This is a genomic window from Adlercreutzia agrestimuris, from assembly GCF_943193125.1.
Taxonomy (GTDB): Bacteria; Actinomycetota; Coriobacteriia; order Coriobacteriales; family Eggerthellaceae; genus Xiamenia; species Xiamenia agrestimuris.
In genome coordinates, this window is the sequence record NZ_CALPCX010000004.1 from 115,344 (window position 1) to 173,014 (window position 57,671).

A 57,671-nucleotide genomic window follows, 5' to 3' on the forward strand; every position below is an offset into this window, starting at 1 on the left:
TAGAAAGCTTGCTTTTTGGGCTTTGCATGGGGGCGCTGTTGATGGCGGTCATGGTGTGGTTTTGGGATTTTGCTTCGCTTTTGACAAGCGAAAAGGTGGAAACGGTTTTTGGTAATCGCGCCCCAACGCTTGCCATTATGATCTCTATGATTGGTCGTCTTATCCCTCAGTTTGTTCGTCAAGGGCACGAAATTGATGAAGTACATCAAGCATGCAGCGCCGCATCCGCACAGAGGTCTCAACCTCTGCAAGCACAGTTTCGCCACTTGAGCGTGCTGGCAGGTTGGACGTTGGAGGATTCGCTTGAAACGGCATATGCCATGAAAGCGCGTGGGTGGGGATATGCACCGGTGCGCACAACGTATAAGCGCTTTGTTTTTGGACGAACAGATGCGTTGTGTTTGGGTGTAGTAGTGGCGCTGTTAGGATTGAGTGGTGTGGGTGCTCTTTTAAATGTCTCCAGTTTTCATTTTTATCCTGTCATGAATGTGTCGCCAAGTATGTGGCATGTATGGAGTGCGGTGTTGTTTTTCGCACCAAGCTTTGTGGTGATAAAGGAGCGCTGCGCATGCAACCGATAGACATAAACTCGACGCAGACGAAGCCCTCTTCTTCTGAGAAGTACTCTGCAATTTGTGCGCATGATCTTTCGTTTTTATATCCCGATGGAACGCAAGTGCTTAATAAGCTGAACTGGGAGGTTAGTGCGGGTGCGTTTCAGCTGATAGTGGGAGATACAGGGAGCGGCAAAAGTACGCTATTGCGTTGTTTGCAACCGGCACTTACTCCTGTGGGCACTTTGACGGGCTCGTTGAGTGTGTGGGATGAGATATATACCGATGCTTCTCATGGGGTGTTTAACCCACGCGTTGGTTATGTTTCGCAAAGTCCTGAAAGCCAACTGGTATGCGACAGCGTGTGGCATGAGCTTGCATTTGGGCTTGAAAACCTTGGGACAGACCAAGCAACTATGCGTAAACGAGTGGCAGAAGTCGCGCATTTCTTTGGGATTGAAGCATGGTTTAACAAGCGCATTGATGAACTATCGGGTGGCCAAAAACAAATCGTTTGTCTGGCGAGCATGGTGGCGTTGCGCCCGCAGCTTATGGTGCTCGACGAACCAACAGCCCAGCTCGATCCGGTTGTGGAAAAGAATTTCTTGCATGCGCTTTTTCGCATTAATCGAGAGCTTGGTATTACGGTAGTGGTGGCCACGCATAATCCTGAGACTATGGTTGATTATGCAACAAGCGCAGTGAGGCTTACTGAAGGCGCTGTGGTGCCCCTTGATCTTGCAGATCTCAAAGCAGGTGAGCAGCCGGTATTGAGTTTGCGCAGCTCTACACAAAATGGCAGCCAGGGGGTAGGTGCGCTTGAAGACGCACTTGAAGTGGTAAGCGCGCACAATGTTAGTGTTCGGTATTCGCAGTCCTCTTCACTTGTATTAGATGAGTGTTGCATTAGTGTGAGAAAGGGAAGTCTTCATGCGTTAATTGGGGGCAATGGCGCAGGAAAAACCACGCTTCTGAAAACGCTTGCTGGTGTCATCAAGCCGCTTTCAGGACGTGTGAAAAACACGCTTAAGGCAAAACAAGCCTATCTGCCGCAAAATCCTAAAGCGTTATTTGTATGCGACAGCGTTTCTGAGGAGCTCACTGAGTGGCAAGAAGCGTGTGGGTATACCTTTGATGAGTGGATGGCATGGGCGAAACGTTTTGGCCTGGAATCTCAGCTTGAGGTGCATCCCTATGATTTATCCGGCGGTCAACAGCAGCAACTTGCGTTGGCGAAATTGCTCCTGACAAACCCTGAGTTGCTTTTGCTTGATGAACCAACGAAGGGTCTTGATGCACATGCTGCAGCTGTGTTGGCAGACGCCATACTTTCTTATGCAGAAGCAGGAAATACGGTGGTTGTTGCCACACATGATATGACCTTTGTGCAGCTTTTGGCAGATCAAGTGACATTGCTTTTTAATGGGCAAGATGCGCTTACCATGACACCGCAGGAATTTTTTGCCGATACCATTTTTTACGAGCCTTGTGATAACGCTTTTGCTCGATTGATGAGTGGAGGCGTTTGTGCAGAGGAGTAAGGCGTCTTATAGATCAAAGGATGTAGGTGATTATAAGCATCCAACGCGGGAGCGTCTTCAGAGTGCCAGTGAGCTTGGAGCGCTTATAGCCGTTCCTGCTACTTTAGGTCTTTGTGCATATTTTCAAATTGAGCAATCAGCTCTTTTGAGCGTAATGGTAGCGCTCTGCGCACTTGGTTTGTTTTTCGCTGGCTTTGAAGCATCTAAGCCCCACCTTCGCCACATTATGCCTATCGTAGTTCTTGCTGCGCTTGCGGCAGCGGGGCGAATTCTTTGCGCACCGCTTCCTGATTGTAAACCGGTTTCTGCTATTTGTATTATGGCTGGTTCTGTTTTTGGGCGCAGGTCAGGCTTTATGGTGGGTGCCCTTGCTGCTTTGGTATCGAACTTCTTTTTCGGGCAAGGTCCCTGGACGCCTTGGCAGATGTATGCGTGGGGTCTCATTGGGTATCTTGCAGGGGTTTCAGCTGATCGGGGGCTTTTGAAGCGTCCGGGTGTGCTCTATACCTTTGGTTTTTTGTCAGCTCTGCTGTATGGTCTCATTTTGAATGGGTGGTATGTTGTTGGTTTTGTGCATCCTTTTACTTGGATGGGCGCTGTAGGTGCTTTTGCGGCTGCGGCGGTTTTTGATGGTGTGCATGGTGTAGCAACGGTGGTTTTCCTTGCACTCTTATATGCACCCTGGCAGCGAAAACTTGAGCGCATCAAGACCAAATACGCTTTAGTCGATTGAATGATATGATCGCGCAAGGAAAGTTTTGTTTGATGTTAAACACCTTTGAGATAGGTGGTTGATGCTATGGAGCAACTTGGAAAAGAGAGTGAATCAATGCCATCATCGTTTGAGCCATTGTGCGCATTTGATTGCGCAACAAAAGCGTTGCGCGCAGGTCTTGCGGTGGTTTTCCCGACTGACACCGTATACGGGCTTGGTATCAGTGTTGCTCATGCGCACACCCCTGAAGTGCTCTACGCCATCAAGCAGCGTGACCGCGGAAAACCTATTGCATGGCTGGTAGGAAGTGTGGATGACCTGTATCACTTTGGCAAAGAGATACCAGAGTGGGCTCGTATTTTGGCGCAGCAATTCTGGCCGGGAGATCTGACACTTGTTGTGCGGGCGGCCGATACAGTACCTGAGGCGTTTCGCTCTGATGCTGGCACAATTGGTCTTAGAATGCCGCGCTCTTCATATGCACTGCGCCTTATCAAGGAGCTTGGAGCACCACTTGCCACCACTTCAGCGAATCGCTCAGGTGCACCAGATGTAGCTTCTTATGATGCGCTTGATTCGCATATTGCCGCTTCGGCGGGTGCGGTCATTCCAGGATGGGATGTTGTTTCAGAAGGTGTTTCTTCTACGGTGGTTGATGCTTCTTCAGATGTGCCGCAAATCATGCGCGCAGGTGCGCGAGTAGAGCTTGTGCGTCAAGAGCTTGTGCGAAGCGGCGTATCCTTTTGAGTTTTGAAGCACTGTTTCGCCAGAGGGCTTTTTTCGTGCGAAATGGAAATCGTCAGAGCGTGTAGACGTGCCTGTTTTACAATAGAGCAAGTGTGCTCATTTGAGCCAATTCAAACAGGTATGCGAAGGGTGGTTTCATGATCATTAGCATTGGAAGTGATCACGCGGGTTTTGAGCAAAAAGAATTGCTGGTGGGATATCTATTAGAGCGCGGTCATGATGTCATAGATCGTGGTCCGAACTGCGATGATCGCGTTGATTATCCCGATTATGCCGTGCTTGTGGCTCAAGATGTGGCAAATAAGACAGCAGATCGCGGTGTGCTTGTTTGTGGCACTGGTATTGGTATGGCGCTTGCTGCTGACAAAGTTCCGGGTATTCGCGCTGCAAATATCATTACGCCTCAGTTTGCTGCGTTGTGTAGAGAGCACAATGATGCAAATGTTATTACGCTTTCAGGTCGTTTCGTGGAGCCTGCTCTGAATTGCGAGATTCTAGAGACGTTTTTGACGACTGAATTTGGCGGCGGTCGGCACGCGGGTCGCGTTGAAAAGATTATGGAACTTGATTCAAAAACAGGTGAGTGACAAAACGGGTTTTCGGGCTCATTCATGTATCAGTAAGACGCCGTGAGACACTTTACGGCACTCGAGAAGGACTAAAAATGGCAGACACTTATCTTGCACAATCTGATCCAGCGGTTTTGGCCGCCATTAATCAGGAGTTGAGCCGTGAGCGCGACTCGGTGGAATTGATTGCGTCGGAAAACTTTACCTCACGCGCAGTAATGGAAGCCGTTGGAAGTGTGCTTACCAACAAATATGCCGAAGGATACCCGGGTAAGCGCTATTACGGTGGCTGCGAAAAAGTGGACATCGTTGAAGATCTTGCGCGTGATAGAGCGTGTGAACTGTTTGGCTCTGCATTTGCTAACGTACAGCCTCACTGTGGAGCAAATGCAAACTTTGCCGCATATACCGCCCTTATTGAGCCCGGTGACACAGTGCTAGGTATGAGCCTGGCGCATGGTGGACATCTTACCCATGGATCTCCTGTTAATTTCTCGGGCAAACTCTACAACATTGTCAGCTACGGCGTTTCTTCTGAAACTGAGACTATTGACTATGATGAACTTGAGCGCATTGCAAAAGAATGTCGCCCGAAGATGATTGTCGGCGGCGCAAGTGCTTACCCGCGTGTGATTGATTTTGAGCGTATGGCAGAAATTGCTCATGAGGTAGGCGCTTATTTCATGGTGGACATGGCTCATATTGCTGGTTTGGTGGCGGCAGGTGCGCATCCATCGCCGGTACCTTTTGCAGATGTTGTTACTTCTACCAGCCACAAGACGTTACGCGGACCGCGCGGTGGCTTCATTTTGTCCAACGATGAAGAGATTGCAAAAAAGATTGATAAAGCGGTCTTCCCGGGTGCGCAAGGTGGACCTTTGATGCATGTTATTGCCGGTAAGGCTGTGGCTTTTGGTGAAGCTTTGCAGCCAAGCTATCGCGAATATATCGATCATGTGGTTGAAAACGCCGCTTCCTTGGGGCAGGGTATGCTTGATGGCGGGTTGCGCCTTGTATCAGGTGGTACTGACAATCACTTATGCTTGGTTGATCTGACACCAGCAGACGTAACAGGAAAAGATGCAGAGAAACTTCTTGAGTCGGTTGGTCTGACGGTTAACAAGAATTCAATTCCCAATGAAACGCGCTCGCCATTTGTGACCAGCGGTATTCGCGTTGGTTCTGCTGCTGCTACCACACGTGGCTTTACTGCTGAAGATTTCTATCAAGTTGGCTTGTGCATTGCCGCTACCGTTTTTAATGCGGAGAACGAAGAGCGTTTAGCAGAAATTCGTACGCAGGTTGAGCAGTTGCTGGCAGCGCATCCGCTTTATCCTGGCTTGTCGTATTAGTTTTACTAATTGGTGTCACCCTGATGGGCAAGTCTCCCTTGCTCAGGTGTTGCAGTGGTAGAGTGTTGGGTACGTGTTTGAGTATTTAATGGAATGAGGAGCAGGCATGACAAGTGATCGCGTTGTAGTAGTTGACCATCCTATGGTGCAGCACAAACTTTCCAAGCTGCGCAATAAGAATACTTCATCTAAGGATTTTCGCGAGCTCGTAAAAGAGTTGGCAATGTTTGAAGGATATGAGGCAACTCGCAATTTGGCGCTTGAAGATGTCCAGGTTGAGACGCCCATTTGTGAAACAACCTGCAAGCAGGTTGCAGGAAAAAAGATGGTAATTGTTCCCATTTTGCGTGCAGGCCTTGGCATGGTAGAAGGTATCCAAGAGCTCATGCCGTCAACTTTTGTAGGGCATCTTGGCATGTACCGAGATCCGGTAACTCATGAACCGCATGAATACTATGCAAAACTACCTGATAGCATTGATCAACGTGAAGTGATGGTAGTTGATCCAATGTTAGCAACAGGAGGTTCTGCGGTTGCTGCAATTCAGTATCTGCGCAAACAAGGAGTAAAGACGATAAAGCTTGTCGTGCTTGTTGCTGCTCCTGAGGGAATAGAAGCGGTGCTTAAAGCAGATCCTGAGGTGGAAATCTATACCTGCGCAATTGACGAGGGTCTTAACGATCATGCCTATATCATTCCTGGTTTAGGAGATGCGGGTGACCGCATTTTCGGAACAAAGTAAGCGGATAGGGGTTAAGTTATGACGCTTGAGACGGCATCGCCAGATGTGGATAATCGCCCAAGCTGGGACGAGTATTTTATGAAACTCGCCAACGAGGTTGCAACGCGCACAACGTGCTTAAGACGAGCAGTTGGGGCAGTGATTGTGAAAGATCGTCGGATTCTGGCAACGGGATACAACGGTGTGCCTTCAGGTTTGCGTCATTGTTCAGAAACGGGTTGCTTGCGTGAGCAGCTTGGTGTGCCCTCTGGCCAGCGACATGAGATTTGTCGCGGTTTGCATGCTGAGCAAAACGCCATCATTCAGGCAGCCCGTTATGGCATAGATATTTCAGGATCATCTATTTATATCAATACACAACCTTGTGTCGTCTGCGCAAAGATGCTTATTAATGCTGGCATTGATGAAATCATTTACCAGAACCCTTATCCTGACGAACTTGCTATGGATATGCTTCGCGAAGCTGGCATCAAACTGCGCGTCTTTGAGGGATAGCTGATTAACGAGGCATATGCAAGCAAGCTGTTTCTTGAATAAATAACATGATTCTTACCGCTAATATACGCTATTTTTACAATGAGATCAGTTTTTATGCAGAATTGGCTGCAATTACGTTCCGCTTACCCGAAAAAGCGTGAGTTTTTGGTGCTTTCGATCAACCTCTTATAGCGAAACAGCTACTATGGGTATGTTTGGCAATTTAGGGCCAAATGGTGTGTACGGAAGAAAGATATGGTTGTAGCAGTAATCTTAGGGATTGTTTCTGGCACTGTGGGTTTTTTGCCTTTGTTGCTTGGCTGGCGTCTTGCTAAAAACGCAACAAAGACCAGCAACCTCGGTCATGCAGGTGCTCTTATGCTGGGCGTCCTGCTTTCCTTTGTGCTTATCTTTGTCTTTGCCATCTTGTGCATTGTTTTTGCGCGCGATGTCGTGCTTCCGTATGTATTGGGTGAAGTTGGTGCACTATGCGTTTGTGCAGCCATTTTTGGAATTACAAAACAGCTGCGTCGTTAAGTCGCACCGATCAATGGAAGGACAATCTCTGTGAACCCGCTTGATTTACTTGCTGAAAACGTCCCGCATTTGCAGCATTCGTTTGATCCGGCCATCGTATTTGGCACCAGCTCGTTTGGAATGACGCAATATATCTTTTGGATGATTATTTGCTTCTTGATCACTATTGCTATTGTGCTGGGAGCAAGCAAACGATTGACGCTTGTTCCAAACAACAAGTTCGTCAACATGGTTGAATATGGCTATGAGTTTGTACGCAAAGATATGGGAGAGGGTGCTATTGGGCACGGCTATAAAAAGCATATTCCCTTCTTAGCTACGTTGTTCTTCTTTATTTTGATCTCAAACTTTGTTGGTTTGATCCCTGGTTGCAAAACTCCTACGGGCACCATTTCGGTTACGTGGGCATTAGCAATCATCTCTTTTGTTTACTTTAACTATTGGGGCGTGAAAGCTCACGGTGGTTGGGGTTACATCAAATCCATCGCTCCGTCAGGTTTACCTGGTCCTATGGTGCCTGTGATCTGGTTCTTTGAGTTTGTCTCAATGCTGCTTCGCGCACTGACGCTTGCTGTTCGACTCTATGGCAATATGTTTGCAGGCCATATGGTTTTGGGTGTATTCGCCCTTGCAACAAGCATCTTTATCGGATGCGCTATACAAGACGCAAACTTCATTTTCGCTCTGCCGCCTATTGGTTTCATGGCATTTTTGATTGCTATGTATGCTCTTGAGGTGCTAGTTGCTTTCTTGCAGGCGTACGTCTTTACCATCTTATCGGCGGTATACATTTCGCTTGCAACTTCAAGCCACTAAGTGGCAAAGGTCGCCTGTGCGACTACTGTTTGGTTTCATCGGTGCAGCTGCGCCGAAGAGATAGTTTTTGCTGGAGTTTCTTGGGAAAGGCCCAAGAAACAGTAAAAGGAGGAAATTGTGGAACTGACTCTCGCTCTTTCTGCTCTGAAGCTTGTGGGCTATGGCCTTGCAACGTTCGGTCCGGGTCTGGGCATCGGCATCGCTTGCTATGGCTGCTGCATGGCTTCTGCTCGTCAACCGGAATTGGCTGGTCGCCTGTTCACTAACTTCATCATCGGTGCTGCTCTTGCTGAGGCATTGGCACTCATCGGCTTCGTTCTCGCATTTATCGTGTAACTTCTGGCCTTTATTTGCTGTTGCCGCATAAGGCTTATTAGGAGGTTACCACGTGAAAATGAGAGCGAAAAAAGCATCAACCCGCTTGGGCGCGCTCGTGTTAGCCGCAGGCTTCACGACGTTTGCTTTCCCTGCGCTCGCGTTCGCAAGCGAGGAGGAATCTGCTGGCATTTCAGCTATTTTGCCTGACATGCTGGAGTTCATCCCCATGCTTGTGGCCTTCATCATTTTGCTCATCATCTTAGGTAAGTTTGGCTGGCCGAAGTTTGAGGGAATGCTGGAGAAGCGTGAGAACACCATCAAGGATGCTCTAGAGAAATCAGAGCAAAATCGTATTGAAAGCGAACGCGTGCTTGTTGAATACAAGCGCCAGCTGGATGAGGCAAAAGACCAAGCTTCTTCAATTGTTGCAGAGGCACGCAAGACCGGCGAGGCAGTGCAAGCTGACATCACCGCGAAAGCACAAGCTGAAGCTGCTGCTATGATTGAGAAGGCTCATGCCGCTATTGAGGCGGAGAAGAAAAGCGCATTGGCAGAGCTGCAAGGCTCTATGGCTGACCTGTCAGTGGCTGTTGCTTCAAAAATTATTGGCGAGGATCTTTCTGACGAAGAGCATCGCAAGATTATTGAACGCTACGTGAAAGAGGCGGGTAGTTTCAATGCCGAATAACCGCCGCATTCAAAAGGAAAAGATCGCCGCGTACGCTACGGTGCTGATTGATACTGCTTATGAGGCGGGTGGTCAGGATAAGGTTCTGATCATTCGCGATCAGTTTGAGCGTATTTTGGGTATCGTGCGTTCGCAGATGGATCTATCCAATGCAATGGAGAGTAGCTCTTATACGCCTGAGCAGAGGAAAACGCTTGCGCGCGAAGTTTTCGCCCAAGCCGATCCGATTCTCGTAGAGGTTTTGGCCATTATGGCTGAACGCGGGGATTTTGCGTTGCTGTCGCGCGTATGGGATAGCTACAAAACTGAACTGGAGCGCAAACTTGACGTTGTGGTTGTTGACGTAACAACCGTCGTAGAGCTTGACGATCATTTGCGCGAAGTCATTATTAACAAAACGCAAGCCGATCTGGGACATACTGTTGTATTGCGCGAGCATATCGACAAATCCCTGCTCGGCGGCATATTGATGAGTGCGAATGGCCGCCGCATTGACGCTAGCGTCGTGTCGCAGCTTGAACACGCTCGCAACGTGCTTAAAGACTCAACAGATGGAGGTGAATGCTAGTGACTGAAATCACCGCAAAGTCTATTGACGAGGCACTGCGCAAACAGCTTGATGCCCTTGGTACGAGCGTGGAGTCCCGCGAGGTTGGCACCGTTATCCAAGTTGGCGACGGTATTGCGCGCGTTGATGGTCTTAAAGACGCAATGGCTGGTGAGCTTTTGGAGTTTACCAACTCTGAGGGTCAGACTGTTTATGGTATGGCTCAAAACCTTGAGGAAGACGAAGTTGGTGCCGTACTTTTAGGTGACGTTACGGCAATCAAAGAAAACGACACCGTCAAGACGACCGGCCGTTTGGTAGAGGTGCCTTCTGGTCGCGAAATGCTTGGTCGTGTTGTTAATCCGCTCGGTATGCCGATTGACGGCAAAGGCCCCATCAAAGCTGATGGTACTCGTCCGGTAGAATTCAAAGCTCCGGGTGTTATTTATCGTAAGCCTGTACATGAGCCGATGCAAACGGGTATCTTGGCAGTAGACGCCATGATTCCGATCGGTCGTGGTCAGCGTGAGCTCATCATTGGCGACCGTCAGACAGGTAAGACTGCTATTGCTATTGACGCCATCATCAACCAAAAAGGCAAGGATATGATTTGTATCTATGTTGCCATTGGTCAGAAGGCATCTACTGTAGCAGGTGTTGTTGAGACGCTTGAGAAGTATGACGCAATGGATTACACCATTATCGTTAACGCTTCTGCATCCGACTCAGCTCCTATGCAATACATCGCCCCGATGTCTGGTGCTGCAATTGGTGAGTACTTCGTCTATAACGGCGAAGATGGTAAGCCCGCAGGCCCCGAGAACAAGGGTCGCGCTGTCTTGATCGTGTACGACGACCTGTCTAAGCAGGCTGTTGCTTATCGTCAGATGTCATTGACTCTTCGTCGTCCGCCCGGACGCGAAGCTTATCCTGGTGACATTTTCTATCTGCATTCACGCTTATTGGAGCGCGCAGTTAAGATGTCTGATGAGATGGGCGCTGGCTCAATGACCGCTTTGCCGATCATTGAGACGCAAGCAGGTGACGTATCTGCCTATATTCCGACTAACGTAATTTCTATTACCGACGGTCAGATTTATTTGCAGACCGACCTTTTCTTCCAGGGTCAACGTCCTGCAGTTGACGTAGGTATTTCAGTATCACGTGTAGGTGGTTCTGCTCAGGTGAAAGCTATGAAGCAGGTAGCCGGTACGCTTCGTCTTGACTTGGCGTCCTATCGTGAATTGAAAGCATTTACGCAGTTTGGCTCTGACCTTGATAAGGCAACGCAAGACCAGCTCAATCGTGGTGCTCATATGACCGAGCTGCTTAAGCAAGGCCGCTACAACCCGATGCCAGTAATGGATCAGGCAGTAGCTATCTTTGCTGGTGGACATGGTTATCTGGATAGCATTCCTGTTGAGGATGTCGTGCGCTTCCGTGGCGAGCTTATTGATTATCTCCATGCTTCAAAGCCTGAGATTTTCGATGCGCTGAACAAGGAGCAGAAGTTTACTGACGAAATTGAAACCGACCTAACCGCAGCTATTGAGGCTTTCAAGCTGCAGTTTGCGGCGTCGGCGTAAGGCAGGTAGACGTATGCCAAACCTTCACGACATAGAACGGCGTATCAACTCTGTCTCCTCGACGAAGCAGATCACGCGTACCATGCAAATGGTTGCGGCCGCTAAGATTCGTCGCGCAAATGAGCGCGTTGAAGCTTCCACGCCTTATGCCAATTCCATGGTAGAGATGTTGGCCAATGTTGCCATGCGTGTAGGTGGCTCTGAAAATGCGTTGTTGCGCACGCATGATGAGGTTAAAAATGTTCTCATCATTGCGATTGTGTCTGACCGAGGTCTTGCTGGTGGCTTTAATACTAATGCGTTGCGCCAAATGGAGCGACTCATGCACGAAAAGCAAGCAGCGGGTGCATCGGTTGAAGTAATTGCGTGTGGTAAAAAGGCAATCGGATACTTGACTTATCGTCATGTCAATCCGTCGCTGTCTTTTGCGAACTTGTCAGCTGACCCCACAATGGATGAGGCTGCACAGATCTCTGCTTACGCAATTGATGGATACGCAAAAGGAACAATTGACGAAGTGTATCTCGTGTATAACCACGCGAAAAACGCTGCCGAGCAGCAACTTCGCCAACAAATTGTTCTTCCAGTGGATACGTCGGTATTAGACAAGAACACAAAAGCTGTTGAAGCTGACGAAACGCGACTTGAGGGTGATACCATCTTTGAGCCAAGCGCTGAGGCCGTTCTTGATCATCTTTTGCCTTCGTATGTGCGTACTACCATCTATCAGGCGCTGATTGATTCAGCTGCTGCTGAGCAGGGTGCCCGTCGTAACGCCATGATGTCTGCGACGGACAACGCCACCGAGATGGTCGAAACATTGACCAGACTGTATAACCGCGTACGTCAGGGCGCTATCACGACCGAGATTTCGGAAATCGTTGGTGGCGCGGCTGCTTTGGAGGAATAAATGGCTGATCATATTTATACAAAGGAGGAGCTTGAGGCCACACGTGGCGGCGTCGGACGCATTGTTCGTATCGTCGGTCCTGTTGTGGACGTAGAGTTTGCTCCTGCCCAAATGCCGACGATTTACAATGCACTTACGGTGCAGGCTAAAACGCCGGCGGGTGACATCAATGTAATGCTTGAGGTTGAAACTGAGCTTCCGGGCAATATTGTTCGCTCTGTTGCTATGAGTTCAACTGATGGTCTTGTTCGCGGCCTTGAGGTTCAAGACACCGGTCATCCTATCATGATGCCGGTAGGCCCTGAAACGCTTGGTCGTATTTGGAACGTTATGGGCGAGCCTGTTGACGAGAAGCCCATGCCGCCTGTTAAGGGTTATATGCCCATCCACCGTCCGGCTCCGGCATTCGACGATCTGTCAACTCAGACCGAAATTTTTGAGACGGGCATTAAGGCAATCGACCTCATTGAGCCCTTCGTAAAGGGTGGTAAAACGGGTCTGTTTGGTGGTGCTGGTGTAGGCAAAACCGTTATCATCCAAGAGCTCATCAATAACCTTGCTCAAGAGCATGGTGGTACTTCAGTATTCACCGGTGTAGGCGAGCGTACTCGTGAGGGTACAGACCTTTACTTGGAAATGAGCGAGTCTGGGGTTATCAATAAGACCTGTCTGGTATATGGCCAGATGAACGAACCGCCTGGAGCTCGTCTTCGCGTTGGTTTGGCTGGTTTGACTGAGGCTGAGTACTTCCGTGACCAGGGTCAAGACGTTTTGTTGTTCGTTGACAACATCTTCCGCTTTACTCAGGCTGGTTCAGAGGTATCTGCTTTGCTCGGTCGTATGCCTTCTGCTGTAGGCTATCAGCCCACGTTGGCTACTGAGATGGGTGACTTGCAAGAGCGTATTACTTCAACCAAGGAAGGCTCAATTACGTCAGTGCAGGCAGTTTATGTTCCTGCTGACGACTTGACCGACCCGGCTCCTGCAACGACCTTTACGCACTTGGATGCTAAGACCGTTTTGTCTCGTGGCATTGCTGAGCTTGGTATTTATCCGGCTGTTGACCCGCTTGAGTCAACGTCACGCGCTCTTGATCCGTCAATTGTTGGCGAAGAGCACTATCGTGTAGCAACAGGCATCCAAGAGCTGCTGCAAAACTACAAAGATTTGCAAGATATTATTGCAATTCTTGGTATGGACGAGCTTTCTGAAGAGCAGAAGCAAATCGTTAACCGTGCACGTAAGGCACAACAGTTCTTTGGTCAGTGCTTCCATGTTGCTGAGCAGTTTACTGGCTTGCCGGGCAAGTACGTAAAGCTTGAGGACACCATTCGCTCCTTCGCTGCCATTTTGGATGGCGAGTGCGACGATATCCCCGAGCAATGCTTCCGCCTGAAGGGCTCTATCGAAGACGTCTACGCAGCCTATGAGGCTATGCAGAAGAAGGAAGCATAAATGGCTAGCTTTATGTGCGACATTGTCACGCCTGATGCAAAGCTCGCATCGGTTGAAGCCGAGATGGTTGTAGTGCCAGGCGCCGAAGGCTCGATGGGCTTTTTGGCGGGACACGAGCCGCTGGTATCGGTGCTTTCAGATGGGGAAGCACGCATTAAGGCCGCTGGCTCAGGTGAGACCAAAAGCTATGTGCTTCAAGGTGGTTATGTTGAGGTTTCCGCTGATAAGGTAATTATTTTGGCTGATCGTGCGGTTTCCTCGGATGAGATTGATGCAACCGCAGTGCGCGAAAACCTTGCTGTTGTTGAGGGCAAAATGGCTTCTCTTACAGCAGAGGAGATAGCAAAAACAACACTTGCTTCTGACAAGGTTTGGTACGAGACGCAATTGCGCGTCGTCAATGCGGCATAGTTAGCACAGCGCGAACGCGTGCAAGTGCTAAAGAACGTGGATCATGCGGTGGCCATTGGCAACGCGATGGCCATACGTTAAATCGACATAGTCTCTGCTTAAAGGGGGCGCTATCGCAAGATGGCGCCTCTTTTTTGTGAGAGCTGCTGGCGCTGTTGTTGCTGTCGGCGCCGCTAGCGCGCAATAGCTAGCGTGCAATAGCTAGCACGCAATTGCCAGCACGCAATTGCCAGCGTGCAATAGCTAGCACGCGGTAGTCAGCGCGCAAAGGCTAGCGCGCAATATGCAAATCGGGCGCAACCCGTCATCTCGGGTAGTGGCTTATGACCTGGGGAAACAATGCAAAACCGCAGGTCAGACAACATGGCAGGTTGTGCCCGAAATGTATGAAAATCATACAAATCGGGCACAAGTTGCCACAGTAACACACGAGCTCTGAACTGGGAAAATAAAGCATTACACCTGGTCAGCGCCTTTGGCAGGTTGTGCCCGAAATGTATATGCTCAAACAAACGAAAACCCGGATCACGTGATCCGGGTTTGATTTGGAGGGGCGGGGAGGTGTAGGCGATTATCGCCTTAACTCATCGTGCAACTACTTGCCTGCATATTCGGCAGCTTGCATGCCTGCAAGGCGACCAGAGCTGTAGGATAAGCCGCTCATAGTGCCACCTACCACATAGTAGGGGCGACCATACAGGCTACCGTTTTCAACGCCAGCAATATAGAGGCCATCCACAACAGAGAAGTCCTCTTTGAGTGCGCGGCAGAACTCGTCGGTGCGGCATCCGCCAGCCGTGTTGAATGCAGCAGCGTTGTACTGGAACACGTGAATTGGGCCGTCAGTGTCTAGAGCCTTAAGCATTTCTGCACGCTTGAAGAATTCGGTATCGTTGCCGGTTTCGCAAAAGCCATTGTAATCGGTGATTGTCTGCTCAAGGTTAGTGAGGTTGAGTTCTTTAGCTGCATCGGCGACGCTGTCGAAAGTCCATGCCCAACCATCAGACTCTGCATTGGATACTAATTCGTCAAAGCCTTCAATAGGGTTCGAATAGAGGAGGAGACCGGACATCCAGCATTCGGGATTACCCATATAGCCATAATAGCCGCCTTCTTCGGTGTTTGCTTTAAAACCAGCCTCATCAAAAATGGCAAAGTATTCAGGGACACGGAGAAGTGGTTCGCCACCATAGGACATTGAGGCCATTGCAAGATTATATTCGTTCATAAAACGGTTGCCCTGCGGGTTAACCAGAAGTCCACCATAGAGCGCAGGCATGCACGCCGGGTTAAACCAATCTTCGTTTTTGATGTTGCCGCCAACGATGTCTGAAAGGCCCATGGTGTCGATACTTTCGCGATAGGCGCCAGCAGCTTTTGCAATGCGGATACCATAACCAGTTTGATAAGGGCTTGAAAGCTTGGCAATCTGGTTGCCGAAAGACTGATCCATCTGCTCCTCGTCAAAGAGAAAGCCGCCGCAAGCAAGAACGGTTGATTTGCCTTTATAGTCAATAACGGTGTCGCCTTGCTTGGCCTTTACGCCAGCGAAAACACCATTTTCCATGATGGGCTCTTGAGCTTCAGTTTCATAAACAAACTCGACATCATACTTGTCGGTAATGTAGTCTTGCATAACTTGACCTTTGTTCTCGGTGCCGAAAAGATGCACGTCAACAATGCCAATGTCATAACGATCAGCGCCTGCCATCATTGCAATGCCCATGTCTTCGAAGATCTCGATATTGCTCGGCATGAGATCAACGCAGCTGCGCAAGAGACGCAAATTAGGCATTCCGTGAATGAACTCAGCCATGTAATTGAACAGCTCGCCGGTGGTAATGGTTTCTCCCATTTCTTCAACGTACTTCGTTTCAACAGCGCAGGTTCCTGAAACCATAGAGCCGTTAGTTGCAACGGCGTTTGGGCTGTTTGAAATAACCACTACTTTTGCACCCGCTTTGCCTGCTTCTAAAGCGGCCATCATACCGGCTGCGCCTGCGCCAACAACAACGACGTCGGCTTCGACAGTTTGAGATGCGGCGCCTAAGCCGCCTTCTGCTTGGGGAGCATCAGAAGTTTCTGCACCTGTCCCGTCGGCTGCGCTGTCGCTTGAGACTGCAGACGAGCAGCCTGCTAACATACCAAACCCAGCGGCACCTACACCAACGCCGAGTGCGCCGGTTAAAAAGCCGCGACGGGTAAGCCCGCGCTCTGAAGTCTGCTGATTGTTGGTAGAGTTGTGCTGTGCCATGTTTCCCTCCTTGTGTCTTTCTGACATGACAACGATGCACTGAACTGTATCAACGCGCATTAAATAAGTAAAAGAGTGGTTTGGCATGACATCATAAGATTTTTTTATAAGGCGAAGTCAGGGCCGCATTATGCGTCATGATTGGTTGATGTTGCGAAGGAAAGAAAGCGCAACAAGGCGGGGTTTGTGTTGTGTTTCGCAAAAATCCATCCAAGATCAATGCGGGGTGTAGGATTGCGCACAGATAGGGCATGTATTCCAGGTGGTAGGATGGGAACGAGTGAAGCCGGCGCAAGTTGTACACCCAGATTGAAGGCAACCATAAAAGCCGCCATATCCTGGTCATCAACAAAGTTTGCCGAAGGGAAAGTGGATGAGTTTATGGTAAGCGTCTCCTCGGAGGAGGATTGCTGGCCTGATAACTGATCGGTGGAGCTTTCGCCAGCAAAAAAGTTGGGCAATTTGCGAAGCTCTTCAAAAGACACTTGGGCGCGCTGAGCCAGATAATGATCTGAGGCAACCAAAAGGCAAAGCTCTTCGTGAGCAACAAATAAGGCATCGAGATCATCAAAACAGGTGGCATTCGAGAGAGCTGAATAGGCCGCATCATAGCGCCCTTCAAGCAGTTCTCGATGCTGATTGTTATCATTGACGCGCGTAAAGGTAAAGTTGACCTCAGGGTGAAGTTTCATGAAGTCCTTTACTACCTTCAGGTCGTTGAGCTGGGTAAAACCTGACACACCGAAAGTTAGCTGCCCCGAAAAGCCTTGTGAGAGGGCGCGACCTCGTCTGACAGAAAGCATATGGTCTTTGTAAAACTTTTGAGCGTCTTGGTGATATTGCAACCCTGCAAGAGTGAGCTTAGTGGCTCCTTTGCCGCGTTCGAAAAGCTTAAAACCAAGTTCGGTTTCAAGCGCCTTGATTTGTTGGCTTACGGCAGGCTGGGCTAAGTGAAGCTGCTCAGCAGCTTTGGTAAACCCACCTTGATCAACAATGGCAAAAAAGCATTCAAGTTGTTCGGTTCTCATACCCGTCTCCTTCGGTGCATGATTATAGGGTACTAGCTTGTGGTTTGTTATGTGAATGTTTGGCATGAGGGCGAACCGAGTTGAGTGAAGAGACCGAAAAGCGAAAAACCATTGGCGCAAATACCTCAGCAATTCGCTTTGTGTGTTCTCCAAAAAACCATCGTTTGTTCGCGTGTGCTTCAACGCGCAACGAGGTTGAACCTGCTAGAATAGCCAACGAGAAATCTTACTTGAGACACCTTTTATTTACGGGGCACTTATGGCATTTGTACATTTACATAATCACACTGAATATTCCCTGCTTGACGGCTTAACACACATCAAAGACATGGTGAGACGCGCTGCTGACCTTGATATGCCAGCCATTGCGGTTACCGACCATGGCGTGATGAGCGGCGTGCCCGAGTTGTGCGCTGCTTGTGATGCTGTAGAGGCTGAGACAGGAAAACGCGTTAAGCCGATCTATGGATGTGAGGTGTATTTCACCACCGACGAAAGCTTGCGCAAAGACGTTAAGCCAAAGTTATATCACTTGCTTTTGCTTGCAAAAACCAATGAGGGTTATCACAACCTTCTTCACCTGGTGAGCGAATCTCATGTGGACAACTACTACTACAAACCTCGCACCACCTTTTCTATGTTGCAAAAATACGGAAAAGGTCTGATAGGCTCTTCGGCTTGTTTAGCTGGTATTGTTCCTAAGCTCATTGATAATGGGCAGTTTGACGAAGCTGTTGCCTGGGCAAATCAGCTTGCAAGTTGTTTTGAGCCTGGTGATTTCTATATTGAGTTGCAAAACCAAGGCATCTCTACGGACGGCGGTTTGACGCAAACGCAACTCAATCATGAGCTCACACGCGTTGCTCAGGCTGCTGGGCTAAAAACCATTGCTACCAATGACTTTCACTATCTCACGCAAGAAGACGCTCGCGCGCAAGATATTTTGCTCTGCATTGGTATCGGTCGTATCCTCAATGATCCCGATCGTATGACATTTCCCAACGATCAGTTCTATATGAAAACTGAAGAGGAAATGCGCGCCGCGATGGCAGACTTTCCAGAGGCATGTGATAACACAGTCGAAGTTGCTGAAAAATGTAACGTTGAACTTGAACGTGATTCAATTCTGCCGCGTTTCCCCTTGCCTGAAGGAGAAACGGAAGAGAGTTATTTTAAGAAGCGCGTTCAGCAAGGTTTGGAATGGCGTTACGGAACACCAGTTCCAAAAGAGGCGCAGGATCGTGCTGATTATGAGATGGGTGTCATTATCCAGCAAGGATTTCCTGCATACTTTTTGATCGTGCAGGAATACATTGACTGGGCACGCTCGCATGGTATTGGTGTGGGTCCTGGACGTGGTTCTGCTGCAGGTGCAATCGTGGCATATGCTATGGGAATTACCGATTTGGAGCCGCTTTCAAATGGCTTGCTGTTTGAGCGCTTTTTGTCGCCCGAGCGCGTTGAGATGCCCGATATTGACGTTGACTTTGAGCAGGGTAGACGAGAAGAAGTAATTGACCACATCAAAGATGTGTATGGTGAAGATCACGTTTCGCAGGTAATCACCTTTGGTACCTTGCAAGCAAAGAATGCTGTACGAGACGCCGCTCGCGTACTTGATTATCCTTATGCAACGGGTGATAAGATCTGCAAGATGATCGGCAACGAGTTGGGTATTACCATCGACAAAGCTCTTGCAAGCAATCCTGATTTGGCGGCAGCTTACAAAAACGAAGAAGACGTGCGGACAGTACTTGATGCAGCGCGCTCCATTGAGGGGCACGTACGTGGCGAAGGTGTTCATGCCTGCGCTACGATTATTTGTCGCGACCCTATGTCTGATCATGTTCCCATGAAACGCGACACCAAAGGTGGCGGCATCATCACACAGTATGATGGTCACTACACACCTGATCTTGGACTACTTAAGATGGACTTCTTGGGTCTGAGAACCTTAGACGTGTTGTCTATTGCATGCAAAAACATCAAGGAGCGCTTTGGGATTACGATTAAACCCGAAGAAATTCCAACTGATGATGAAAAAGCTTTCAAGCTCATGCAAGCGGGCAACATGGATGGCTTGTTCCAGGTTGAAAGTGCGTTGTATGTCAGCCTTTTCTCGCGTCTCCCACCAACACGCTTTTCGGATATTGTTGCATCAATTGCTTTGAACCGACCCGGTCCTTTGGAGTCAGGCATGGTTGATGACTATGTCGAAACTGCGTCTGGCAGAACAGCGGTGCATTATTACGACGATCGCTTGCGACCTATTCTTGAGGAAACGTATGGCACCATGGTCTATCAAGAGCAGATCATGCAGATCTCTATGGCTATGTCGGGCTTTTCTGCCGGTAAAGCAGACAAGCTTCGTAAAGCTATGGGTAAAAAGAAGCTTGATGTTATGCGTGCGCTCCAAGAGGACTGGAATAAGGGTGCAGTTGAAAACGGCTTTTCGCTTGAGATTGCTAAACAGATTTGGAATGACGCTGAGAAGTTCGCTAAATACGCGTTTAATAAATCGCATTCAGCAGCATACGCTATCTTGGTTATGCGCACGGCGTATCTTAAGGCGCATTATCCCAATGACTATATGGCAGCTGTGTTGACCAGCTACATGGGTAATACCGATCGTTTGATTCGCTATATTGCGAGCTGCAACCATAATGGAACGCCTGTTTTGCCACCAGATATCAATGCGTCGAATGCTGAATTCACCCCTGTAGATGAGGGTATTCGTTTCGGTTTGGTTGGCGTGCGTGGTGTTGGTAAGAACGTTGCCGATGAAATCATCGCCGAGCGCAACGCAAACGGTCCTTATACCAGTCTGCACGATTTTGTGGGACGACTTGATGCGAAATGCTATAACCGCAAAACGCTTGAGTCGCTGATTAAGGGTGGAGCGTTTGATTCAACGGGGTACACGCGTAAACAATTGATGTATTTTGTTGATGAAACACCACTACTTGAGACAGCTTCAAAGCGCCAAAAGGATCGCGATGCAGGACAAACTTCACTCTTTGACCTGTTTGCTGACGAGCCTGAAAGTGGTTTTGTGGAAGAAGTGCCACCGCCTGATGGGGTTGAATGGCCAACGCGCCAGCTTTTGGCGTACGAGAAAGAGATCATGAAGATCTACGTTTCTGATCACCCGCTTCGTCCTTATGAGAGCCAGATAACCAACATGACGAAGTATCAGCTTGGAACGCTTGCTGAGTCTGAAGATGACATAAAGTCAGCTACCTTTGTTGGAATGATCTCGAATGTTGTGGTGAAGTTGACCAAGCGTGGCAACAAGATGGCTACGTTTACCCTTGAGGATACAACAGGTCACGTTGATTGCATCTGTTTTGACTTTGATAAGTTTGGCGCTGCCATTCAAGATGATGCGATCGTGAAACTTAAAGGTTCGTTTGAACATTCAGACCGTGGAAACCAGATCAAAGCGTATGAGGTTATTCCACTTGAGATTGCTGATGAAGATGAGAAGCCGCACTACTTTGAGCTGCACATCAACATGTCGGACTTTGACCAAAACGCTTCCATGAAGCTGAACCGCGTGTTGAAGGAACATCCTGGGCGTGATAGGGCAGTGCTTTTTGTAAAACAAGCTGACGGGCGAAACTTCCGCGCAGAATTGCCTTTATCGGTAAATTCCCAGCATCCGCTTTTGCACGCAAAGATCCAGGAGCTTTTTGGGTCTGCTGTATGGAAGGCCTCTTAGGATGACAGATACGTGCGGGTGTTCTGGTCAGCAGACCGCAGTGCTCACCGTTGCTTATAACGGTGAGCCGTTCTGCGGATTTGCTAAGCAGCCGGCACAGCTCACCGTTCAAGGTAATATAGAGGAAGCATTAGCGCTTTTGTTGCGTCGAGATGTGGAGACTACGTGTGCAGGACGCACCGATTCGGGTGTCCATGCTATTGGTCAAGTAATCAGTTTTGATACGACGGAAGAGGAATTTCGTAGCCGAGATCCTCAGAAGTTCATACGTTCATTAAACGCGCTCACTGATGAAAATGTGATTGTGAAAGAGCTTGTTTTTAAGCCGTCTGGCTTTTCTGCGCGCTTTGATGCCCTTGCGCGTGAATACCACTATCACATTTATTCAGGCCCAACCCCTCCGCTGTTCGTGAAGGATTTTGCTTGGTATGTTCCGGGCAATCTTGATGTAAATGCTATGAGATTAGGGGCAAAATACCTGATCGGGGAGCATGACTTTAAAAGTTTCTGCAAAGCCGTCTCTGCTCAAGACAAGCCGACGCATCGGTGTATTTTTGACATCACCATTGAAACGCAGAAGGTGTTTGATGAAGAAGTGCTTACTATTGTGGTGGTAGGCAACGCGTTTTTGCATTCAATGGTACGTACTATAGTTGGGACACTGGTAAGCGTTGGTTTGGGTCGCAGAAAACCTGAGTGGGTTGGTGACGTTTTGGCTGCTTGCGATAGGAATGCGGCAGGCGAGACGGCTCCTGCGAACGGATTGGTGTTTTGGCATGTTTGTTACTAACATGTTAGAATGAGCCATCCGCAGATAAGGACGCTACGGACAAAACGCTACTTAAACGAGGAATTATGTTCGGAAAATCCGCACAAAAGCGAATTATTCGCGATATTGATAAGATCGTCTCACTCAAAGAAGATCTTGATGCCCTTTCATGGGGTCGCGTTCACGAAATCGGACGAGCGCTTTTATCTGATATAGATCAGAAAGAACAAAAGGCGCTGGGTGCTGAACTTATGAAGATAGCACAAGCTAACACCAGCATGTATTCGCGCATGGGTGTTATGCCTTTTACTGAGCAAATGTTAGAGCAGGCCACTCATCACTCTGTTGAGGACACAGCACAATCTGCGCATTCATCATCGACATCCGAACAATTCGCACCCAAGCAGTCTTCTGCCACAGTCGGCAAAGAGCTTGGTGGTGAAGCAGGGGCGGTTTCGTCAAACTTAAAGGGTGCTACTCAGGATTCCCGCGAGCATGTAGGTGAACAAACCCAAGCTGGTGCATGTTCTTCGAGTCAGGCAACAGAGCGCGTTGTTGAAGATGAAATTGTACTTCCTTCTGGCATGACGGTGATGGAGGGCGGTCTTGTAGAGGCTGCTCTTGAGCATCCTGAACAAATAGAAGCTCCTTTGAGTACTGATACCGCGCACCCGCTTGATGAAAAAACAGCAGAAGAGCTAGGGTTTGCTCTTGATGAGGTGGAGGACTTCTTTGGCACTGGAGCTCCCGTATTTGAGTTTCCGGCAACGCCGGTAGGTGGAAAAGTGCGCATTGAGCTTACCCCTGTTTCTGAGGTGAACAAGGCTCGAAGTGCAGAGGCAGAAAAATCTGATGCAAGAGAGACGCAGAAACACACGCCGCTTGCGAGCACGGCCGAGACTCCTGTTTTAGAGGAAGCCGCTGAGCGCGTTATTGTAGAAAATGCTACACAACAGATCAATCATCAGCTTGAAAAGATCCCCGTATCTCAAATTCGTCGCGACAGTTTTGGGCGATTCCATCATCTCTATGAGAGTCGTGATGGTGCATTGTGTGTCTTCCAAGACGAGATGGGACATTTGGTTTCGGTCAAGTCGTCTCGGTTGGTCTAATCTCAATCAGGATAACACCCGGGCATAAAAAAAGACTGCGGCTCGCAACGTGTGCGTTTCGCAGTCTTTTTGCTTAATGCGCTGTCTTTTTCTATGCTGCAGGTTTATCGGGAACCGTTTGATCAACGAAATAGATCTTGTACCACATCAAAAACATGTAGATAATCCAGATCTTTCGCGATCTGTCTGCCCCAGCTTTATGTTCGTCAAGAAGTGCTACCAACTCATCGGTGTTGAAAAACTGCGCAGCAATATCATCAGTAAATGCTGTTTTGACTTGGTTGTAATACTGATCTTGTCGAAGCCAATTCACCACAGGCACCGGGAAACCAAGTTTTTCTTTTTGCGCCCAATCGCGGGGGATAGCGCGTTCGGATGCAGCACGCAGCGGAATTTTGGTTTGCGAGCCATCCAGTTTTTGGGCGGTGGGTATAGTGCGTGAAAGATCAAAAACGCCTTTGTCCAAAAACGGAACTCGGCTCTCAAGCGAATGCGCCATAGACATTTTGTCGGTTTTGAGCAAAATGTCACCGACGAGCCAAAAATAAAGATCTACATATTGCATACGCGCTGTTTCGTCTAAAGATGCCACTTCCGCGTAGTAGGGCGCAGTAAGTTGTTGAGGGGTTGGTGGTATTTCAGCGTCAGCTGCACGCTTGCCTTTGCGTAAGCGCTCGCGTTCAGCAGGAGTGAACGCTACGCCGTTGGCATTTGTGTAATACCAGTCTTCTGCAGTCTCGCTTGCGCGCTCAAGGTAATTTGCGCCGCGAATGCCAAGGTTGCGGGCAAGTTTTGAAGCGCCGCGTAATAAAGGCTTTGGAACCCAATTAAGCTTTGCATTAGAGAAAGGTGTTTGATAAATACGATATCCTGCAAAAAACTCATCGGCACCTTCGCCCGAAAGCACAGCTTTAACCTGTTTGGCGGCAAGCTGATCAACGAAATAAAGCGCAACTGCCGAAGGGTCAGCCGACGGTTCATCCATATGCCATTGCACGCGAGGTAGACTCTCCCAGTATTCTGCTTCCGAAATATGCTTGGAATCATTTGATATTCCTAGTTCAGAAGCTAGTTCGCGAGCCCATGAAATTTCATCGCGCTCGCCTTCGTACTCAGCAAACCCAACCGTAAATGTCTTAATGGTGGGGTTTTCTTGCGCAAGGCAAGCTGCCATATAACTAGAGTCAATTCCGCTGGACAAAAACGAACCGACTTCAACATCAGCAACGTTGTGATAGCGAACTGACTCATGGAGTGTCTTGTCGATAGCATCAACGGTATCATCGAACGAACGATTGGTGTCAAAGGTGTAGGTGGGAATCCAATAGCGACGCAGCTTAATGGTGCCTGTTTCGTCAACCTTTAAGCAGTGAGCTGGGGGAAGCTTGTAGATACCTTTAAAGAATGTTTCATCAAGTGCTGAGAACTGAAAGCAAAGATACTGTTCAAGAGCTGATTCATTCAGTTTGCGCTCGTAAGCGGGGTGCTCAAGAATGCATTTAATTTCGGACGCGAAAATGAATTGACCATTGACAAGGGTATAGTAAAACGGCTTGATGCCAAAAAAATCGCGCGCGCAAAAGAGTTCGTGAGTGAGTTTGTTCCAAATGGCGAAAGCAAACATGCCCCGCAGCTTATCTAAAACCTCTTCACCCCAGGCAAGATAGCCAACAAGCAAGACCTCGGTGTCAGAGTTGGTTTCAAACACCCAGCCTTGCGACTCAAGTTCAGCGCGAAGGTCTTGATAGTTGTAGATCTCACCGTTAAAAACGATGGCGAAATCACCCTTGGCGGCCGCATCTTGGTCTCCTGCACAGGGGCGTCCTTGCCCATCAAGGGCGGGTGAAGTGATTCGAGATACGTGATCGGCGTTTTCGCGCACCATGGGTTGGTTGCCGCCAGCAAGGTCAATGAGAGAGAGGCGACGGTGCCCCAGGGCAATACCCTGGTCAAGATAGCAGCCTTCGCCATCAGGACCTCGGTGTGCCATGATGTCGCACATTTTTTTGACAATGGGTTGATCCGCCTGTGTTGCATGAGTAAATCCGCAGATGCCGCACATGAAAAAGTCTCCTTGAGATGTAACTATTACGCGCAAACGACGCGTTGCTTTGTGAGTTGTCGTATTGCCTTATAATAACGCGTTATGCAGTGCCTGCCTGCTTCCTTGCCTTTGAGGTCACGGGAAAAACAGGGGGCGTGCATGATTTTATGATACAAGGAGCATTTTCGTGGCATTAACGCTAGATAAATTACCAATCGGCAAAACGGCAACGGTCACCCGGGTGGGAGGAACAGGCTCTCTTCGCCAGCATCTGTTGGATATGGGTATTATTCCTCATGCTGATATTACTATGATCAAGCATGCACCAATGGGTGATCCAGCGCAGGTCCGTATCCATGGATACGAATTGACGCTACGCTTGGCTGATGCCCAGAAAATAGAAATTGATCAGGTGCGCGATGAGGCTCCTGTTACCTCTTATGACTTGGCAGCACATGATCGTGATCTTGACTTTGAGATCAACAATCCGCTTTATACCCAAACGGAGCATCCGGGGTTGGGCGAGCGTGGCAAATCGCACGATCGTTCTACAGAGCGCCCTTTGTCTAAAGACGAGACGCTCACCTTTGCATTGGTAGGCAATCAAAACTGTGGCAAAACCACGCTTTTCAATCAGTTGACTGGTTCAAACCAGCATGTTGGCAATTTTCCAGGTGTAACAGTGGATCGCAAAGATGGCTGCATTAAGGGTCATCCGCAAACCTTGATCACTGACTTACCTGGTATTTATTCGATGTCTCCTTATTCAAGCGAAGAGGTGGTAACGCGCGAGTTTTTGCTCGGCGAGCCTGCTTCGGTCAAGGGGACAGCCAAAGGCGTAACAGTAGCCTTTGACGCAGCGCTTCGTCCAAAAGGCATCATTAATATTGTTGATGCTACTAATATTGAGCGAAATTTGTATCTGACTATGCAAATACTTGAACTGGGAATACCAATGGTTCTTGCGCTTAATATGATGGATGAGGTTGAAGGTAACGGGGGAACCATTGAGGTTAATAAGCTTGAGGCTGCTTTGGGGATCCCTGTGGTACCGCTTGTTGCAGCAAAAAATGCGGGAACAGCAGAATTGGTAGATCACGCCATTCATGTAGCGCGCTTTCAAGAGCCGCCTTTAGTACAGGACTTTTGCTCGCCTGCAGATCATGGGGGAGCAGTGCATAGATGTTTGCATTCGCTTATGGCGCTTATTGAGGACCATGCACAGCGCGCAGGTATTCCTCTTCGATTTGCTGCAGCTAAGCTTGCCGAAGGCGATGAAATGGTCCAAAAGCGTCTGTGTCTTGATACAAATGAGCTTGATGCTGTGGAGCATATTGTGGCACAGATGGTCCAAGAGCGTGGTCTTGATCGTGCAGCTGCCATTGCTGATATGCGCTATCAGTTCATTGAGCGCGTGTGTTCACAGTGCGTGGTTCGCCCTCGTGAGAGTAAAGAGCATAAAAGATCTTCGCAGATAGACAAAATTTTGACGGGGTCGTGGACGGCAATTCCCGCATTCGTCATCATCATGGGACTGGTTTTCTGGCTAACCTTTTCTGTGATCGGTGCATGGCTTTCTGATCTTTTAGATAGCGGAATAAGCGCACTAAGCGATGTGGTTTCTTCCATTTTGGCTCAGGCGAATGTCTCTGATGTCCTTCAATCGCTTGTCATTGATGGCATTTTCAATGGTGTGGGTTCGGTGTTGAGCTTCTTGCCCATTATCGTGACGCTTTTCTTTTTCCTTTCGCTTTTAGAAGATACCGGATATATGGCACGCGTGGCATTTGTGATGGACAAGCTTTTGCGTCGCATTGGATTGTCGGGCAGATCTATTGTTCCTATGCTAGTTGGGTTTGGCTGTACGGTGCCAGCAGTTATGGCCAGCAGAACGCTTCCATCTGAGCGAGACCGCAAGATGACTATTCTGCTTACGCCCTTCATGAGCTGTTCAGCAAAATTGCCTATCTATGCATTCTTTTGCGCGGCGTTTTTTCCTCAATATGCCGCTTTGGTTATGATTGGTCTTTACTTCGGCGGAATAGTTATGGGTATTGTAGTTGCGCTTGTTATGCGCAAAACGATGTTTGCGGGCGAAGCGGTTCCTTTTGTTATGGAGCTTCCAAATTATCGTTTTCCCTCTCCGCGAAATGTATGCCAACTGTTGTGGGAAAAGGCGAAAGACTTTCTTGAGCGTGCATTTACTATCATCTTTTTGGCAACTATTGTCATTTGGTTTTTGCAGACGTTTGACTTTGGTCTCAACGTGGTCGACGACGGTCAAGGCTCTATGCTTGCAAGCATTGCTGGTTTGATAGCGCCTGTGTTTGCGCCGCTCGGTTTTGGTGACTGGCGTGTAACAAGCGCTTTAATTACCGGCGTTATGGCAAAGGAAAGCGTGGTTTCTACCTTGTCCATATTGTTTGGCAGTACACAAGCAATTGTAGCTTCCATGAGTCTTTTGACTGCAGGTGTTTTTTTGGTCTTCTGTTTGCTGTATACGCCATGTGTTGCTGCACTTGCATCGGTCAAACGAGAGCTTGGAACTAAATGGATGTTGGGGGTTGCTTTGGGGCAGTTGCTCCTTGCTTGGGTTGTAGCCTTTGGTGTGCGGGTGCTGGGAGAGGTATGCTTAGCGCTCAATCTTAATGTGCCAACTGTTGTGCTTGGTATTGTGGTGGTATTTTTGGCATGCTGGGCACTTATTCGCGTGGTTGGCAAAAAGCGCACTGGTCGCGGGGCGTGCGGAAGCGCTTGTGGCTCGTGCACTCTTGATTGCGGTGAGCGCGTAGTAGAAAGCATGCATGCGAAAACACAGGAAAAAGATCAAAAAGGCTCAGCTTCTTCTCAATAAGAGTTTAGATTTGATACCATCTGCGGTTGCGGGTGGCTCGTTGCATGATGCGAGCATTGATGTGTGCTTAGGTGCATTTATACTTATGCATTTGGGATTACAGGAGAGAACACGTTCGTAAGGAGGCGAATATGGAAGAAACAGCAGCACCAGCTCGTTCTAAATGGTCGGGTCGTTGGGCGTTTATTCTTGCTGCTGCAGCATCTGCTGTTGGTTTGGGCAATATGTGGCGATTCCCGTATCTTGCAGCGAAATACGGTGGCGGTGCATTCTTGCTGGTCTACATCATTTTGGTGGTGACGTTTGGTTTTGCTTTGATGATGGCAGAAACGGCACTGGGACGAATGACGGGTCAATCTGCTATTGGTGCATTTCGCACTTTTGGTAAAAAGTACCTGTTTATTGGTGTGTTAGCCAGTGCGGTTCCTTTTATTATCACGCCGTATTATGCCGTTATTGGTGGTTGGGTGACCAAATATATGGCCGCCTATATCTTTGAAGGCGCAGATGCTTTGGCGGGGGACGGTTATTTTACCGGCTTCATTTTGAACAACCCTGAGACGTTTATTTGGATGGCAATCTTCATCTTGCTCGTTGTTGGCGTTGTTGCTTTGGGTGTCAAAAATGGCATTGAGCGCGTTAACAAAGTGCTCATGGTGCTTTTGATCTTTATGGCTGTTGCCATTTCGATCTTTTCGCTTACGTTGCCTGGAGCCTTAGAGGGTGTTGCATATTATCTCGTTCCAGACTTTTCTAAGTTCAGCGTGGAGATGATTGTTGCCGCAATGGGGCAGATGTTTTTCTCTCTTTCGTTGGCAATGGGCATCATGATTACCTATGGTTCTTACTTCGACAAGAAAGAAGACCTGGAGCATTCGGTTCGCCGTATTGAGCTTTTTGATACTGGTATAGCCATTTTGGCTGGCTTTATGATCATTCCGGCTGCTGTTGCGGTGCAAGGTGGTGCTGACGTTGTTGCTAACAATGCCGGTCCTGGTCTCATGTTTGGCATCTTGCCGCAAGTGTTCCAGGGTATGGGTTGGGCTGCTTCGGTTATCGGCTTTGTTTTCTTTGCACTCGTTTTCTTTGCTGCTTTGACAAGCTGTATTTCTTTGTTCGAGACGCTTGTGTCTATTGTTGCCGACGGCGCTCATCTCTCACGTGCTCTTTCTATTGTAATTTGTGCAGTATTTGTACTTGGTGTGGGCACGTTAGTTAATATGGGTTACAACAACTTGTTAGACGTTGACTTAATGTATACGATATTTGGTATTGGTGAATATCAAGATTCGCAGCTGCTTGACTTCTTCGACTTTATTTCCAACACCATCTTGATGCCAGTTGTAGCACTTTTGACCTGCATCTTTGTTGGTTGGATTATTAAGCCTAAGATCATCTTGACCGAGGTTCGTCAATCAAGCGAATTTAAATCAGCGAAGTTGTTTACCGTTATGATCAAATATGTTGCTCCGGTATTTGTTGTTGTAATTTTGGTTGCCTACATTATGGCCGCAGCAGGCATAATCGTTTTATAGGACTCAAAGGAAGTTGTTATGGCGCTTTCAATTGGAATCGTAGGACTACCCAATGTGGGCAAGTCCACCTTATTTACAGCACTTACCAACAAAGGTGGCTTGGCGGCAAATTATCCGTTTGCCACTATTGAGCCTAATGTTGGTGTAGTGCCGGTGCCCGATGACCGATTGGAAGCGCTTGCAGCTATTGATAATCCCGCTCGCATTGTGCCAGCTACGGTTGAATTTGTTGATATTGCAGGTTTGGTAGCTGGTGCAAGTCAGGGCGAGGGATTAGGCAATCAGTTTTTGGCTAACATTCGAGAAACCGATGCCATTGCTGAGGTTGTTCGCTTTTTTGGCGATCCTGATGTTACCCATGTGGCAGGTAAGGTTGACCCTCAATCTGATGTGGACACCATCAAAACCGAGCTCATTTTGGCTGATATGGCCACGCTTGAAAAAGCACTTCCGCGCCTTGAAAAAGAGGCAAAACGCGATAAGGCTGGCGTAAAAAAACTTGAAACGGCAAAAAAGGTTCTAGCTGGTCTTAATGAAGGGCATCGTGCACGCACACTTGATTTAGATGAAGATGAGCGCTTAGCCATTTATGATTTGCACCTGTTAACCATGAAGCCAATGCTTTATATCGCGAATGTAGATGAAGATGCGGTGGCTGGAGATCTCCCCGAGATTGACGGATGTGTACCTGTGCCAATATCTGCGAAGGTTGAGGCTGATATTGCTGAGCTTTCTGAATTGGATCCTGAGGAAGCTAAGGAGTATATGGAAGCGTTAGGGCTTTCGGATAGCGGTTTGGCGCGCCTGATCAAAGAGGCGTATCACCTGCTTGGCTTGCAAAGCTATTTCACGTCAGGAGAAACCGAAACGCGCGCTTGGACTATTCCAATTGGCGCGAAAGCGCCTCAAGCTGCAGGCGTAATTCATTCAGATTTTGAGCGCGGCTTCATCAAAGCGGAAACTGCATCGTTTGAAGACTATGTAGCACTCGGCGGCGAAAAGGGATGTCGTGATGCAGGCAAACTTCGCCAAGAAGGTAAAGAGTATGTGGTGCAAGATGGAGACGTCATGCACTTTAAATTCAACGTTTAGGTGGAATGAATATGAAACTTGCTCAGAACTTGGCTCCACTCGGATTTGGTTATATGCGTCTGCCGGAGTTTGAAGACGAAGCAGGCAATAAGGTGATTGATCTTGAAACCGTCAAGGCTATGACCGATGAGTTTATGAATGCCGGGTTTACCTACTTTGATACAGCCTGGACCTATCATGGTGGGCGTTCTGAGGTGGCGTTGCGTGAAGCACTCGTTGAACGCTATCCGCGCGATTCGTTTACCATTGCCACGAAAATGCCTGCTTGGGCGGCACATTCTACCGAAGAAGCTCATGCTATGTTTGATACATCTCTTGAGCGAACGGGAGCAGGGTATTTTGACTATTATCTGCTTCACCAGCTTGGGGGAGACTCAACGGTACTTTTTGATGAGTACGGTCTGTGGGATTTCGCGCTTGCTAAACGCGAAGCTGGTCTTATCAAGCATTTCGGGTTTTCATTTCATGGAACAGCTGAAGAGCTGCAAGATATTTTGGCGCTCCATGCCCAAGATGTTGAGTTTGTTCAGTTGCAAATCAATTATACCGACTGGGAAAACGATATTATCCAGTCGCGCAAATGCTATGAGATTGTGCGTTCATACGACTTGCCTGTCATTGTTATGGAGCCAGTTAAAGGTGGGTCATTAGTTAAGCTGCCGCCCGCCGCTGAGGCAATACTGAAAGAAGCTGATCCACATCAATCGCTTGCATCGTGGGCGTTGCGCTTTCCTGCCTCCTTGGAAGGTGTCATGGTTGTGCTGTCGGGCATGTCTACGCCTGAGCAGCTCCGAGAAAATATTCAAATTATGGCTGATGGCAAACCTCTTGATGCGAACGAGCTTGCAGCAATTGATGAAGTACGAGAGGTGCTCTCCTCTATAGAGACGGTTCCTTGTACGCATTGTGGCTACTGCCTGAAAGGTTGTCCGCAGCATATCCATATCCCTATTATCATGGATTCGTTGGATATTCTTGCCAAGTTTGATGATATGTATCGCGCTCAGGAAAACTATAACTGGAATGCGCCTAACGAAGCTTCAACCTGCATTGCTTGCGGTAATTGCGAAAGCCGTTGTCCGCAGCATATTGACATTATTTGTCAGCTTGAGCGTGCAGCTGAACTCTTTGAGTAGGGGAGCTTGGCACTGTGGCACAGTGTAGAGCGCAAGCAGAAGGTCAGCAGCTCGGCGTAGAAACACTAGAAGACTTTTTTGCGCGTACGCCGCGAATTGCGGTGGCGTTGTCAGGCGGTTGTGATTCAGCGTATTTGTTAGCTGCTGCAAAAAAGGCTGGCTGTGAAGTTTCGGCATATGCCATAAAAACCGCTTTTCAGCCTGAAAATGATTTGGCAGATGCTGCCGCACTTGCTCAAGCCTATGGTGCTCCTTTCACGGTTATAGAAAAAGAGATATTCACTTATAGCGATATTTGCGCAAATACTGACAAACGTTGTTATTACTGCAAGCGCATGATGTTTGAAGCAATTGTCTTAGCTGCTCAAAACGATGGGTTTGAAGTGGTTGTTGATGGGACGAATGCCTCTGATGATCCCGCGCGGCGTCCTGGTTTTCAGGCGTTGGCAGAGTGGGGAATACTTTCTCCCTTACGACGAGCTGGTCTAACCAAAGAAGACATACGAAGTGCTTCGCGAAAACTTGGACTTGCTACGGCTGACAAAAAGGATTTTTCTTGCTACGCCATTTACGCTCCGGCGCATCAGCCCCTTACCTGTGATGTGGTTGATGCTATCCGCTTGCGTTTTGAACGCTAAGTGTGGAGGGGTTGTGACCAAACGGCTCATAAAGGACCACCTCTCATAAAAATCTTGAAACCATAACTTTCTTTGCGTATAATTCTCGTTTGCGTCTGGTCTTTGATGGATACACCCGGACGCGTGGAATACCGGAGTCACGAGTTCCTAGCCTCCCCACGGCGCTCGGCGGCAATCGGATCCACGAAGGAGTTTGTGGGTGCTCGGTGTACGGAGAGGCGTGCGAGCGAGACCCAAAGAAAGGAAAGACATGGGAGTCAAACAGTACAAGCCGACCAGTCCCGGCAGACGCTTCCAGACGGTTTCAGACTTTGCTGAAATCACGACGGATCAGCCGGAAAAGTCACTGCTTGCGCCTTTACCCAAAAAGGCAGGCCGCAACAACAACGGCCGTATCACCACGCGTCATCAGGGCGGCGGCGTAAAGCGTCGTTATCGCATGATTGACTTCAAGCGTAACAAGGACGGCGTACCTGCAAAGGTTGCAACCATTGAGTACGACCCGAACCGTTCCGCTCGTATTGCTCTTCTGCACTATGTTGATGGTGAGAAGCGCTACATCCTGCATCCTAAGGGATTGTGCGTTGGTGACACCGTTGTAAGCGGTGTTGACGCTGACATCAAGCCCGGCAATGCATTGCCGCTGGCAAACATCCCTGTTGGTACGCTTGTTCATGCTATCGAGCTGCAGCCGGGCAAAGGCGCTGCAATTGCTCGTTCAGCTGGCACGAGCGTGCAGCTCATGGGTAAAGAAGGTAAATACGCAATCCTTCGCATGCCTTCTTCAGAAATGCGTCGCGTATTACTTACGTGTCGCGCTACGGTTGGAGAAGTTGGCAACGCCGAGCACTCCAACATTAAGATTGGTAAAGCAGGCCGCAACCGCATGATGGGTGTTCGTCCCTCTGTTCGTGGTACCGTCATGAACCCTGTTGACCATCCCCATGGTGGTGGCGAAGGCAAAAACAAATCTTCGGGTCGTCACCCGGTTACTCCGTGGGGTGTTCCCACCAAGGGTCATCGTACGCGTAATCCGAAGAAGGCCTCTAGCCGCTTGATCATCCGCCGTCGCAAGAAGTAGCGCAAAGCGTTAAGGAGTAATAGTGAGTAGAAGTTTAAAGAAGGGCCCTTACGTTGAGCCGCGCCTACTCGAGCGTATCGAGAAGCAAAATGCGGCAGGCGAAAAGGAAGTCGTTAAGACCTGGTCGCGCTCAAGCACCATCTTCCCGGAGATGGTAGGTCATACCATCGCTGTTCATGATGGTCGTAAGCACGTTCCGGTATATGTAACTGAGTCTATGGTCGGCCATAAGTTGGGCGAATTCGCTCCGACCCGTACCTTCAAGGGTCACTCTGCCGACAAGGGCAAGAGAAAGTAAAGGGGTGAATCATGGAAGCTAAAGCAGTAACTCGCCACGTCCGCGTTTCTCCCCGTAAGGCGCGTATCGTTATCGATCAAATTCGCGGTAAGTCCGTGCCTCAAGCTCGTGAGATTCTGCAATTTACCAATCGTGCAGTTGCTGAGGTTGTCGAAAAGACCCTCAACTCTGCCGTAGCAAATGCTGAAAACCAGCATCATGTACGTCCGGAAACGCTCGTGGTTAAGACGGCATTTGCCGACGAAGGCCCCACGCTCAAGCGCATCCGCCCGCGTGCAAAAGGTTCTGCGTCTCGCATTCGCAAGCGTACGAGCCACATTACTATTATTGTTGCACCGCGAGAGGAGGCATAGGGTTTCATGGGACAGAAAGTAAGCCCTACCGGATTCCGTCTTGGCATCACCGAAGACTGGCGCAGCCGCTGGTATTCTGACAAAGATTATGCCAAGAACCTTGAGAACGACTTGGCTATCAAGAAGTTCTTGAACAAGCAATTAGTCCGTGCCGCCGTTTCAAAGATTGAGATTGAGCGCGCTGGTGACAAAATCAAAGTCATCATTACCACCGCTCGTCCGGGTGTGGTAATTGGCAAGAAGGGTGCTGAGATCGACGCACTTCGCAAGAAGCTTGAGAAGATCGCTAATGGCCCGGTAAACATTGAGGTTATTGAGGTAAAGCGCCCTGAACTGGACGCTGAACTCATCGCTCAGTCAATTGCTGAGCAGCTGGAAGGTCGTGTAGCTTTCCGTCGCGCAATGCGCAAAGCTGTTCAGTCTGCTATGAAAAGTGGTGCACAGGGCATTCGTATTCAATGCTCTGGCCGCTTGGGTGGCGCTGAGATGAGCCGCCGCGAGTGGTATCGTGAAGGCCGTGTGCCGCTGCACACGCTGCGTGCAAAGATTGACTATGGCTTTGCAACTGCAGCTACTACGATGGGCTCCATCGGTGTGCAGGTATGGGTATATCATGGCGAAGTAATGCCTGGACAAAAGGCTCCCCAGCCAGCTTTGGAAGGCAGCGCTCGTCCGAAAGGTGCCCGTCGTAATGATCGTAATGAGAGGGGGCGCAAGTAATGCTCGTACCAAAGCGTGTAAAGCATCGTAAGGTGCAACGTGGTTCCATGAAGGGCAACGCTAAAGGCGGTACCAAGCTGAATTTCGGCGATTATGGTATCCAGGCGCTTGAACCCCATTGGATCACCAACCGCCAAATTGAGGCAGCTCGTATTGCTATGACTCGTTACATGAAGCGTGGTGGTAAAGTTTGGATCACCATCTTCCCGGACAAGCCCATCACGCAAAAACCTGCTGAAACTCGCATGGGTTCTGGTAAAGGTAACCCCGAGGCGTGGGTGGCAGTTGTAAAGCCCGGTCGCATCATGTTTGAAATTTCTGGTGTTGATGAAGCAACCGCTAAAGAAGCATTGCGTCTGGCTATCAACAAGCTGCCCATCAAGTGCAAGATCGTAACTCGTGAAACGGAAGGGCAGGAATAAATGAAAGCAGCAGAGATCCGTGAGCTGTCTGCCGATGACTTGCAGGCAAAACTCAAGGAAGCGCGTGCCGAGTTGTTCAATCTGCGCTTCCAGATGGCCACAAGCCAGCTTGATAACACTTCTCGTGTTAACCAAGTCAAAAAAGACATCGCTCGCATCCAGACCGAGATGCGTGCACGTGAGCTGAACGCTTAATGCTGACGCATAAGGAAGGTTGGATTATCAATGAGTGAAGAGCGTAATTCACGAAAGGTGCGTCAGGGCGTTGTAGTAAGTGCTACTAACGACAAGACGTGCGTCGTGCAAATCGAAGAGCGTAAGCCGCATCCGGTTTACAAGAAGATGATGACGACTACTAAGAAGTTGCATGCCCATGACGAGAACAACGAAGCTGGTGTGGGCGACACTGTACTGATTATGGAGACCCGTCCGCTGTCTAAGATGAAGCGCTGGCGTCTCACTGAGATCGTCGAGAAGGCCAAATAGTTAATTGAGCTTACGCTCATTAACTACCGAGATGAAAGTTAGGTTGAAGCAATGATTCAGATGCAAACCATGCTCGCGGTGGCCGATAACTCGGGCGCTCGCAAGGTGCAGTGCATCAAGGTTCTGGGCGGCTCTAAGCGCCGTTATGCAGGACTGGGTGATGTCATCATCTGCAGCGTCAAAGAGGCCATGCCGAATGGCAACGTGAAGAAAGGCGACGTTGTTCGCTGCGTGGTCGTGCGCGTGAAGAAAGAAGTTCGTCGCGCTGACGGAAGTTATATCCGTTTTGACCAAAACGCATGCGTTCTTATTGACGCAAATGGCGCTCCTCGCGGTACCCGTATCTTTGGTCCGGTTGCCCGCGAGCTGCGTGACAAGAAGTATATGAAGATCGTGTCCTTGGCACCGGAAACGCTCTAAGGAGGTGTCTTACATGAATAGCATGAACATCAAAAAGGGCGACACGGTGGTCGTATTGTCAGGCAAGGACAAAGGTAAAGAAGGCGTCGTGCTGCGTGCGCTTCCTCAAAAAGAGCGCGTAGTTGTTGAGAAGGTTAACGTAGTCAAGAAGGCTATGCGCCCCACTCAGCAAAATCCGCAAGGCGGCATCACTTCTATCGAGGCTCCCATTCACGTTTCAAACGTAATGCTGGTATGCCCCGAGTGCAAGAAGGCTTCTCGCGTATCAAAGCGTGTTAACGAAGCTGGCAAAAAGGTTCGCGTTTGCAAAAAGTGCGGCAAAGACATTGATAAATAAGTAAGAAGCTGCGCTGACAAGGGTCGGCGCAGCTTACTATGACCCCTGCCTTAAGAATAAGGTGAGGGACGCAGGGTCGGAAATCCTGCGTTTAATTCATCGAAAGGAACAAAACATGGCTCCTCGTTTGAAGGAAATGTACACAAACGAAATCGTTTCAAAGCTGGAAAAAGAGCTGAACATTGACAACATCAATCAAGTGCCTCGCTTGGAGAAGATTGTTGTTAACATGGGCGTTGGTGCCGCTGCATCAGATCACAAGCTGCTTGATTCTGCTATGAACGATATGCGTGTTATCACTGGCCAGCAGCCTTGCATTACCCGCGCAAAGAAATCTATTGCAGGTTTCCATGTACGCGAGGGTCAAGCAATCGGTTGTAAGGTAACCCTGCGCGGAGATCGCATGTGGGAGTTTTTGGATCGCTTGCTGGCAACTGCATTGCCGCGCGTTCGTGACTTCCGTGGCATCTCTCCGACCAGCTTCGATGGTCGCGGTAACTACACCTTAGGTATTACCGAGCAGCTCATCTTCCCGGAAGTTGACTATGATAAGGTAGATCGTACCCGTGGTATGGACATCACCTTTGTAACCACTGCACCTGATAATGAGCAAGCATTTGCGCTTTTGAGCGCTCTGGGCTTCCCGTTCAAGGATCGCGGTCAAGAATAACCATTCCCGATATTCGTTTAAGGGTGTATGATATACAGCCTGTGTTGAATATGGTGTTCAAGTTGCGCTCAACCGGATCGCAACTGGATATAAGAAAGAAGGAATTGCATGGCTAAGAAATCGATGGTCGCCAAGGCCAAGCGTGAGCCGAAGTTCTCGACGCGTCAGCACAATCGCTGCACTCGTTGCGGACGTCCGCGTGCGTACTACCGTAAGTTCGGTTTGTGCCGCGTGTGCTTACGCGAGTTGGCCAATAAAGGCGAGCTGCCCGGCGTTACTAAAGCATCTTGGTAGGGTCCAAAGCGCAGTAATGTACGGGTGTGCCACGATTCAGGCGCAGGTGCTATGGGCGCTTAGCGAACCGAATCGAGAGGCTCATCACGAACCAAAGGAGAAACAAACATGACCATGACCGACCCAATTGCAGATATGCTTACGCGTGTGCGTAATGCTAATTCTGCCGGCAAGGAGACGGTATCAATGCCGTCAAGCAAGAAACTTGTCGAAATTGCGCGCATCATGCGTGAAGAAGGTTATATCCAAGGCTATGACGTGATTGATGGCGAGCCGCGTGCTACGCTTGAGATCGTCTTGAAGTATGGCGAGAAGAAAGCTAAGACCATTCGTGGTATTAAGCGTATTTCTAAGCCAGGTCTTCGCATTTATGCGGGCAAAGATGAACTGCCCCGCGTACTTGGCGGCCTTGGTACTGCAGTTATTTCAACAAGCAAAGGCGTGATGACTGACCGCGACGCTCGCAAGATGGGCGTTGGTGGCGAAGTTATCGCTTATATCTGGTAGGAAAGGGAGGTTAGATATGTCTCGTATCGGTAAACATCCTGTCGCTATTCCTGCCGGAGTAGACGTAACTATTGATGGCAGCACGGTGACAGTAAAAGGTCCGAAGGGCGAATTGACGCGCACCTTCCCCTCGCTTATCACCATCAAGAAGGAGGGTGACGAAGTAATCGTTACTCGTCCGGATGATTCTCGTGAAGCAAAAAGCTTTCATGGTCTCGTGCGCACGCTGATCGCCAATATGGTTGAAGGCGTTTCGCAAGGCTTTTCTAAAAAGCTTCAACTCGTCGGCGTTGGCTATCGTGCCGCACTGAAGGGCAATGATCTTGAGATGCAGCTCGGTTATTCTCACCCTGTTTTGGTTGAGGCTCCTGAAGGAATCAAATTTGAGGTTCCGAGCCAGACCGAGATCGTCGTGACTGGTCCGAGCAAAGAGCAGGTTGGTCAAGTTGCAGCGAACATTCGCAAATGGCGTAAGCCTGAGCCGTACAAGGGCAAGGGTATTCGCTATGAAGGCGAGCATGTTCGTCGTAAGCTTGGCAAGGCTGCTAAGGGCGACTAAGCCAGACCGGAAACGATAGGATCGAAGGGAAAATCATGAAGAAGCTTCAAAAAAAGCAAGCTGCGTTGGCCCGTCGCCATCGTCGCGTACGCGGAAAGATTTCCGGTACGCCGGCTCGTCCGCGTCTGTGCGTGACCCGCAGCAATAAGAACATCTATGTGCAATTCGTCGACGACGTTGCTGGCAAGACCCTCTGTGGTGTGTCAACCTTAGGACCTGAGTTCAAGGCATTAGGCACCAGCGGCGCTACCGTGGAAGGTGCTGCAGCACTTGGCCAGATCGCTGGCAAAAAGGCTCAGGAATCCGGTATCACGGAAGTCGTATTTGATCGTGGCGGCAACCTGTATCATGGGCGCGTTAAGGCTTTGGCCGATGCTGCTCGTGAAGCAGGTCTGAAATTCTAGAAGGGGTTAAAGTCTTATGGCTCGTAACAACAAGCAAGACAACGCCGCGGTCCCTGAGCTTGAGGAACGCGTCGTTTACATCAATCGCGTATCTAAGGTTGTAAAGGGTGGTCGTCGTTTTGGTCTGACCGCACTGGTTGTCGTTGGTGACGGCAACGGCCGCGTAGGCGTTGGCATGGGCAAGTCTCAAGAAGTGCCGATTGCTATCAAGAAGGGCGTCGAAGACGCTAAGAAGAACATGTTCACGGTTCCGCTGACGGAAGAGAAGACCCTTCCGCACGAGATCGTTGGCGAGTTTGGTGCAGCCCGCGTGCTCATCAAGCCTGCTGCTCCTGGTACCGGCGTTATCGCTGGTGGCGCTGCTCGTGCAGTCATGGAGCTTGCTGGTGTTTCTGACGTTCTGACCAAGTCACTTGGTTCTGACAACGTGATGAACGTGGTTAAGGCTACTGCTGACGGCTTGAAGAACATGCAAAGCCCTGAGCAAGTTGCTGAGCGCCGTGGTTTGAGCGTTGGCGAAATCATGGGCTGGAAGGAGAAGAAATAATGGCTGAGGCGAAAAAGACCCTGCGCGTAACGCAGGTCAAAAGCTCCATCGGCTACAACAAGGATCAGGGCGCAACGCTTCGCGCACTTGGCCTTGGCAAAATTGGCCGTAGCGTTGAGCAGGTTGATAATGACTCCGTCCGTGGCATGCTCTTCAAGGTAAAGCATCTTGTTAAGGTGGAGGAAATTTAATCTAGCCATATTCTGAGCTGAGATTATTTTCAATTTGGTATAATGAGCGATTGTGCGTCCCTGTGGCGTGCAATCGCTTATTGTGATAGGAAGTTTGCTGGCGGCGAGCTGCCAGCGCCCGAGGAAAACTCGGACAAGCGAAAGGAACATTCATGGAAATCAAGGATCTTAAACCAGCTGAGGGTTCTCGTAAGGCGCGCAAGCGCTTGGGTCGTGGCCCTGCTTCAGGTACCGGCAAAACTGCTGGTCGTGGTATGAACGGCCAGAAGTCGCGTGCTGGTGGCGGCAAGGGTGCAGGCTTTGAGGGTGGTCAGACTCCTTTGGCACGTCGTCTGCCGAAGCTGCCTGGATTCACCAACCTCAACCGTGTTGAGTATATCCCGGTTAACGTAAAGCGTCTTGAGGAAGTATTTAGCGCAGGAGACGTTGTTGATGGTGCAAGCCTGAAGGCTAAGGGCGTCATCAAGCACGAGGATGCGCTCGTAAAGGTTTTGGGCGACGGTGAGCTCACCAAGGCCTTAACCGTTAAGGTTGACAAAGTGTCGGCTTCCGCTAAGAGCAAAATCGAAGCGGCTGGAGGAAAGGTCGAAGAGCCTTGCTAAGCTCCATTATTGATGCGTTTAAGGTACCTGAGCTTCGTAAAAAGATTCTTTTTACGTTGGGTATTTTGGCGCTCTATCGTCTCGGTGCATATATCCCGGTTCCAGGCATTCCGTTCAATCAATTCGCCTCATCGTTCCAAGACTCAGGCGTTTCGATGACTATGCTTGACCTGTTTACCGGTGGCGCGCTTTCCAACTTCTCGGTGTTCTCGCTCGGCATTATGCCCTACATTACTGCATCCATTATCATGCAGCTGATGCAAGGCGTTATTCCGGCAGTGGGACGCTGGGCAAAAGAGGGCGAGACTGGCCGTCGTAAGATCACGCAAATCACGCGTTATCTGACGCTTGGTTTGGGCTTGATCAATGCTGTTGGCTACCTGCTGCTGTTCCAGTCACCGCAATACGGCGTGGTGTTCTCAGACGCCATTCCGCATCTGGTGACGGATATCTTGGTGGTATTTACGCTCGTAGTTGGTACGGCGCTTATCATGTGGATGGGCGAACTTATCACGCAGCGCGGTATTGGTAATGGTATGTCGCTCATCATCTTTGTGAGCATCGTATCTCGCGTACCGTCTGCAATCTTCTCATCCATCAATCTGCAAGCAGACACCGGTATGGGCATTGCTATTACGCTGTTGATTCTCGTTGTTGTTCTGGCCTGCATTCCGGCCATCATCTTCATCGAGCGTGCTCAGCGTCGTATCCCGGTTAACTATGCAAAGCGTGTTCAGGGTCGCAAGATGATGGGTGGTCAGTCCACCTACATCCCGCTGAAGGTTAACGCTGCAGGCGTTATCCCGATCATCTTTGCAAGCTGCTTGATTTACTTCCCGGCTCAGTTGGCTGCATTGTTTAACGTTGAGTGGCTCACCAACGTAGCAAACGCCATCTCCACGGGTTGGATTAACTGGATCTTGTCAGTGCTTTTGATCGTCTTCTTCGCCTACTTCTATACCTCAATGGTATTTAATCCCGAAGAGACGGCTGATAACCTCCGCAAGCAGGGCGGCTTTATTCCGGGCGTTCGTCCGGGCTCAGCTACGGTAACCTACATCAAGAACGTGTTGCATCGCGTCACGCTTCCTGGTGGCATCTTTATCGCGCTGATTGCTGTTGTGCCGTCTATCATCTTCTTCTTCACCAACAACCAGCTGATTCAGGCGTTTGGTGGCACGTCAATCCTCATTATGATCGGCGTTGCGCTTGACACCATGAACAAGGTTGAGAGTCAGTTGAAGATGCACAACTACGACGGATTCTTCAAATAGAATCTAATATGGGTTATTAGAAATAATAATTACGTTTATACAAAATAGGGCGTTAGTTTAACTAGCGTCCTTTTTTGTATGCCCAAGAATCAATTATTTGTAGTGATAATTATGCGAAGAAGTTTGTAGAACGCTGGCGATCCTACAAGCCGAATATACTTTAGAACAGAATATATTTATACGAAATTGAAGAATATATGAATATCTGATAAAATAACATCCAATTCACTTGCATTGCTTTATTGGAACCTCACATAGGAGGTGTTCGGAATGAAAGCTGCGTCATCTGTTTCTGTTCTTCGGAAGTCTCGTGTTGTCATCATCGGAGTTGTGCTGCTTGCACTTGTTGTTGCTGCAGTGTGGTTTGTGCCGCTGAGCTTCGCAAACACGTTCCGCACCAATACGGCAACGACAATGGAAGCGGTGGATGTAGTGCGCGACCAGATCGTGCAGCAGCGCCAGGTGGCACGTGATGCGAGCGCGGGCGCAGCCGAAGCCACAGCAGCTCCCGGCACCACGCCGTACGCCGTCTATGATTCAGCGGGTGATCAGCTTGCTGACGACTTCGCGCTTGGGTTCGCCATTCCGATATATGTTTATGAAAACGACGCGCTGTGGCAAAGCGATCTGTCGCTCTATCCGCTGTACAATCATGGCGAAGTTGTTGGGCTGTTTGCCTTCGCCCCTGGTCAGAGCTTCCAATACAATTTCACGACGGACATCAATGAGGGTACGACGGGTGCTTTGCATCTGGATCCGCCGCCTGCGCTCATGCCGGTTACTGACGACGTTATGCTTGAGCTGCTGCAACAACACGGCGGATGTGCCTTTGTGGCTGTGTCGGGTAGGGAAGTGAATAGCCAGGATGAGAGCTGTCCCACGCAAAAAGCGCCAGTATACGGGGATGGCTGGATGGTGAGTGCAGATGGTGCGGCTCACTTTGGCGAAGTCTTGCTGGCGTATGGCTTTGGCGGTCTACCAACTGCAGGAGACACATCGTCTGATCTGGGTGAGAAGCTGGTCGGTATGGTCGATGAACTGCAGTTTTCGGATAACGTCTCGCGCATTCCATTTAATGTCTGATAGTGCTGTAGTGTTTAAATTGGTAGAGAAAGGAGAATAGCGGGATAGGCAGGATGAGATATTTACCACTTTAGGAGGAAATATGAGATCTTCGAAAATATCAATAATGAGTTTCGCGACACTATGCTTTGCACTTATTCTTGGAGTTGGCCAGGCTTATGCAGTAGATGCTATGGATGCAGAAAAGGAAGAAGCACTATCTAATTCTGCAACATTATTGAGGCTTGTTGAAACCGATCAAGATTATCAGGATCTCTACAACATGCCTAAGGTGGACTTCGATAACTTGCAATTGGGTGACTCATTCTGCGTCTTTACAACTAACGAAAACGTTCTAAATGACACAGGTATACGCGTTTGGCCTGTCATGTTTGATAGTACTGTTGTTGGTGCTACAACGTCTGTTCTTTGTGGCGATGGCTCAAGATGCTATAGTTACTCAACTGAATATGCAGCAATTCTCAACAAAGCAATTGCTGATCCTGATAGTTGGCATTTTGCTACAGTTGATGAACAAGAAATAGCATGTTCTTTCGGCAGTATTGTGGTGCTAGATTCTTCACAAGAGAGCAAGAATCCTAGTGAAGATTTATTAAGCATGCTTCCAGACAACAAAAGTCGGCAGAGTGCTTTATTGGGAGACTATGCCAATAAAGATGTTTCTTCAATTTGTGTTGAAGAATTAGATACGACGCCAGCTAGAGCAGCGGCAACTATGTCTAAAACACTGGCATTGCCGAAATTTTATCAGGGTACAAAGCCTCAATGCATGGCAAATGCCATCAACTCAATAGGCAAATACCTAACGGGTATTAGTTATAACATTGACTGGCTGGATTCTCATTACACAATAATTCACAATTTCCCACAAGCTGTGAAGGCGTTTGCAGCATATAACTATCCATCTTCCAGTACAACAATTCATTCAACCCTAAGATCGGGTGCTATTCCAAACAGCGATATTAAACGATGGATAGATAACGGGATACCAATATTGGCTAGGTTTGCCGCCTATGATGGCAGTGCTGGTCATGCTGTGGCGGTTCGTGGCTATGGAGCTAGCGGCAGCACGTTCGCTATTTCAGTAATGGATCCCGCCAAAGGCGACATGGTATCAATAGTCTGTACATCGACAGGTGTGCTAGCTTATCAGCGTAACGGTACTGTGTATGCTTGGCAAAATGGCCATACTATAGTTCTGGATCAATGGCAGCAGCCTTATGGCCAATCAAGGGGATACATAGAGTGGGCCTATTATGATTTGCTTGGTGCTCGCGCAACTGGCTGGAAAAGCTTAGGAGGAAACTGGTACCGTTTTAGCAATAGCGGAATAATGTTAACTGGTTGGCAAAAAATTGGCTATTATTGGTACTATATGAACTCAAGTGGCGTAATGCAAACTGGTTGGCAGAAAATTAACGGGTATTGGTATTATTTGAACTCAGAAGGAGAGATGCAAACAGGTTGGTATAAAGAGAACGGGAGTTGGTACTATCTTCGTCCTGCAACCAACACACCTGGAACAGGGCCAGAAGGGTCAATGTTGCACAGCGGAACTTGGACCATTAATGGTAAAGCTTACAGATTTGATAGTAGCGGAGTTTGCTTAAACCCGTAAACTTAATTAGCCTGTATCTCCGATAATAAAGGCCGGGAGAGAAATCTTCCGGCCTTTATTTTTGAGGAAACTTTTTGATGTTATGCCCTCGCTTTTTATTGGAGCCTGCATGCATTTTGCCCGACTGTGGGTGGCGAACAAGTCAGGTTTGATACAATGACAAAACCGATTCAATATCGAAAGGAATTGTGATCATGAACATTGTTCTTTTGGGCGCACCGGGCGCCGGTAAGGGCACTCAGGCAGCAAAGCTGGTTGAAGAGTTTAAGACGCCGCATATTTCAACGGGCGACATGCTTCGTGCAGCAGTCAAAGCTGGCACGCCTCTGGGTGTCAAGGCAAAGTCCTACATGGACGCCGGAGATCTGGTACCTGACGACGTTATTATTGGTTTGGTAACCGAGCGTCTGCAGGAGCCCGATACCGAGGCTGGTTTTATCCTGGACGGTTTCCCGCGCACTTCTGCACAAGCAGTTGCTCTGGACGCAGAGCTCAACAAGCTGGAGCGCCCGCTGGATGCTGCTTTGCTCATTGACGTTGATCCTGAGGTCATCGTGAACCGCTTGACGTCTCGCCGTATGTGCCGTGAGTGCGGCTACATCGGTTCTGTTGCTGACGGTCCAGTATGCCCGAAGTGCGGCGGAGAGATGTATCAGCGCGATGACGACAATGAGGCTACTGTTCGCAACCGTTTAGACGTTTATGAGAAGTCAACGGCACCGCTCATTGACTACTATCGTGGCTGTGATCTGCTGGTCAGCATTGATGGCGATCGTGATCCAAACGTGGTCTACGCTGACGTGAAAGAGGCGCTTGATCTGTAAGTCGCTTCGCACTGCTGAATGGCGAACTAAACAAACCCTTGCAAAGTGACCCTGCGCTGCGGGGTCACTTTTTTGGTGTCGGGGATGAGCTGCGGGGGAGTTGCTCAGCCTGAGCTGCGCTATAATGATTAGCACTATGCCTACCGTTAGACAAAACATCTCATACGCCTATCAGGACTTTATGTTTGCGCATCGCGGATGTGTTCGCCATTTGCTGCGCAGCTTTATTGTCATTTTGGTTATCGCGTTGGCGCTTGAAACGTTTGTCTTTAACTATAGCTATTTTGCAACCGCGGGATATCAGCCGATTTCGCTCAATGACAAGCTGGAACTGCTGCAAGACGAAGACGGCGCGTATCTGTTGACCGAGGTGGATCACACGTTGGAGTTTTCGCAGCTCAACACTGAGGTGCATGATCTCTGGCTCAATTTCACCTTCGCCCAACCAGCCCAAGACCTCACCATTAAAATCAACTTTACCGATGAGGCGCACCAGACCTATTTCGACACCACTGAATACACGCGTGGCATACCAAATGTGCAGGTGTCCACGTGGTCGGGGCAGAGCAAATACATCAACCTCAACGCCACAGGCATCGTGAGTAATCTGCGCATTGAAATTGTGGGCGACGATGTTCGCTATCCCATTTTGCTGGACGACATTTGCCTCAACATGCCCCATCCCTTTAACTTCAACATGAAGCGGTTTGGCTTTACCCTCGGGGTGTTGCTGCTGGGCTTTGCCTTCAGGCCACGCTCGGCAATTTATCGGCTCTCTATCGTCAACGATGCGCGTAAGTCGAAGGCTGCCATCATTTTTGTCGTGGTTATTGAGGTGTGGCTCATGAGCTCGTTTTTGCTTATGGGCACCAACTATGTTGGCGTGGCAACTAAGGATTACAACCCCGGTGGCTGGGATGGCGTGAGTGTCATCAACGTGTTTGAGGTGGGTGGCGACAACGCTCAGCAATACGCGGAGTTGGCGAAATCCATGGCGGAGGGCCACCTCTATCTCAACGAAGAGCCACCGTCGTGGCTTGAGGAGATGGAAGACCCTTATGACAAGGGCGCGCGCGATGAGGCGCAAAAGGCTACGGGGGAGAAGTATCTTTTCGACGTTGCCTATTATGACGGGCACTACTATGTGTACTTCGGCGTGGTGCCGGTGCTGTTGTTCTACTTGCCTTTCTACCTACTGACGGGGGCGAATTTCCCCACCGCCATTGGCGTGCTTATTGCGGTTATAGCGTTTGTGCTGGGTCTTACCGCACTCCTTGACCGATTTGCGCGCTATCACTTCAAGCAGGTGTCGCTGGGATTGTATCTGCTGCTTCAGATACCGCTTGTGCTGGGGTGCGGGGTGCTCTATCTGTTGAAGTTCCCGACGTTTTATTCGCTTCCCATTGCGCTTGGCCTGGCATTTTCTGTATGGGGCTTGTATCTGTGGACGTGTGGGCGAACCTCTGAGCACCCGTGTGGATTCTACCTGGGCGGCTCGCTATGTATGGCGGCGGTGTTAGGGTGCCGGCCGCAGTTGCTCGTGCTCTCGTTTGTGGCATTTCCGCTCTTTTGGCGACCCTATATCACCGAACGCAGGCTCTTTACGCCAGCGGGTATTCGCGAATTCATGTGTCTCATTGCGCCCTATCTGGTGGTGGGGCTTGGCATTATGTATTACAATGCGGCGCGCTTTGGCTCTCCCTTTGACTTTGGGGCGAACTATAACCTCACTGTGAACGATATGACGAAACGCGGTTGGGAAGTGGGGCGTTTGGCGCCGGCATTCTTCTCGTACTTCTTGCAGCCGCCCAGCGTGAGCGGGGTCTTTCCGTTCTTGCAGGCGGGCCCCTTCGACACGACCTATATGGGACAGACCGTTAAAGAGCCCACCTTTGGCGGTATCTTGGCGTGCTTGCCGATTCTCTGGGTCTTGCCGTTTGCGCGCCGCATTTTGAATTTGCGTATCCACCAGCGTTCAACCAAGACAATTGCGGGTGTGATTGTGGTCTTGCTCTTTGGTGGAGCGGTGGTGGCGCTGGCGGATGCGGAAATGGCGGGCATTTTGCAGCGCTACTACGCGGATTTTAGCTTCATGTTCTTGGCGTCGGCGGCGCTGTTGATTTTCATTGTGAATGAAAATTTGGAGGTTGGCTCTACTTTTAGAGACGTTTGTATGAAAGTGCTTCTGGTGCTGGTAATATTGACCGTGCTGTATAGCGTGCTCTTGTGCTTTGTGCCTGAAGTGAACTGGTACTCCGATGTATATGACTGGGCGTATCGCGACATCATTGAGACGGTGCAGTTCTGGACATAAGGGCGAATATATAACGAAAGGGAAGCTCATGAACGTAACGATTACTGATTCCTACGATGCAATGAGCCGTGCGGCAGCTGATGTGATTGCTGCAACGGTAACCGAAAACCCGCATTGCAACCTTGGTCTTGCAACGGGATCAACGCCAATTGGTCTGTATGCTGATCTGGTGCGCGACTATGACGATGGAATTATTAGCTTCGCTGACGTGACGACGTTTAACTTGGACGAGTATCGGGGTCTTGATCCTGATCACGACCAGAGCTATCGCTACTTCATGAACAAAAATCTCTTTGATCTGGTTAACATTGACCCGGCTGCAACGCATGTACCCGATGGCGCCAACCCGGATGCTGACGCTGCGTGCGAGGCTTACGAGCAGGCTATTGCTGCGGCTGGTGGCGTGGACTTGCAGCTGTTGGGTCTGGGTCATAACGGCCACATTGGCTTTAATGAGCCGTGCGATCATTTTCCGGTTGACACCCACGTGGTTAAGCTGACCGAGAGCACCATTAACGCCAACAGCCGCCTGTTTGACTCGGCTGAAGATGTACCGCGTGAGGCGTATACGATGGGCATTGGCACCATCATGCGTGCGAAGAAGATTTTGGTGGTTGCAAGTGGTGCTGATAAGGCGCAGATTGTGCATGACGCCTTCTTTGGTCCGGTGACCCCGGAGGTGCCTGCATCAGTGCTGCAGCTGCATCCTGATGTGACGGTGATTGTGGATGCTGAGGCAGGAGCGCTCTGCAAGTAGTGCGCTTGCGGCCCCGTGCTTTGCGTGCCGGCCTGCTGTGCGCTCTGTGCTTCGCGTGGCCGGCCTACTGCGCGCCCTGTGCTTCGCAAAAACGTTGTGTAAACGAATCATAAAGAGACGGCTTTTGGGCTGTCTCTTTTTCTATAATGGGAGTGTTTGCAACTCAGTATGCGCACGCGTGGTGTGCATTGATGGAAGGTGAAACCATGACCCACTCCGCACAGAATCCCGCCGCTGTTGGTTCAATTTGCGGCGGCGACATGTTTAATGGCACCGATTTTGTCACCTGTGATGTCTTTATGGCAGATGGCCGTATTGTTGAGAGCGCTTCTCAAAGTGAGGGTCAGCGCATTGACGCCACGGGATGCTATGTCATCCCTGGTTTGGTTGACATCCATTTTCATGGTAGCGTTGGCGCTGACATTTCTGACGGTGATCTTGAGGGATTGCATCGCATGGGCGCCTACGAGGCATCGCGCGGTATTACTGCCATGTGCCCAGCTACCATGACGCTTTCAGAAGAGCAGCTGAGTGCTGCCGCCACCGCAGCTGCCGAATATGTTCCAACCGATGTTGAGGCTGATTTGGTGGGCATTAATATGGAAGGCCCGTTTATTTCGCCCTCGAAGGTTGGTGCGCAGAACCCCGAGTTCGTTCGCAATCCTGAAGTTGAAGAGTTTAATCGCCTTCAGAAGCTTTCAGGTGGCTTATTTAAGCTTGTGGACATTGCACCTGAAGAACCTGGCGCAGATGCCTTTATAGACGCCTTAAAAGACGATGTGCGCATTTCTTTGGCGCACTCATGCGCTGATTACGATACGGCGTCTCACGCGTTTGCGCATGGTGTGAAGCATCTGACGCATCTGTATAACGCGATGGACCCGATGCACCATCGCAAGCCCGGTCCTATTCCTGCGGCGGCGGAGCGTGAGGATGTAACTGCTGAGATCATTGCGGATGGCGTGCATATTCATCCGTCTATGGTTCGTCTGGCATTCAACATGTTTGGTGATGATCGCATGATCTTGGTGAGCGACACGTTGCGCGCAGCTGGCTTGGAAGATGGCGTGTATGACTTGGGTGGCCAAGACGTTACGGTCAAAGGTCCGGTGGCAACGATTGAAAATGGTGCGCTGGCGGGTTCGGTAAGTGATTTGATGCGCTGCCTCTATGTGGCTGTGCATGATATGGACATCCCGCTCGAGAGTGCGGTTAAGGCGGCGTCGAAAAACCCCGCGCGCGCTATTGGGGTGGGCGATGAGTTCGGCTCGCTGGAGCCAGGGCACGTGGCTGATGTGGTGCTACTGGACAAAGAGACGCTTGAGGTTCGCGGCGTCGTCTTGCGCGGCAACTTGCTGTAAGGAAAGCGCTGTGGCGCCCAGCTTTGCTTTGAGGGTGTACCCTCTTGGGGCTGCGTTTGCCGAGACTGCGTTTGCCGGGACTGCGTTTGGTGACAAATATGACCGATTTGTATGCTCGGATGACGTTAGACCGCAGGTTGCTCAAGATGCGACCTGCGGTTTTATGTGCGTGGTGCTTGCGTGAGGGCTCTTCGAGCATACAAATCGCCTTGTTTTGGTCGGAAATGGCCGCCAGAGGGGTGCTCCTCCTGATATGCCAGTTGGCGACACCTGCGGGTAGCGGCTCGCAATGTGCGTGTGCTTGCAACAAAAAGGCTCGATACCCAAAAGGTATCGAGCCTTGTGTTTTGTGCTCACATTTGGTCACGCTGCGGCGCCTCCATACGGCCGCTGGCAGCTGACCTTGCGGTGGCTAGAACCCTTACAGCTCAGGCAAGCTTGCGGCTGCTACCGATTGACCCACGCGACGCATCTTTTCGTCGGGCAGCTTAACGGTGATTTGTGCGGCAAGCTCCGGATATTCTTCGGCAAGGACGCGGTTGCACTCGCTAATGAGCAAGTCGCCGCCATCACCAGAGGCAACACGACCAAGCACCATGAGCGTCTTGATCTCGTAGAACGAGCTGTACAGCACAAGCGTGTGTGCCAGATATACGCCGATAGAGCGATAGATATCCAAAGCGCCTGCATCGCCATTGTTGGCCAGCTCTTGGACGACCTTGAGCTTCTCAGCAGGGGAGAGCTCAGGATCAAGCTCGATGTTTGCGCGAGGAGCCAGCTTGATAACGGCGTCCTGGCTGAAGTACTTGCAGCCAACGCCGAAGTCGGTTGACCACTCGTCTTGCATGGCCTCAGGAGACAGGTCAACGGGGGCAAATGCAAGCTCGTTAATCCAGCCAAGGACGTTGCCTTCGTCGTTTACATAACCGACTGCCTCAGAGGTGCCCATAGCGATACCTAAGATGTCGCCAGAGCCCGTAGACATAAAGCCAGCAAGTGCGGTTACGTCACCGTCGTTTGCTACAACCAGCGGCACGTCGCCAATCTCTTTGCCGGCGCGGTCATAAATGCTCTTGACCTCTTCGCGACGCTCACGCGGTACCTTGATGAACAGTGATGCCACCATCGGGCTGTTGCCAACAAACGTACCCGCAGATGAAACGCCAATGGCGTCCACGCGCGGCATCTTGGAGGCAGCCGTCTTGAATGCGGTCACGATCTCGTTGAAGTGATACTCCGGATCCTCGGTGATCTTCGGGAACCAAACAACCTCTTCGGAATAGACTGATTCGCCATCAATAACGGCTGACACCTTACGGTCTGAACCGCCAGCATCAAAGCCAATGCGGCAGCCTTCCATGTGGCCACCAATTTGCTTGGCTGACTCGTGCGCCTCGGGGAAGTCGGCTTCGCTGACCGCAATGATCTCCAGCGGCTTTTCGTATACGTCGCCGACGAACTGGTAGTCAAACCAGCGGTCTCCCTCAGGTGAGTAGGTGTGCGCCAGCTGCTCAGCAATGTCGTCGCAGCCACAGACATAGACCTTAAAGCCGCCGATGCTCCACAGTGAGAACTTGATGAGGCGCTCAACATAGCGAAGATTTGCCTCAGCAAACTCCGGACCGCGAATGGCGCTTTTGCGCACCGAGATTAGTCCGTCTTCGCGCTCAACCGCAACTGCGATGGGTCGGTCAGCGCCTTTGAGATATTCTTTCATCCACACGCCAAAGGGGATGAATTCATGATCAAGAACCGGCACATTTTTGATGTCGTATTCAATACCCAAGTAATTCATGGTTTACCTTTCTTCCTGCATTCGTTGGGTTTGTTGCTTGAGTTGTACTTAAAAAGGCGAAGGAGCGGTTTGCTCATCACCTAAAATCTCGGTAATTATCTGCTCGGTCATGCAGAGCGCGCGCGGCACGTGGAAGGGACCTTTGAACGTGGAGCCCTTCGTCGGCGGCATGGTGGGCTGACCGTCGCGACGCAAGTAGCCGTACCATTCGCCATAGATCGGATCGGCGAAGTACTTTTTGCAGTAATCAAGCGTTTTAAAAAGCCAGGTGGCGAAGTATTCATCCCCGGTATCACGCAGCGCCTTTGATGAGGCAATCATGATCTCGTTGTGCGGCCACCACAGTTTCATATCGTGCTCGTAGGCCTCAGGCGGCAAACCCTTCGCGTCAATAAAGTACAACAGTCCGCCGTACTCTTTGTCCCAGCCAGCCTCAATGGCCAGCTTGAAGATCTCTTCAGCCTGCGCGTGAAGCTCAGCGTCTCCGCGATAGTTAGCCTCGTCCATCAAAAACCAGCTGCACTCAATGTCGTGTCCGGGGTTCACCACGCGTCCTGCGGTGTACCACAGCTCAGGTTCGCCATCCAGATTAACGCTTTCTAGTGTGCATCCCAGCTCGGGGCGGAAATGCTCGCCCACAATACGCTGCGTGCATTCGCGCGCGTGGCGGTCATACTCATCGGTATGCTCAGGGTCAACGCGGCGCATGATGCCGATGATGTTCAAGAAAATCATCGGATCTCCCAGCGCACGACCTGCACGTGTGGAGGGGATGGTTTTTGGGCCAAATCCGGTCGGATCCTCAATGAGGCCGTTGTTAAGGTCGTAAATGAGCTGGTAGGCGCGGCGCGCACGCTTGAGATGCTCAACTTCGCCCGTTACACCATAGTATTCTGCGTTGGCAATGCAATAAAAGCCTTCTGAGAAGTTATAGCGGCGCTGGCGAAGGGGCTGTCCATCAGCGGTTACGGTAAAGTAGAGGCGATCTCCCGCTTCATGATTGATGCAGTGATCCTCCAAAAAGTCCAAGCAGCTTTTTGCTGCGTCAAGCCATTCCTGGCGCGGGCCATACAGATGGCACAGGTATGAAAACGTCCAGCCGCAGCGACCTTGCATCCACACGCTTTTATCGGTGGAATAAATGTTGCCTTCGCGATCCAAGCAGGTATAGACGCCGCCATACTCAGGATCCATGCCATGCTCAAGCCAAAATGCAACGCACGTTTTGAGTTGATCTTGAATCCAGGCGCGCTCAGCTATGAGGCGCTCTTTGGTTTCCGGGGTCACGGGTGCCTCCTCTTACTTCTCCAGCATGCCTTCAGCAACTAAGATCTCAACAATGTGGTCAACGTCTTCGCCCGTCAGCGGAGCCACAGGCTCGCGCATCTGGTTGGTGTTGAAGACGCCCATTTGCCACAGCGCTGTCTTGAATGCGCCAACGCCTGCACCAAAGCCAACGGTTGCCTTAACGTGGCGGGTTACCCACATGAGACGTGCCAGGTGATCCTGCAGCTCTTTAACGCGCTCCCAGTCACCAGCTTGCGCTGCACGCCATTGCTCTACATAGCTGTAGGGGTCAATGTTGGCAAGGCCGGGGACTGAGCCGTCGGCGCCTGCCAGGTATGCGCCGTCAACGCAGACTTCGTGTCCGGTGAGCAGTTGCAAGGGGTGTCCGACTGCCTCGTTTTCAAGGATGAGCCAGCGGAATGAAACATCGTCGCCTGAGGAGTCTTTCACGCCTTGGATAACACCGTCTTCGCCCAAACGAACAAGCATGGACGGATCAAGCTTGGTGTGCACGCACACGGGCAGATCGTAGGCGAACAGCGGCAAATCGGTATGCTCGCGAATAGCGCGGAAGTGACGCTCGGTTTCTTTGGGGCCTCCCAGCGCGTAGAACGGAGCGGTGGCAACCAGCGCGTCTACGCCGAACCCGGCAGCCCGTTTGGCTTGGTCAACCACGCGCATAGTCTCCATGTCAATGATGCCTGCCATAACCGGCACGCGACCATTAACAATAGAAACAGCTTCTTGTAGTACGTGAAAACGCTGAGCGTCGGTGAGAAAAGCAACTTCGCCACTTGAACCCAAGAAGAACAAGCCATCAACACCTGCATCAATCATGCGGTTAACTGATCGGTCAAGCGCTTCTAAGTCCAATTGACGCTTCTCGTTCAGCGGAATAATAACGGGAGGAATTACGCCGCGAAATGGCGACTCTGACATAGTGCATCCCCTTTCGAAGGATCGTAATAATGCGCGCTTCATCAGAGGTGGTTTGAAGCGCTCAGCGCAATTATACGCTTGGTGTATATATTACGAAATGAGCCGCAACAACTACAGAAAACGCCCCGAATCGTGACTGTTTCGGGGCGTTTTGAAATAAAGCTGTCAACTAATTGTTGACTGTAGTTGAGCTTGCTGAAACTTACTTCCCAAGGTCGGGGTGAAGCAGCGAAGGTGCAGCTCCTAAAAGCAGGCGCGTGTAGTCATCCTTGGGATGCTCGAAGACCTCTTTTGCGGTTCCGCGCTCAACTGCCTGACCACCATTCATGACGATGATCTCGTCAGAAATATAGCGAACCGTCTGAATGTCATGGCTGATAAATACCATGGACAGGCCCAATTCGTGCTTGAGGTCCATCAACAGGTTGAGGATCTGGGCGCGAACAGAAACGTCCAAAGCACTGGTGGGTTCGTCGGCAATGATGGCGTCAGGGGACAGAGCCAGTGCACGAGCAATTGCAACACGCTGGCGCTGACCACCAGACATCTGACCCGGCAAAGCCTCCAAAACGGAGTTGGGTAGACCAACCATTTCAATGAGCTCTTTGACGCGCTGCTCGCGCGATGCCTTGTCACCGACGTTGTGTACAACCAGCGGGTCAATCAGCTGATCATGTACGGTCATGCGCGCGTTCAGAGCGGTAGCCGGATCCTGGAACACAACCGAAATGACGCGGCCGATGAGGCGGCGCTGAGCAGCGGAGCGCTTGGTGACGTCTTCGCCCTTGAAGAATACCTTGCCTGAGGTAGGTTGCTGCAAACCGCACATGACGTTTGCCGTCGTTGATTTGCCGCAGCCTGATTCACCCACGATACCCAAGGTTTCACCTGGCATGAGCTTCAGCGTGAGGTTCTTGACCGCCTGCACTTTGTTGGGATGCAAAATTGAACCCGTACGCGTCTTGAAGGTAACGCTGATGTCGTCCAAGAAAATAATGGGCGTCTGTGTGTCTTTTATTTCACTCATAGCAGCGGACCTCCTGGAACATAGGGCTCGATGCCAAGTCGTTTAAGCTCGGGATCAGGCAATTCAGCATAGTAGTGGTCAGTGTTGGGGGCACGCTTGATAACCGGACGCTCTTCCGACACCTTGTCGGGATGAGATGAGCGAGGTGTGAAGCGATCTCCCTTGGGGAAGTCTTTCGGTGACGGCACTGAACCAGGAACCTGGTGCAGACGGTCTCCGCCAGCTTCGATTGAAAGAACCGAACCCAACAGACCGCGGGTGTACTCGTGGATGGGAGAGCACAAAATGTCGTTGACCGGACCTTGCTCAACAACCTGACCAGCGTACATAACGGTAATTGAGTTTGCAACCTCTGCAACCAGTGCCAAGTCATGACTTACAAATACCATGGCAAAGCCCAGCTCTTCTTGCAGTTTATTCAACAGGTCAATTACCTGCTTTTGTACGGTTACGTCCAAAGCGGTGGTGGGCTCGTCAGCAATGATAACTTTCGGGTCACGAGTCAGTGCCATAGCAATCAAAACGCGCTGGCGCTGGCCACCAGAAAGCTCATGGGGATACGAGTCTAAAGTACGCTTCGGGTCAAGGCCTACCAAGCGGAGCAAGTCCTCTGCAGAACGCGTGCCACCGCGCTTGGTGAGCTGCTTCATCTGTGACTTGATGAGCATAGACGGGTTCAGAGACGAGAGCGCGTCTTGGTAGATCATGGCAATGTCACGACCGCGCAGTTCATTCATTTGCTTTTCTGAGAGATCCAACAAGTTGATGCCGTTGTATAGAATCTCGCCAGAAATTTGGGCTTTCTTGTCAAGCAGACCCATGATTGCAAGTGACGTGATTGATTTGCCGCAGCCAGATTCGCCAACCAGACCCATTGTCTGATGTGGGCGAACAACAAAGCTGACGTGGTCAACAACGTCCACATCGCCATGACGCGGGAAGCGGATGCAGAGATCTTTGACTTCCAAAATAGGCGGCACTTCAGTATGCGCTTTGTAGCGGTCGGTACGAGTTTGTTCGACCTCTTTAAGTCGCGCGAGACGCTTTTCAAGCATTTCTGCCTGAGCTTTGTAAGCAAGTGTTGGATCTGCAACAAGGCGATCAGCTTCACGATCAGAGTTGAGGTCAGCATCCGATGCCTTGATAGGAGCTTTGGGTGCTGCAGCCATGGCGTCGGTCATACCCTCAGACAAGATGTTGAGGCACAAAACCGTAATCATGATTGCAAGGCCAGGGAAGAGCGCTTGCCACCACTGGCCTGCCAAAACGCCAGCACGTGCGTCAGCAAGAATGTTGCCCCAGGTTGGAGTAGGCTCAGGGATACCTGCGTTGATGAAGGAAAGTGAAGCTTCGAAAACGATAGCATCAGCAACCAAGACGATGGTAAATACCATAACTGGTGCAATGCAGTTACGAATGACGTGCTTAACCAAAATCCAGGGAGCACGAGCGCCACTTACCACAACAGCACGAACATAATCTTGCCCATATTCGCTTACGACATTAGCTCTCACGATACGCGTGATCTGCGGTATATACAAAAAGCCTATAGCGAAAATAAGCGATGGCAGATTGTTGCCGAATACGGTAACAAATACGCAAGCAAGTGCGATGCCTGGGAATGACATGATGACGTCCATGCAACGCATGATGACTTCAGAGACACCCTTGCGAGCAACTGCTGCAATAGAGCCAAAGATTGCGCCGAAGAACAGGGCAAAAGCAGTAGCGCAAATACCAATTGTCAGCGAGTATCGCGAGCCATAAATCATGCGCGATAAAACGCCGCGACCCTTATCGTCGGTGCCGAACAAAAACTCTGCATCAGGTGCTTGACGAGCCATAAAGATCTCATAGGGGTCATGAGGCGCGATTAGCGGGGCAAATACCGCTGCAAGAACAAGCAAAACAAGTACCACAAGTGAAATGCGTGAACCAGTGCTCATTGCCTTCCAACGACGGAAGCGAACTTTACCTGGGTTTGCCTCCATTTTAGAGGTGAGGCCTTCTCGAAGTTTAACCATTGAGCCTACACCGTCCTAATTCGAGGGTTGATAAGGATATAGAGCATATCAACGATGATGTTGATAACAATGAAGGCAACAGCAACGGTAACCGTTACGCCTTGCACCAAGGTGGGGTAGTTGTTTTGTACGCCTTGCAAAATGGTCATGCCCATGCCTGGCAGGTTGAAGATAACCTCAATAACAACGGCGCCACCAATAAGATAGCCAATACGCAGACCTAAAACGGTAACAGGCGTAATGAGTGCGTTGCGCAAAACGTTGCGAGCAATGACAACGCGGCGCGGAATGCCGGCACCGATTGCGGTACGAACGTAGTCTTTATCAAGCTCTTCAACCATTGCAGTACGAATGACGCGCGTAAGGGTGCCCGCTACCGGAATGCCAAGGGCGAATGCGGGCATGGCCATGCGCGCCAAATAACCGCCTGGGTTGGTGAAGAAGTTTGGCAAGTCTCCTGATGCGGGAAGAACGTGAAGCGTTGACGAGAATAGCAAGATCAGCAATACCGCAAGCCAGAAAGACGGCGTTGCAATGCAGAGGATTGAAAACACGCGAATAATCTGATCAGGCCAACGATCTCGGTAGACAGCTGAAATGATACCCAAAATGACAGCGAGTACCACTGCGATAATCAAGCCAATAAAGGTGAGTTGCAACGTGATGGGCAAAGCTTCGCTCACACGATCTAGAACTGAGTTTTGGGCTGCACCATATGTGCCGAGATCGCCCTGTACGAGGCCGACCAAAAAGTTTCCATATTGTACAATCCAAGGTTGGTTCAAACCATGTTGTTCTCGGTAGGCCTCTAAGGCTTCCGGGGAGGCGCTTTCTCCAAGTGCCGAATAAGCTGGATCAATCGGAGAAAACGACATGATGAAGAACACAAGAAGGGTGACGCCGAAGATCATGATGGGCAAAGCAATAAGGCGATTGCCAATCAGACGCAAGAGGTTGTTCACCGTGTTCCCCCTTTCCTACTTAGCGGGTGGGGTAGGGTGCCCCGCGATTGACATGCCGATCTACTTCTTGCCAATTGTTGCCAAGAAGTAGACTCTTGCATTATATACCGAAGATTCGCCGATTCTCTCCGCACACCCACGAGTAATTTACAGATATTGAAAAATACAAAATTAATTCGGCTTTTTAATGCGAGAGCAGGGGTTTTACCTGACCTTATGACATAGGTTTATCAACAAAAAAGCGACCCGCATAAAAGCGGATCGCTTTGAGACGATTAAGACCTTGCACACCTTAGGTGTTTTACTGAAGGCTCACAGTCGATCTCAGGTGAACTATTTAGCTGAAACACCCTTGAACTGAAGACCG

59 protein-coding genes (2 of these 59 cut by a window edge) are annotated in these 57,671 nt (G+C 49.9%); 49 read left to right on the plus strand and 10 right to left on the minus strand.

What is annotated here, in order from left to right; translation table 11 throughout:
* The 17 genes from NFR28_RS07355 to atpC form a co-directional block, all read left to right on the plus strand.
* Positions 1–581, plus strand: partial view of an energy-coupling factor transporter transmembrane component T gene (locus NFR28_RS07355; RefSeq protein WP_251179183.1) — the 3' portion only. The gene continues 271 nt to the left of window position 1, outside the view; only the last 581 of its 852 coding nucleotides appear in the window; the start codon falls outside the window, past its left edge; it ends in the stop codon at positions 579–581.
* Positions 569–2,095, plus strand: coding sequence for an ABC transporter ATP-binding protein (locus tag NFR28_RS07360; protein WP_251179184.1), 1,527 nt, complete (start codon positions 569–571; stop codon positions 2,093–2,095). The genes NFR28_RS07355 and NFR28_RS07360 overlap by 13 nt, the downstream gene beginning before the upstream one ends.
* Positions 2,082–2,828 (plus strand): ECF transporter S component, encoded by a 747-nt coding sequence (locus NFR28_RS07365; RefSeq protein ID WP_251179185.1) that lies wholly within the window; start codon positions 2,082–2,084, stop codon positions 2,826–2,828. The genes NFR28_RS07360 and NFR28_RS07365 overlap by 14 nt, the downstream gene beginning before the upstream one ends.
* A 66-nt stretch (positions 2,829–2,894) precedes the next feature.
* Complete coding sequence (locus NFR28_RS07370) at positions 2,895–3,557, plus strand: L-threonylcarbamoyladenylate synthase (protein ID WP_251179186.1); 663 nt, start codon at positions 2,895–2,897, stop codon at positions 3,555–3,557.
* A gap of 137 nt (positions 3,558–3,694) precedes the next feature.
* Positions 3,695–4,144 carry a ribose 5-phosphate isomerase B gene (gene rpiB / locus NFR28_RS07375; protein WP_251179187.1) on the plus strand — a complete coding sequence of 150 codons (450 nt, stop codon included), beginning with the start codon at positions 3,695–3,697 and terminating at the stop codon, positions 4,142–4,144.
* Positions 4,145–4,221: 77 nt separating this feature from the next.
* A complete protein-coding gene (glyA, locus tag NFR28_RS07380; RefSeq protein WP_251179188.1) occupies positions 4,222–5,478 on the plus strand; it encodes a serine hydroxymethyltransferase in 1,257 nt (418 codons plus the stop codon).
* 106 nt (positions 5,479–5,584) lie between these two features.
* A complete protein-coding gene (gene upp / locus NFR28_RS07385) occupies positions 5,585–6,220 on the plus strand; it encodes a uracil phosphoribosyltransferase (protein WP_251179189.1) in 636 nt (211 codons plus the stop codon).
* Between the two features lie 18 nt (positions 6,221–6,238).
* Positions 6,239–6,715: a deoxycytidylate deaminase gene (locus tag NFR28_RS07390; RefSeq protein WP_251179190.1), complete on the plus strand. Its 477-nt coding sequence runs from the start codon at positions 6,239–6,241 to the stop codon at positions 6,713–6,715.
* Positions 6,716–6,952: 237 nt separating this feature from the next.
* Positions 6,953–7,234 (plus strand): prominin family protein, encoded by a 282-nt coding sequence (locus NFR28_RS07395; protein ID WP_251179191.1) that lies wholly within the window; start codon positions 6,953–6,955, stop codon positions 7,232–7,234.
* A 30-nt stretch (positions 7,235–7,264) separates the two neighbouring features.
* Complete coding sequence (gene atpB, locus NFR28_RS07400; RefSeq protein WP_251179192.1) at positions 7,265–8,050, plus strand: F0F1 ATP synthase subunit A; 786 nt, start codon at positions 7,265–7,267, stop codon at positions 8,048–8,050.
* Positions 8,051–8,167: 117 nt separating this feature from the next.
* On the plus strand, positions 8,168–8,386 hold the full coding sequence (gene atpE / locus NFR28_RS07405; protein WP_275556979.1) for an ATP synthase F0 subunit C: 219 nt from the start codon (positions 8,168–8,170) through the stop codon (positions 8,384–8,386).
* 52 nt (positions 8,387–8,438) lie between these two features.
* On the plus strand, positions 8,439–9,056 hold the full coding sequence (gene atpF, locus NFR28_RS07410; RefSeq protein ID WP_251179193.1) for a F0F1 ATP synthase subunit B: 618 nt from the start codon (positions 8,439–8,441) through the stop codon (positions 9,054–9,056).
* Positions 9,046–9,624 (plus strand): ATP synthase F1 subunit delta, encoded by a 579-nt coding sequence (atpH, locus tag NFR28_RS07415; protein WP_251179194.1) that lies wholly within the window; start codon positions 9,046–9,048, stop codon positions 9,622–9,624. The genes atpF and atpH overlap by 11 nt, the downstream gene beginning before the upstream one ends.
* Entirely contained in the window at positions 9,618–11,189 is a 1,572-nt protein-coding gene (gene atpA, locus NFR28_RS07420; protein ID WP_251179195.1) for a F0F1 ATP synthase subunit alpha, read from the plus strand. The genes atpH and atpA overlap by 7 nt, the downstream gene beginning before the upstream one ends.
* Before the next feature lie 13 nt (positions 11,190–11,202).
* Complete coding sequence (gene atpG / locus NFR28_RS07425; RefSeq protein ID WP_251179196.1) at positions 11,203–12,099, plus strand: ATP synthase F1 subunit gamma; 897 nt, start codon at positions 11,203–11,205, stop codon at positions 12,097–12,099.
* The gene (gene atpD, locus NFR28_RS07430) at positions 12,100–13,554 is read left to right on the plus strand and encodes a F0F1 ATP synthase subunit beta (protein WP_251179197.1); all 1,455 of its coding nucleotides are present in this window, start codon (positions 12,100–12,102) and stop codon (positions 13,552–13,554) included. It begins immediately after the preceding gene.
* Positions 13,555–13,965 (plus strand): ATP synthase F1 subunit epsilon, encoded by a 411-nt coding sequence (gene atpC / locus NFR28_RS07435; RefSeq protein ID WP_251179198.1) that lies wholly within the window; start codon positions 13,555–13,557, stop codon positions 13,963–13,965.
* A 595-nt stretch (positions 13,966–14,560) separates the two neighbouring features.
* On the opposite strand, the gene NFR28_RS07440 is transcribed toward atpC, so the two are convergent.
* Positions 14,561–16,219, minus strand: coding sequence for an FAD-binding protein (locus NFR28_RS07440; RefSeq protein ID WP_251179199.1), 1,659 nt, complete (start codon positions 16,217–16,219; stop codon positions 14,561–14,563).
* A 128-nt stretch (positions 16,220–16,347) separates the two neighbouring features.
* The gene (locus tag NFR28_RS07445) at positions 16,348–17,247 is read right to left on the minus strand and encodes a LysR family transcriptional regulator (RefSeq protein WP_251179200.1); all 900 of its coding nucleotides are present in this window, start codon (positions 17,245–17,247) and stop codon (positions 16,348–16,350) included.
* Between the two features lie 259 nt (positions 17,248–17,506).
* Between NFR28_RS07445 and dnaE the strand changes: the two genes are divergently transcribed.
* The 3 genes from dnaE (at position 17,507) to NFR28_RS07460 (ending at position 22,849) form a co-directional block, all read left to right on the plus strand.
* Complete coding sequence (gene dnaE, locus NFR28_RS07450) at positions 17,507–20,968, plus strand: DNA polymerase III subunit alpha (RefSeq protein WP_251179201.1); 3,462 nt, start codon at positions 17,507–17,509, stop codon at positions 20,966–20,968.
* A 1-nt stretch (position 20,969) separates the two neighbouring features.
* Entirely contained in the window at positions 20,970–21,758 is a 789-nt protein-coding gene (truA, locus tag NFR28_RS07455; protein ID WP_251179202.1) for a tRNA pseudouridine(38-40) synthase TruA, read from the plus strand.
* A 65-nt stretch (positions 21,759–21,823) separates the two neighbouring features.
* Entirely contained in the window at positions 21,824–22,849 is a 1,026-nt protein-coding gene (locus NFR28_RS07460; RefSeq protein ID WP_251179203.1) for a hypothetical protein, read from the plus strand.
* Between the two features lie 91 nt (positions 22,850–22,940).
* Here NFR28_RS07460 and asnB read toward each other — a convergent pair whose 3' ends face one another.
* On the minus strand, positions 22,941–24,911 hold the full coding sequence (asnB, locus tag NFR28_RS07465; protein ID WP_251179204.1) for an asparagine synthase (glutamine-hydrolyzing): 1,971 nt from the start codon (positions 24,909–24,911) through the stop codon (positions 22,941–22,943).
* A gap of 169 nt (positions 24,912–25,080) precedes the next feature.
* On the opposite strand from asnB, the gene feoB reads away from it, so the two are divergent.
* The 29 genes from feoB (at position 25,081) to nagA (ending at position 49,270) form a co-directional block, all read left to right on the plus strand.
* The gene (gene feoB, locus NFR28_RS07470) at positions 25,081–27,747 is read left to right on the plus strand and encodes a ferrous iron transport protein B (protein WP_251179205.1); all 2,667 of its coding nucleotides are present in this window, start codon (positions 25,081–25,083) and stop codon (positions 27,745–27,747) included.
* A 131-nt stretch (positions 27,748–27,878) separates the two neighbouring features.
* The gene (locus tag NFR28_RS07475; protein WP_251179206.1) at positions 27,879–29,282 is read left to right on the plus strand and encodes a sodium-dependent transporter; all 1,404 of its coding nucleotides are present in this window, start codon (positions 27,879–27,881) and stop codon (positions 29,280–29,282) included.
* A gap of 18 nt (positions 29,283–29,300) precedes the next feature.
* Entirely contained in the window at positions 29,301–30,374 is a 1,074-nt protein-coding gene (ychF, locus tag NFR28_RS07480) for a redox-regulated ATPase YchF (RefSeq protein WP_251179207.1), read from the plus strand.
* An 11-nt stretch (positions 30,375–30,385) separates the two neighbouring features.
* Entirely contained in the window at positions 30,386–31,510 is a 1,125-nt protein-coding gene (locus NFR28_RS07485; protein ID WP_251179208.1) for an aldo/keto reductase, read from the plus strand.
* Between the two features lie 14 nt (positions 31,511–31,524).
* Positions 31,525–32,148: an ATP-dependent sacrificial sulfur transferase LarE gene (gene larE / locus NFR28_RS07490; protein WP_251179209.1), complete on the plus strand. Its 624-nt coding sequence runs from the start codon at positions 31,525–31,527 to the stop codon at positions 32,146–32,148.
* A 250-nt stretch (positions 32,149–32,398) separates the two neighbouring features.
* Complete coding sequence (gene rplB, locus NFR28_RS07495; RefSeq protein WP_251179210.1) at positions 32,399–33,229, plus strand: 50S ribosomal protein L2; 831 nt, start codon at positions 32,399–32,401, stop codon at positions 33,227–33,229.
* Positions 33,230–33,251: 22 nt separating this feature from the next.
* Positions 33,252–33,527, plus strand: a complete 276-nt coding sequence (gene rpsS / locus NFR28_RS07500) for a 30S ribosomal protein S19 (RefSeq protein ID WP_120360640.1) — start codon at positions 33,252–33,254, stop codon at positions 33,525–33,527.
* An 11-nt stretch (positions 33,528–33,538) separates the two neighbouring features.
* Positions 33,539–33,880, plus strand: coding sequence for a 50S ribosomal protein L22 (rplV, locus tag NFR28_RS07505; RefSeq protein WP_120360639.1), 342 nt, complete (start codon positions 33,539–33,541; stop codon positions 33,878–33,880).
* Positions 33,881–33,886: 6 nt separating this feature from the next.
* Positions 33,887–34,600 carry a 30S ribosomal protein S3 gene (gene rpsC / locus NFR28_RS07510; protein ID WP_120360638.1) on the plus strand — a complete coding sequence of 238 codons (714 nt, stop codon included), beginning with the start codon at positions 33,887–33,889 and terminating at the stop codon, positions 34,598–34,600.
* Positions 34,600–35,022, plus strand: a complete 423-nt coding sequence (rplP, locus tag NFR28_RS07515) for a 50S ribosomal protein L16 (RefSeq protein WP_251179211.1) — start codon at positions 34,600–34,602, stop codon at positions 35,020–35,022. The genes rpsC and rplP overlap by 1 nt, the downstream gene beginning before the upstream one ends.
* Positions 35,023–35,217: a 50S ribosomal protein L29 gene (gene rpmC / locus NFR28_RS07520; RefSeq protein ID WP_120360636.1), complete on the plus strand. Its 195-nt coding sequence runs from the start codon at positions 35,023–35,025 to the stop codon at positions 35,215–35,217.
* 30 nt (positions 35,218–35,247) lie between these two features.
* Positions 35,248–35,508 (plus strand): 30S ribosomal protein S17, encoded by a 261-nt coding sequence (gene rpsQ / locus NFR28_RS07525; RefSeq protein WP_251179212.1) that lies wholly within the window; start codon positions 35,248–35,250, stop codon positions 35,506–35,508.
* A 51-nt stretch (positions 35,509–35,559) separates the two neighbouring features.
* Positions 35,560–35,928, plus strand: coding sequence for a 50S ribosomal protein L14 (gene rplN, locus NFR28_RS07530; RefSeq protein ID WP_120360634.1), 369 nt, complete (start codon positions 35,560–35,562; stop codon positions 35,926–35,928).
* Positions 35,929–35,941: 13 nt separating this feature from the next.
* Entirely contained in the window at positions 35,942–36,265 is a 324-nt protein-coding gene (gene rplX / locus NFR28_RS07535) for a 50S ribosomal protein L24 (RefSeq protein ID WP_476723728.1), read from the plus strand.
* Positions 36,266–36,380: 115 nt separating this feature from the next.
* The gene (gene rplE, locus NFR28_RS07540; protein WP_275556980.1) at positions 36,381–36,935 is read left to right on the plus strand and encodes a 50S ribosomal protein L5; all 555 of its coding nucleotides are present in this window, start codon (positions 36,381–36,383) and stop codon (positions 36,933–36,935) included.
* A 108-nt stretch (positions 36,936–37,043) separates the two neighbouring features.
* Positions 37,044–37,229, plus strand: coding sequence for a type Z 30S ribosomal protein S14 (locus tag NFR28_RS07545; RefSeq protein ID WP_009306343.1), 186 nt, complete (start codon positions 37,044–37,046; stop codon positions 37,227–37,229).
* Between the two features lie 108 nt (positions 37,230–37,337).
* A complete protein-coding gene (gene rpsH / locus NFR28_RS07550) occupies positions 37,338–37,736 on the plus strand; it encodes a 30S ribosomal protein S8 (protein ID WP_120360631.1) in 399 nt (132 codons plus the stop codon).
* A 16-nt stretch (positions 37,737–37,752) separates the two neighbouring features.
* Positions 37,753–38,295 carry a 50S ribosomal protein L6 gene (rplF, locus tag NFR28_RS07555; protein ID WP_120360630.1) on the plus strand — a complete coding sequence of 181 codons (543 nt, stop codon included), beginning with the start codon at positions 37,753–37,755 and terminating at the stop codon, positions 38,293–38,295.
* Between the two features lie 35 nt (positions 38,296–38,330).
* Positions 38,331–38,699 carry a 50S ribosomal protein L18 gene (gene rplR, locus NFR28_RS07560; RefSeq protein ID WP_120360629.1) on the plus strand — a complete coding sequence of 123 codons (369 nt, stop codon included), beginning with the start codon at positions 38,331–38,333 and terminating at the stop codon, positions 38,697–38,699.
* Between the two features lie 16 nt (positions 38,700–38,715).
* Positions 38,716–39,246 carry a 30S ribosomal protein S5 gene (gene rpsE, locus NFR28_RS07565; RefSeq protein ID WP_120360628.1) on the plus strand — a complete coding sequence of 177 codons (531 nt, stop codon included), beginning with the start codon at positions 38,716–38,718 and terminating at the stop codon, positions 39,244–39,246.
* Complete coding sequence (gene rpmD / locus NFR28_RS07570; RefSeq protein ID WP_120360627.1) at positions 39,246–39,437, plus strand: 50S ribosomal protein L30; 192 nt, start codon at positions 39,246–39,248, stop codon at positions 39,435–39,437. The genes rpsE and rpmD overlap by 1 nt, the downstream gene beginning before the upstream one ends.
* 152 nt (positions 39,438–39,589) lie before the next feature.
* Positions 39,590–40,039: a 50S ribosomal protein L15 gene (gene rplO, locus NFR28_RS07575; RefSeq protein ID WP_120360626.1), complete on the plus strand. Its 450-nt coding sequence runs from the start codon at positions 39,590–39,592 to the stop codon at positions 40,037–40,039.
* Positions 40,033–41,313: a preprotein translocase subunit SecY gene (gene secY, locus NFR28_RS07580; protein ID WP_120360625.1), complete on the plus strand. Its 1,281-nt coding sequence runs from the start codon at positions 40,033–40,035 to the stop codon at positions 41,311–41,313. Before rplO ends, secY begins: the two co-directional genes overlap by 7 nt.
* A gap of 270 nt (positions 41,314–41,583) precedes the next feature.
* Entirely contained in the window at positions 41,584–42,396 is an 813-nt protein-coding gene (locus tag NFR28_RS07585) for a hypothetical protein (protein ID WP_251179213.1), read from the plus strand.
* Between the two features lie 82 nt (positions 42,397–42,478).
* Complete coding sequence (locus NFR28_RS07590) at positions 42,479–44,014, plus strand: hypothetical protein (protein WP_251179214.1); 1,536 nt, start codon at positions 42,479–42,481, stop codon at positions 44,012–44,014.
* A gap of 194 nt (positions 44,015–44,208) precedes the next feature.
* The gene (locus NFR28_RS07595; RefSeq protein ID WP_120360623.1) at positions 44,209–44,838 is read left to right on the plus strand and encodes an adenylate kinase; all 630 of its coding nucleotides are present in this window, start codon (positions 44,209–44,211) and stop codon (positions 44,836–44,838) included.
* Positions 44,839–44,974: 136 nt separating this feature from the next.
* A complete protein-coding gene (locus tag NFR28_RS07600; RefSeq protein ID WP_251179215.1) occupies positions 44,975–47,152 on the plus strand; it encodes a cytochrome C oxidase Cbb3 in 2,178 nt (725 codons plus the stop codon).
* Between the two features lie 28 nt (positions 47,153–47,180).
* A complete protein-coding gene (nagB, locus tag NFR28_RS07605) occupies positions 47,181–47,909 on the plus strand; it encodes a glucosamine-6-phosphate deaminase (protein ID WP_251179216.1) in 729 nt (242 codons plus the stop codon).
* Between the two features lie 206 nt (positions 47,910–48,115).
* Entirely contained in the window at positions 48,116–49,270 is a 1,155-nt protein-coding gene (gene nagA / locus NFR28_RS07610; protein WP_251179217.1) for an N-acetylglucosamine-6-phosphate deacetylase, read from the plus strand.
* A gap of 421 nt (positions 49,271–49,691) precedes the next feature.
* Here the strand turns inward: nagA and NFR28_RS07615 are convergent, their stop codons facing one another.
* From NFR28_RS07615 to NFR28_RS07645, 7 genes are all read right to left on the minus strand, one after another.
* On the minus strand, positions 49,692–51,065 hold the full coding sequence (locus NFR28_RS07615) for an ROK family protein (protein ID WP_251179218.1): 1,374 nt from the start codon (positions 51,063–51,065) through the stop codon (positions 49,692–49,694).
* A gap of 48 nt (positions 51,066–51,113) precedes the next feature.
* Positions 51,114–52,352, minus strand: a complete 1,239-nt coding sequence (locus tag NFR28_RS07620; RefSeq protein WP_251179219.1) for an AGE family epimerase/isomerase — start codon at positions 52,350–52,352, stop codon at positions 51,114–51,116.
* A 12-nt stretch (positions 52,353–52,364) separates the two neighbouring features.
* Entirely contained in the window at positions 52,365–53,291 is a 927-nt protein-coding gene (locus NFR28_RS07625) for a dihydrodipicolinate synthase family protein (RefSeq protein WP_251179220.1), read from the minus strand.
* A gap of 202 nt (positions 53,292–53,493) precedes the next feature.
* Positions 53,494–54,318 carry an ABC transporter ATP-binding protein gene (locus NFR28_RS07630; protein WP_251179221.1) on the minus strand — a complete coding sequence of 275 codons (825 nt, stop codon included), beginning with the start codon at positions 54,316–54,318 and terminating at the stop codon, positions 53,494–53,496.
* Positions 54,315–56,342 (minus strand): dipeptide/oligopeptide/nickel ABC transporter permease/ATP-binding protein, encoded by a 2,028-nt coding sequence (locus NFR28_RS07635; protein WP_251179222.1) that lies wholly within the window; start codon positions 56,340–56,342, stop codon positions 54,315–54,317. The genes NFR28_RS07630 and NFR28_RS07635 overlap by 4 nt, the downstream gene beginning before the upstream one ends.
* A gap of 5 nt (positions 56,343–56,347) precedes the next feature.
* Positions 56,348–57,304 (minus strand): ABC transporter permease, encoded by a 957-nt coding sequence (locus NFR28_RS07640; protein ID WP_120360614.1) that lies wholly within the window; start codon positions 57,302–57,304, stop codon positions 56,348–56,350.
* A gap of 333 nt (positions 57,305–57,637) precedes the next feature.
* Positions 57,638–57,671 carry the end of an ABC transporter substrate-binding protein gene (locus NFR28_RS07645; protein ID WP_251179223.1) on the minus strand. The gene runs 1,583 nt beyond the window's last position, so only the last 34 of its 1,617 coding nucleotides appear in the window; its start codon lies beyond the right edge, outside the window — the gene reads right to left on this strand; it ends in the stop codon at positions 57,638–57,640.

What these genes read in the sequence shown, in the direction of transcription:
- rpmC (WP_120360636.1), top strand. Translation starts at nt 35,023, where the DNA reads ATGAAAGCAGCAGAGATCCGTGAGCTGTCTGCCGATGACTTGCAGGCA.
- rpsH (WP_120360631.1), top strand. Translation starts at nt 37,338, where the DNA reads ATGACCATGACCGACCCAATTGCAGATATGCTTACGCGTGTGCGTAAT.
- rplR (WP_120360629.1), top strand. Translation starts at nt 38,331, where the DNA reads ATGAAGAAGCTTCAAAAAAAGCAAGCTGCGTTGGCCCGTCGCCATCGT.
- NFR28_RS07595 (WP_120360623.1), top strand. Translation starts at nt 44,209, where the DNA reads ATGAACATTGTTCTTTTGGGCGCACCGGGCGCCGGTAAGGGCACTCAG.
- rplP (WP_251179211.1), top strand. Translation starts at nt 34,600, where the DNA reads ATGCTCGTACCAAAGCGTGTAAAGCATCGTAAGGTGCAACGTGGTTCC.
- atpA (WP_251179195.1), top strand. Translation starts at nt 9,618, where the DNA reads ATGCTAGTGACTGAAATCACCGCAAAGTCTATTGACGAGGCACTGCGC.
- rplV (WP_120360639.1), top strand. Translation starts at nt 33,539, where the DNA reads ATGGAAGCTAAAGCAGTAACTCGCCACGTCCGCGTTTCTCCCCGTAAG.
- nagB (WP_251179216.1), top strand. Translation starts at nt 47,181, where the DNA reads ATGAACGTAACGATTACTGATTCCTACGATGCAATGAGCCGTGCGGCA.
- NFR28_RS07460 (WP_251179203.1), top strand. Translation starts at nt 21,824, where the DNA reads ATGTTCGGAAAATCCGCACAAAAGCGAATTATTCGCGATATTGATAAG.
- NFR28_RS07625 (WP_251179220.1), bottom strand. Translation starts at nt 53,291, where the DNA reads ATGTCAGAGTCGCCATTTCGCGGCGTAATTCCTCCCGTTATTATTCCG.
- rplB (WP_251179210.1), top strand. Translation starts at nt 32,399, where the DNA reads ATGGGAGTCAAACAGTACAAGCCGACCAGTCCCGGCAGACGCTTCCAG.
- NFR28_RS07545 (WP_009306343.1), top strand. Translation starts at nt 37,044, where the DNA reads ATGGCTAAGAAATCGATGGTCGCCAAGGCCAAGCGTGAGCCGAAGTTC.
- rpmD (WP_120360627.1), top strand. Translation starts at nt 39,246, where the DNA reads ATGGCTGAGGCGAAAAAGACCCTGCGCGTAACGCAGGTCAAAAGCTCC.
- upp (WP_251179189.1), top strand. Translation starts at nt 5,585, where the DNA reads ATGACAAGTGATCGCGTTGTAGTAGTTGACCATCCTATGGTGCAGCAC.
- NFR28_RS07635 (WP_251179222.1), bottom strand. Translation starts at nt 56,342, where the DNA reads ATGGTTAAACTTCGAGAAGGCCTCACCTCTAAAATGGAGGCAAACCCA.
- glyA (WP_251179188.1), top strand. Translation starts at nt 4,222, where the DNA reads ATGGCAGACACTTATCTTGCACAATCTGATCCAGCGGTTTTGGCCGCC.
- ychF (WP_251179207.1), top strand. Translation starts at nt 29,301, where the DNA reads ATGGCGCTTTCAATTGGAATCGTAGGACTACCCAATGTGGGCAAGTCC.
- atpD (WP_251179197.1), top strand. Translation starts at nt 12,100, where the DNA reads ATGGCTGATCATATTTATACAAAGGAGGAGCTTGAGGCCACACGTGGC.
- atpG (WP_251179196.1), top strand. Translation starts at nt 11,203, where the DNA reads ATGCCAAACCTTCACGACATAGAACGGCGTATCAACTCTGTCTCCTCG.
- asnB (WP_251179204.1), bottom strand. Translation starts at nt 24,911, where the DNA reads ATGTGCGGCATCTGCGGATTTACTCATGCAACACAGGCGGATCAACCC.
- NFR28_RS07445 (WP_251179200.1), bottom strand. Translation starts at nt 17,247, where the DNA reads ATGAGAACCGAACAACTTGAATGCTTTTTTGCCATTGTTGATCAAGGT.
- atpH (WP_251179194.1), top strand. Translation starts at nt 9,046, where the DNA reads ATGCCGAATAACCGCCGCATTCAAAAGGAAAAGATCGCCGCGTACGCT.
- NFR28_RS07585 (WP_251179213.1), top strand. Translation starts at nt 41,584, where the DNA reads ATGAAAGCTGCGTCATCTGTTTCTGTTCTTCGGAAGTCTCGTGTTGTC.
- NFR28_RS07630 (WP_251179221.1), bottom strand. Translation starts at nt 54,318, where the DNA reads ATGAGTGAAATAAAAGACACACAGACGCCCATTATTTTCTTGGACGAC.
- NFR28_RS07370 (WP_251179186.1), top strand. Translation starts at nt 2,895, where the DNA reads ATGGAGCAACTTGGAAAAGAGAGTGAATCAATGCCATCATCGTTTGAG.
- atpC (WP_251179198.1), top strand. Translation starts at nt 13,555, where the DNA reads ATGGCTAGCTTTATGTGCGACATTGTCACGCCTGATGCAAAGCTCGCA.
- NFR28_RS07600 (WP_251179215.1), top strand. Translation starts at nt 44,975, where the DNA reads ATGCCTACCGTTAGACAAAACATCTCATACGCCTATCAGGACTTTATG.
- NFR28_RS07615 (WP_251179218.1), bottom strand. Translation starts at nt 51,065, where the DNA reads ATGAATTACTTGGGTATTGAATACGACATCAAAAATGTGCCGGTTCTT.
- nagA (WP_251179217.1), top strand. Translation starts at nt 48,116, where the DNA reads ATGACCCACTCCGCACAGAATCCCGCCGCTGTTGGTTCAATTTGCGGC.
- rpsQ (WP_251179212.1), top strand. Translation starts at nt 35,248, where the DNA reads ATGAGTGAAGAGCGTAATTCACGAAAGGTGCGTCAGGGCGTTGTAGTA.
- rpsE (WP_120360628.1), top strand. Translation starts at nt 38,716, where the DNA reads ATGGCTCGTAACAACAAGCAAGACAACGCCGCGGTCCCTGAGCTTGAG.
- rplN (WP_120360634.1), top strand. Translation starts at nt 35,560, where the DNA reads ATGATTCAGATGCAAACCATGCTCGCGGTGGCCGATAACTCGGGCGCT.
- NFR28_RS07590 (WP_251179214.1), top strand. Translation starts at nt 42,479, where the DNA reads ATGAGATCTTCGAAAATATCAATAATGAGTTTCGCGACACTATGCTTT.
- NFR28_RS07360 (WP_251179184.1), top strand. Translation starts at nt 569, where the DNA reads ATGCAACCGATAGACATAAACTCGACGCAGACGAAGCCCTCTTCTTCT.
- dnaE (WP_251179201.1), top strand. Translation starts at nt 17,507, where the DNA reads ATGGCATTTGTACATTTACATAATCACACTGAATATTCCCTGCTTGAC.
- rpiB (WP_251179187.1), top strand. Translation starts at nt 3,695, where the DNA reads ATGATCATTAGCATTGGAAGTGATCACGCGGGTTTTGAGCAAAAAGAA.
- NFR28_RS07440 (WP_251179199.1), bottom strand. Translation starts at nt 16,219, where the DNA reads ATGGCACAGCACAACTCTACCAACAATCAGCAGACTTCAGAGCGCGGG.
- rplX (WP_476723728.1), top strand. Translation starts at nt 35,942, where the DNA reads ATGAATAGCATGAACATCAAAAAGGGCGACACGGTGGTCGTATTGTCA.
- rplO (WP_120360626.1), top strand. Translation starts at nt 39,590, where the DNA reads ATGGAAATCAAGGATCTTAAACCAGCTGAGGGTTCTCGTAAGGCGCGC.
- rplE (WP_275556980.1), top strand. Translation starts at nt 36,381, where the DNA reads ATGGCTCCTCGTTTGAAGGAAATGTACACAAACGAAATCGTTTCAAAG.
- NFR28_RS07395 (WP_251179191.1), top strand. Translation starts at nt 6,953, where the DNA reads ATGGTTGTAGCAGTAATCTTAGGGATTGTTTCTGGCACTGTGGGTTTT.
- rplF (WP_120360630.1), top strand. Translation starts at nt 37,753, where the DNA reads ATGTCTCGTATCGGTAAACATCCTGTCGCTATTCCTGCCGGAGTAGAC.
- NFR28_RS07390 (WP_251179190.1), top strand. Translation starts at nt 6,239, where the DNA reads ATGACGCTTGAGACGGCATCGCCAGATGTGGATAATCGCCCAAGCTGG.
- NFR28_RS07475 (WP_251179206.1), top strand. Translation starts at nt 27,879, where the DNA reads ATGGAAGAAACAGCAGCACCAGCTCGTTCTAAATGGTCGGGTCGTTGG.
- truA (WP_251179202.1), top strand. Translation starts at nt 20,970, where the DNA reads ATGACAGATACGTGCGGGTGTTCTGGTCAGCAGACCGCAGTGCTCACC.
- rpsC (WP_120360638.1), top strand. Translation starts at nt 33,887, where the DNA reads ATGGGACAGAAAGTAAGCCCTACCGGATTCCGTCTTGGCATCACCGAA.
- NFR28_RS07485 (WP_251179208.1), top strand. Translation starts at nt 30,386, where the DNA reads ATGAAACTTGCTCAGAACTTGGCTCCACTCGGATTTGGTTATATGCGT.